The organism is Arthrobacter dokdonellae, assembly GCF_003268655.1.
Lineage (GTDB): Bacteria > Actinomycetota > Actinomycetes > Actinomycetales > Micrococcaceae > Specibacter > Specibacter dokdonellae.
This window is the reverse complement of record NZ_CP029642.1, coordinates 739,684-796,524: the sequence shown is the minus strand read 5'-3', so window position 1 is coordinate 796,524 and position 56,841 is coordinate 739,684. Positions and strand designations below refer to the sequence as shown.

Sequence of the window (56,841 nt, the reverse complement as noted above, 5' to 3'; positions counted from 1 at the left end):
TGCCTGCTACGGGGTGACGTGGAAGGTCCCGAAGGAGACCGGGGCTCCGTCCTTGTCCAGCAGCACCAGCGTGTCCCGGCCATTCTTGGTGCCCACGGGGACCGTGAACGTGATGGTGCCTTCGGCGTCGGCCAGGAACCAGCCGAACCGCTGACCGTGCTGGTTCAGGTACACGTAACCCCACTGGCGGGCGGGTGCGCCGTGCACGGTGACGGTGTCGCCCACGCGGTACTTGCCGTCCCGCAGGCCCAGGTCAACCGGCGGCTGACCGTTGAGGTTGGCCCGTTCGACGGCGGGGCTGGCCGCCGGCTTGGGAGGCATCGTCGGCAGCACGACGGCGGCCGCGGCGAGCGCCACCGTGGCCGTCTTGGCGCCGTTGTGCCCGGTGGCCGCCACCGTGGATGCCCGGACCTGCCCGGCGGCCAGCTCGTCGGCCGTCACAGTCCGGCTGGACGTGAACGTGGCGGACTCGCCAGGAGCCAGGACGGCGGCCGGCGAGCCGACGCCGGCAGCGGCCACGTCGGTGAGTGCCACGTTGCCGGAGTTGGTCAGGGTGACGGTGGTGGTGGCGGTGTCCCCGGTGTTGGCGAATCCGTTGCCGTCGGCATCGTTCCAGGCCACGGTGGCCGTGCCGGAGAGCTGCGGGTTGCGCACCAGCAGGTCAACTTCGTCGCCCGTGACGGTGTAGTTCTGCGTTGCCGCGCCCGTGCCGGTGACCTGCCACGTTGTCACCGGGACAAAGAAACCGTTGGCTGCTTCCTCCGCGGTGACCACGTGCTTGGGCGTGGTGCAGTTGTAGCTGCCCCAGACAGGCAGGGACATGTAGCGGCAGTTGCCGGCGCCCGGCGGCAGGAAGGGTGCCACGTTCCCGGACTGGGGCACCACGGCTTCGGTGATGTTGCCCGTGCTGGCCACCGCGAAGGAATACGGCACGGAATCGCCGGCCGCGTACGGGTTGGCTGCCAGGTCGCGGCCGGAGTCGTTGCGGGCGCCGGTGATGGCCGCGCCCACGATGGTCGCTGTGGCGCCGCCCGTGATGGTCACGGGGACGGAGGCGGTGAGCACGTGGCCCAGGACGGTGGCCTGCGCGGTAATGCTGGTGCCGCCCGCCTTGGCGTAGGCCGGGAGGGTCACGGGAACGGTGACCACCACCTGGCTGCCGGCCGGGATCGTGGGGACCTGCACGGAGCCGAACTGCCAGCCGGGCAGCGGTGCAAACGTCGCGGTGGCCCCGGCAATGGGGGCGGCCGAGGTGTTGGTGACCGTCAGCGAGGCCGAAACCGTGGCGCCGTTGTCTCCGGTGACGGGTGCGGCCTTCAGCCCGGCGTCGCAGAACGCGTCGATCCAGCCGGCATTGAACTGGCCGAACGTGATGGTGTTGCCGTCGCCCTCGTACAGGATCCCGTAGTTGCCGTTGGAAAGGGCCGTGATGGTGGAGTAGCTCATGGTGCCGGGCTTGAACTGCTTGCCGGCGCTCCAGGTCGCCCCGTCGTCGCACGAGTAGCGGACCGTGCCGTTGGATCGGGAGGAGCGGTTGTTGGCGTTGGAAAACAGCAGCACCTTCGCTGCCGCGGTGCCGTGCGCGGCGTCCGGGAACATGCGGGTCAGCCCCGCGTTGTTGGTGGGGTCCACCAGGGCGGAGTCGTAGCGGACGGCACCGTAGCTGGCGCCGCCGTCGGTGGAGATGGCCACCTTGCGGCCGCCACCGTTGGTGCTGTCGCGCGAGTTGAGCATGACGCGCCCGTCGGAGAGCTCCACCACCTTGTTTTCATCCATGCCGGTGCCCACAAAGGCCCCGCGCTGCCACGTCTTGCCGTGGTCGTCCGAGTAGACGCTGTAGGCCTGGATCACGGTGCTCCCGTCGGCCTGCTTGACCTTGCCGGCGTATTGCTGGATCAGCCGGCCCTTGTACTGGCCGTACTTCAGCTGGATGCCCTCGCCGGAGGACGCGAACATGCCCGCGACCCCGCCGACGTTGGCCACGCCGTTGACCGTGGTTCCTGCAGGTTTCGCCACGGAGGTGGCCAGCGGGCCCGCGAAGCCGGCGTAGGGGGACCCGGCGGGATAGCCGGGCGGGACGGGCAGCGTGGGCATGTTGGCCGGGTCCGTGGACCAGCTCAGGCCGCCGTCGGTGGAGACTGAGACCTCGGTGCTGATGACCTGTCGGTCGGCGTCGTTGTTGCCGAAGGTGCTGCCGCCAAAGCCCTGGTCCTTGGAGTAGACGTGGAAGTTGAACACCGTGCCGGTTTCCTTGTCCACCACGAAGCTGGGGTCGCTGAAGCCGTAGCGCAAGGTTCCGGCGGCTGCGACCTGGCCGCGCGCGATGTAGGTGGGAGCGCCCCACGTCTTGCCGCCGTCGGTGCTGCGGCGCTGCACAATGGAGTTGGCCGACGGCGCGTCCCCGCCATCGGGACGTCCGTCGTAGGCTGCCAGCAGGACGCCGTTGCCCAGGTCGGCAAGGGCCGGAATGCGGTAGTACTTGCCCAGGACGGGGTCAATGGCATTGTCCCCGTTGCTGGCCAGCACCTGTTCCGTGTAGCTTGGGGCCGGCGGAGCGGCATCCGGGGCGGATGGGACGGCGGCAAGGGCCGGGGAAACCATGCTGGCGAGCAGGCCCGCGCTCAGCGCGCAGGCGGCGGCCATCCGCGGCACGCCCTTCCATCGGCGCAATTTGTCGGTGGACTTCATGTGATCCTTTCAGGCGGCCCTCATCGGCCGCAAAGAATTGGAGGCAACTCATCCCGCCCAGTCCCAAGGTTCTGGGAGGTGGGACGTGGTACCACCGTACTATGTGATGGATCACATGGACAGTCGCCGGCCGAAACCCGCCGCAATGTTTCGCCCACGCCGCGGAGGCGGCCGCCGAACAGCGGCTGCGAGCTGCGCCACACCAATTCTGGGAGTTCGCAAACACTCGGTAGAATGGGAGCGCAAGCTCGCGGAGCGCTAGATCGTTCAGGCCCCTGGCCTGGCCAAAGAACGGCGTAAGACGGCAATCCGTGGCCACCCCCCTTCTCAACAGGAGTCCAACGGATGCCCCGGATCGTTGTCGATGTCATGCTCAAGCCCGAAATCCTCGACCCGCAGGGAAAGGCCATTGTTGGCGCCCTTCCGCGTCTGGGTTTCACCGCTTTCTCCGCTGTCCGCCAAGGCAAGCGTTTTGAATTGACCGTTGACGGCGACGTCACCGATGAAATCCTCTCCCAGGCCCGCGAGGCGGCGGAAACCATGCTCTCCAACCCGGTCATCGAAGACGTGGTCAACGTGGAAGTTGTGGCGGACCTGCCATGACTGAAACCCCCCTGATCGGCGCCTACCCGGCGGGCCCTGCCGACGCCCCCCTGAACGGCGCCCGCATTGGCGTCGTCACGTTCCCCGGCACGCTCGACGACCGCGACGCGGCCCGTGCCGTGCGCGTGTCCGGCGCCACCGCCGTCGAACTCTGGCATGGCGATTCCAGCCTGGGCGGCGTGGACGCCGTGATCATCCCCGGCGGATTCTCCTACGGCGATTACCTGCGCGCCGGCGCCATTTCCCGCTTTGCCCCCCTCATGGGTGAAATCGTCAAGGCGGCAACCGGCGGGGCATCCTCGAATCCCCTGCCCGTGCTGGGCATCTGCAACGGCTTCCAGATCCTGACCGAGGCGCACCTGCTCCCGGGCTCCATGATCAAGAACGACCACCTGAAGTTCCTGTGCCGCGACCAGGTCCTGCGCGTGGAAAACAACTCGACCGCCTGGACCAACGCCTACGCGGCCGGCCAGGAGATCACCGTCCCGCTGAAGAACCAGGACGGCCAGTACATCGCGGACGAGAAGACCCTGGACGCACTGGAGGCCGAGGGCCGCGTCGCGTTCCGCTACGTGGGCGGCAACCCGAACGGCTCCCGCCGCGACATCGCCGGCATCGCCAACGCCGCCGGCAGCGTGGTGGGCCTCATGCCGCACCCGGAGCACGCGGTGGAGGCCGGCTACGGCCCCGGCCACACGGGCACGGACGGCCGGGGCTTCTTCACCTCAGTCTTGAACACGCTTCTGGGAGGCAAATAAATGGGCGAGATCTCGACAGGCTCGATCAGCGAGCCGACGAAGAAGTTTAACATCGACACCGTTGAAAACGCCGCCGTGACCCCCGACGTCGAGCTGCCCTGGGCCGAGCTGGGCCTGAAGCAAAACGAGTACGACGACGTCGTCAAGGTTTTGGGGCGCCGCCCCACCGGCGCCGAGCTCGCCATGTACTCGGTCATGTGGAGCGAGCACTGCTCCTACAAGTCCTCCAAGAACCACCTTCGCCAGTTTGGCGAGAAGGTCACCGAGGAAATGAAGAAGGACATGCTGGTGGGCATCGGCGAAAACGCCGGCGTCACCAACCTTGGGGACGGCTGGGCGGTGACGTTCAAGATCGAAAGCCACAACTCGCCGTCGTTCGTGGAGCCCTACCAGGGTGCCGCGACCGGCATTGGCGGCATTGTCCGGGACATCATCTCCATGGGCGCCCGCCCCGTGGCCGTCATGGACCCGCTGCGCTTCGGCGCCATCGACCACCCGGACACGGCCCGCGTCATGCACGGCGCCGTGGCCGGAATCGGCGGCTACGGCAACTCGCTGGGCCTGCCGAACATCGGCGGGGAGATGGTCTTTGACCCGATCTACCAGGGCAACCCGCTGGTCAACGCGCTGGCCGTGGGCGTTATGCGCCACGAGGACATCCGCCTGGCCAATGCCTCCGGCCTGGGCAACAAGGTGGTCCTGTTCGGCGCCCGCACCGGCGGCGACGGCATTGGCGGCGCCTCCGTGCTCGCCTCCGAGTCCTTTGATTCCACCAAGCCGTCCAAGCGCCCCGCCGTCCAGGTGGGCGACCCCTTCGCCGAGAAGGTGCTGATCGAGTGCTGCCTGGAACTGTTCAAGGGCTCCCTGGTGGAGGGCATCCAGGACCTGGGCGCCGCGGGCATCTCCTGCGCCACCAGTGAGCTGGCCTCCAACGGCGACGGCGGCATGGAGGTTGAGCTGACGTCCGTGCTGCTGCGCGACCCCACCCTGACGCCGGGCGAGATCCTCATGTCCGAGTCGCAGGAACGCATGATGGCCGTGGTCTCCCCGGAGAACGTGGCCGCGTTTGAGTCCGTCATGGACAAGTGGGCCGTGGAGTACTCCTGGCTGGGCGAGGTCACGGACACCGGCCGCCTGATCATCAAGTGGGAGGGCGAAGTCATTGTCGACGTCGACCCGCGCACCGTGGCGCACGACGGCCCCGTCTACGACCGCCCGTACGCCCGGCCCGAGTGGCAGGACGCCCTGCAGGCCGACACGTTCACCGGTTCCGTGCAGGACGCCGGACGGCCGGCCACCGCCGAGGAGCTGAAGGCCGCCGTGCTGGAGCTCATCGCCTCCCCCAACATGTGCTCCAAGGACTGGATCACCAACCAGTACGACCGCTACGTCGGCGGCAACACGGCCATGGCGTTCCCGGACGACGCCGGCGTGATCCGTGTGGACGAGGAAAGCGGCCTGGGTGTGGCCCTGGCCACCGACGCCAACGGCCGCTACACCTTCCTGGACCCGTACCACGGCGCCCAGCTGGCCCTGGCCGAGGCCTACCGCAACGTCGCCACCTCCGGCGCCATTCCCATGGCCGTCTCCGACTGCCTGAACTTTGGCTCCCCCGAGGACCCAAACGTCATGTGGCAGCTGGCCGAGGCCATCCGCGGCCTCTCCGACGCCTGCATGGAACTGGGCATCCCGGTCACCGGCGGCAACGTCTCCCTGTACAACCAGACCGGCTCCACGCCCATCCACCCCACCCCCGTGGTGGCGGTCCTGGGCAAGTTCGACGACGTCGCCCGGCGCACGCCGTCGGGCTGGGCCGAGGACGGGCAGGCCATCTACCTGCTGGGCACCACGGCCGCCGAACTGGACGGCTCCGAGTGGGCCAACCTCCGGGGCCACCTGGGCGGCCTGCCACCCAAGGCCGACCTTGCACTGGAGCGCGAGCTGGGCGAGATCCTCATCAACGCCTCCCGCGACGGCATGATCGACTCCGCCCACGACCTCTCCGAGGGCGGCCTCGCGGCAGCCCTGGTGGAGTCGGCGCTGCGCTTCAACACCGGCGCCCGGGTTGCCCTGGACGAGGTTGCCGCCCGCGACGGCGTGGACCTCTTCACGCTGCTGTTCTCCGAGACGCAGGGCCGGGCCATCGTGTCCGTCCCGCGCAGCGAAGAGGTCCGCTTCAACGACATGTGCACGGCCCGCCGCTTCCCGGTCTCCCGGATCGGCGTCGTGGACGCCGCCGGCGGAGCCCTCGACGTGCAGGGCCTGTTCACGGCGACGCTCGACGAGCTCGGCGCGGCACACGAAGGGACCCTGCCGAAGCATTTCGGCTAGCCGCGCACCCGCGCACCCCGCTCACCCGCGCACCCCGCGCACCCCGCGCACCCGGCGACTATGTTGCAGCAGTTGGACCGATTTCGTCGATTTTCACTGTTTTTGGTTCTGTGATCTCGCATACCTTATTGGACAGTTTTGTCTCGGACCTTCGTAGACACTCTGTCTCATCGCCTTGTAGACAGTTGGTCGGTTTTGCTTGTGGATTGTGCATAAAACACAACCATCAATCAAAGTCCGTCATCTCGTTGCTACATGGCCTTCCGATGCTCCTCGCGGTGCCGTGAGCGCGTTTTGTAAACAACATAATGTCTCCCGGGCCTGGTTCTACCAGGTCCGGGCGGCAGCCCAAGCGCTCGGCCCGGTCAAGGCGTTGGAGAAGAGGCCTCCGATCGCGTTGCGGCATCCGAAAACCACTCCCGCTTCCATGGTCGATCTGCTGCTGGGAACCCGCGAGGAGTTGGAGAAGGCCGGCTTTGATGCCGGCCCGCTCTCAGTGATCGCCAAGTTGCGCCGACAGGGCTTCCAACCGCCCTCCAGGGCGACTGTGGCCAGGATCTTCACCCGTGCCGGCGTCGTGGTGCCGGAGCCGAAGAAGAAGCCCCGCAGCGCCTATATCCGGTTCGTCTATCCGCAGCCGAATGCGTGCTGGCAGATTGACGCCACCGAGTGGGTGCTGGCGTGCGGGACGAAGGTCACGATCTTCCAACTCATCGACGACCATTCACGGCTGGCCCTGGCCTCGTTGGCTGCTTCCGGGGAAACCAGCGAGGCCGCGATCAGGGTCGTGACAACCTCGATTGACCGACACGGGGTACCCCAGCGCTTCCTCAGTGACAACGGCGCGGCTCTTAACCCGACACGGCTGGGCAGGCGCGGGGAACTGGTGGAATTCCTGAAGGCCCGGGGCGTGGAACCCATCACCGGAAAACCCTACAAACCCACTACCCAGGGCAAGAACGAGCGGTTCCATCAAACCCTGCACCGGTACCTGAAGCAGCAGCCACCAGCCACCACGCTGGAGGTCCTGCAAACCCAGATCGATGCCTTCGACCGGTACTACAACACCGAACGTGAACACCAGGCCCTGAAGCCGGGTATGACACCGCACGAAGCCTGGAACGCCACACCCAAGGCCCCGGCACCCGGCCCGCCGGAACCAGAAGAACCCACGGTAGGGGCAGAGCGGTTCAGCGGCCAGCGTCGTGTCGGACGAGACGGCAATGTCACCGTCTTGGGGACGCATTTCAAGATGGGCAAGAAATACATCGGCACCACCGTGAACATCATTCACGACGACACCGACATCATGTTCTTCGACAGCCTTGGCTCAGAAATTATCAGCCACCCCATCCCACCCAAAGGCACCCCATACGTAGGCAACGGCAAACCCTCCGGCATCGCGGCAGACCCCGCCGGCGCCGTGCGGAAACGTAAAATCAGGCCAGTCAAAACAACAACTACGACCGAACAGCCCGAACCAGAAACCGTCTAAAAAGAAGTGAGACACTTCCGGTCTGGCCACTACTCAGACCGGAAGTGTCTACACAACAATGAGACATCAACTGTCAACACAGGTGCGAGACATGAACTGTCTACAGAGGTCCGAGACATGACACAGCGTTTTTGGTCCAACAACGGCAACATAGTTGTTTAAGGGGCGAGGGAGCGGGCGGCTTGGAGGTACGCCCTCGTGACGTTGCGCTGGGTCAGCTTCGTGACCGGCGAGCCCAGCTTGAACAGCAGCCCCGACGGCCGGCTGAAGGCCAGAAGCCGGAAGTACACGCCGCCGTCGGAGGCTTTCATCGCCAGGAAAGCCTCCTCGCCCAACGCCGGATGCCCGGGGAGGGTGCCGTAGCCGAACCCGGCCAGTTCCACGTCGGTGCCGTCGCTGCGCAGCATGCCGGCGGGTTCCAGCGCCCACACCACCTCGCAAGGAACCGGCAGCCGCAGATCGCCGACACCGAACCCGCTCACCACCCGCGCCCCGACCACGGCCCGCGGGGGAGCCGCGACACGCAGGCCCGCGCGCCTCTGGATCTGCCACGTCATGATGCCCTCGGCCAGCGCCTTGAACGCCGCGTCGCCGGAGCCAACGCGGATCTGCCGGTCCACGTGCCCAAAGCCGGCGGGCCAGTGCCCCTCCCCTGTCGGCACTTCGGCATTGAGACGGGTCCTGCCCAGCTCCGGGTAAAACAAGCCCTCGCGGCTATCCTTTGGCGACACGGGCACTCCAATTCAATGCTGCTTGTTGTTTGCGGGTCAGCCCGGCCACCACCAGGTCGTAGGAATCCTCGAGCATGTCCAGCACCATCTCCGCGGCCACCATGGAGCAGTCAACCGTGTTCCAGTGCCGCTTGTTCTGGTGGTAACCGGGAACGATGCCCGGGTGGGCGGAGCGCAGCTGGACGGCCAGCAGGGGATCGCACTTCAGGTTGATCAACGGCGTCGGCAGGCTGAGATCGCCCAGTGCAAACACCTTGCCGACCCAGGTGTCGCCGCCACTGCTGGGCGCCCTGACCTTGAAGACGGAGGTCTCAGGGCCGAAAGGAAAGCCTTCGTAGGCGCCGGGAAATGCCAGGGCGGCGGCGCGGAGCCGCTCCGCCGAAAGTGTCACGGCGAGACACCCAGCCCGGCCTTTTTGACGCCATACGTCAGCTGGGCGAACTGGCCGTGCTTGCCCGCGGAGAGCAGCTCCATCCGGTCCGGGCCCAGCGTGCGCGGGAGCAGCGGGGCGCCGCCCACCAACACGGCCGGGGCCATGGTGACCACCAGTTCGTCCAGAGCGTCGATGTCCAGGAACTGGCCGGCGACGTCGCCACCCCCCACCACCCAGACATTCTTGTCCCCTGCCGCAGCCACAATCCCGGGCAGGGCGTCCGCGACGGGACCGGAGACAAACCGGACGTCGGCGCCGTCGGGCACGGGCAGTTCCCGGGAGGTGAAAACGTACGTTGGCTTGGCGCCGTAAAATTGCTGCCACTTGGCCGGGTTCTCCAGCAGCCGTTCCTCGCGCAGGACCCATTCGTAGGTGGCGGAGCCCTCCACAAAGACGCCCATGCCGTCCATGAACGCGGCGATGTCCGGTCCTCCGGCGTCGTCCACGGCAAAGAGCCACGCGAGCGAGTTGTCAGCATCCGCCAGGAACCCGTTAAGCGTGCTGGCGGTGTAGTAAACAATCCGGGTCATGGGGACAACGGTACCGGATTCCAGATGCCGGGGCCCTGAAACTCACCCAGTACAAAGCCTCCCCAGCGGCGTCAGCCGCACGGCGAGCAGCCCGTCATATCGGCTCAGGGACGGCAGGAAGTCCCCACCCCAGCGATCGGCATAGTCGCCTCGCGCGCCCACCGGGGACGTGTAGCGCACATCGATCAGACCCAGCGTTGCGGCATATTCAAAGAACAGCGCCAGCACATACCGACCCTGCAGCACGTCCCAGTCGTGCATGCCGTCATAACCAATGGAACCATACTCCGGATCCACTATGTACAGTTTCCACAGGCGCATGTCACTACGCTGAATCACCGGGTCCATGCCTTCGTGCTGCATCTGGGTAAAAAGATCATCCGTGGCGGTCCACTCGTCCGTCCCCAGGAGGGAAAGCCCTTCGGCCGCCAGCTGGCGCCGCGGCCGCAGGGCGCTGAGCACATTGCTGGCCCGCTGGCCCTTGATGCCATCAACCCGGCTGAATTCGTCAATAATGCCTGCCTTGAGCCACCGTTCCCAGAGCAGCTTCACCGTCAAGGCAGGGTCCTTGCGCAGCGCAGCCCTTCCGCGGGGCGTGAGCTGCATGCGCGGCCCGTCGGCGAGTCCTCCCGCCTGAAGAAGCAGCGGCCAGGCGAAAGCCGAGATGGCTTCACTGGCATAAAAGTCGCCGCCAGGGAGGTTCTCGGCCAGCAGCTTCACGGTGGCTGCAGACGGCTTGCGCGTCGCAGCGCTGACCCGCAATTTGCCGGCCTCCGCCAGCGCCAGCACCACGGGCAGCTGCGCCAGCGCCCGCTGCTCGGTCATGACTTCGGCCGCATCCACCGGGGAATCATCCATGCTCCATGCTCCTTGTCCGGTCGCCGTACGGCGGCCTTTGCCAGCTGAACAGTCTGCCTTACTTCACGCCCAGGTAGTCCTCCAGCAGCACAACCTTCAGCCCGGCCGCCTTCTGCGCCCTGATGAACGCCGCCAGGTCCGCGGGCAATTCTGGCCGGAAGTGCATCAGTACGATGTCCCCCGGGCGCAGTGCCTGGCCCACCTGGTACTGCATGGACCGCGCGTTGGCCTTCGCCTCCCAGTCCACAATCGCTTTCATGCCGCACTCCGCGGCGGCCCTGCGCACGGCCTGCGTGTACGGGCCTCCCGGTGGACGGAAGAGGACGGGACGCCGGCCGAAGTACTTTTCCTCATAGTCCGCCATGCCGCAGATCTCGGCCTTGACCTGCGGGTACGGGAGGTTGATGAAGCCCAGGTTGTGGGTCATCGTGTGGTCCTCGATGAGGTATCCGGCGTCGAGATAGGCCTGGTAGAAGCCCGCGTGCCCGGCAATGAAGGTGTGCGCCAAAAACAGCGACGCCTTGATGCCGTTCCGCTCCAGCAGCGCCAGGTCGGATGCCCGCTTCACCGCCCCGTCGTCAATGGTCAGGAACACCACCTTTTGTTGCGTGGGGATCTTGGTGATGACCGGGACCATGCCGTCCTCAATGGGCGGCAGCGTATAGTCCGGCACCAGCCCGCCCAAGGTGCTGTGCCGCCCCGTCGTCGGATCCAGGGCTGAGGGCGCGGACGACGCCGGAGCCTGCGTTGCGCTCACGGCCCCGGCCGCCGTCGTGGTCCAGGACGGTGCCGTCGGCGCGGTGGTCGCGGAGGTGCCGGCCGGCGTCGTGGTTCCGGCGGCAACGCGCAGGACGCCCACGGCGAGCGCGGCGAGCACCACCACCACGGCGAGCGTAATCCAGCGGGCCGTGTTCGGGATGGTGCGCATATGGCGGGGCATGTCGGCCTTTGGGGTTGAACTTACAGGCCGATGGCGGCGGCCTGTATTTTGGGGCAGGTGTCCATGACCACGTCCAGGCCGGCGTCGGCCGCCCGCTGTGCCGCGGCCTCGTCGACGACCCCCACTTGCAGCCAGACCGCCTTGGCGCCGACGGCGATGGCCTGGTCCACCACCGCGCCCACCTTGGTGGAGTTCACAAAACAGTCGACGACGTCAATTGCTCCTGGAATCTCGGCGAGGGTCCTGTAGCCCTTGACCCCGTGGACGTCGTCGCCCGACAGGTTGACCGGAATGATTTCCTGTCCCAGGTGCTGCTGCAGGAACAACGACACACCCACCGCCGCCCGCAGCGGGTTGTTGGACAGCCCGACCACCGCCCAGCGGGCGGGCGTGGTCAGCAGGCGGTGGATGACCGCGGGATCGTTGACATGGCTCATGGAGCCAATTTTATGTGCCCGACCGGAGGATTGGCCTCAGGCACGGCCGTGGCAGGGGCAGGTACGGCCCGTCCGCGGAAGTCCTCGTCGCAATGCGGCGCAACGCGGCGCAATGATTTGGCGTGGAGCCCGGCCCGAGGGCACAATGGGCGTGACCATCCCGAGCGGCCGAGAGATCTGGCTCAGCGACGCCGCAGCAACCCTCCTTGGCCGTGCCTGAACAGTGTTCGGCAGCGTCGGGGACCGGTGCTACCGCCAGAAACGATGGAAGGAATCCATTCGTGGCTTTAAACACCGACCACATCCGCACCACCCACGCCGGCTCGCTGCCCCGCACCCCTGCCCTGCTGGCCGCCAACGCCGAACGGGAGGCCGGCGGCGACACCGACGAATACCAAGCCCTGCTTGCGGATTCCGTGGTGGACATCGTTGCCCGGCAGCAGGCCGCCGGCATCGACATTCCCAATGACGGCGAGTACGGCCACACCATGTCCAACGCCGTCGACTACGGCGCCTGGTGGAACTACTCGTTCGGCCGCCTCGGTGGGCTGGAGGCAACCACCGTGGACCGTTGGGCCGACGACGAAGCGCACCGATCCACGCCCGGCAACGTGGTGCTGACTTCCTTTCCGGACCGTCGAGACCGACAGAAATTCAACGAGGCCTACAGCGACCCGGCCTCCGGCATCCTGGCCCATCGCAAGGCCACGACGCAGCCGAAGATTGTCGGACCGCTGACCTACACGGGACACGCACAGGTCGCCTCCGACGTTGCCAACCTGGGCAAGGGACTTGCCTCCGCCGGCCTGACGGAGGGGTTCATGGCAGCGTTGTCACCCGGCTCCTGCGCCCGGCTGGCCAACGAGTATTACGCCACCGACGAGGAACTGCTCTACGCCTGCGCGGACGCCATGCGCGAGGAGTACAAGGCGATCATCGGCGCCGGCCTGACGGTCCAGCTCGACGATCCCTCGCTGGCCGAGAGCTGGGACCAGGTCAACCCGGAACCGGCCCTCGCCGATTACAAGAAGTTCATCCAACTGCGGGTCGAGGCCACCAACTACGCCCTCCGGGGACTTCCCGAGGACAAGATCCGCCTCCACGTGTGCTGGGGCTCATGGCACGGCCCACACACCACGGACATCCCCTTCGCCGACATTCTCGACGAGGTGCTCGCCATCCAAGCGGGCGCCTATTCCTTCGAGGCCGCCAATGTCCGGCACGAACATGAATGGAAAATCTGGCAGGACGCCAGGCTGCCGGAAGGCAAATCCATCATCCCCGGCGTGGTTTCCCATGCGACGAACGTGGTGGAACACCCGGAACTCGTGGCGGACCGTATCGAGCGCTTCGCCTCGGTGGTGGGCCGCGAGGCCGTCATCGCATCCACCGACTGCGGCCTGGGCGGCCGCGTCCACCCGCAGATCGCGGCGGCCAAGCTGGAGGCGCTGGGGCAGGGCGCGGAAATAGCCTCACGCCGACTCTGGAAAGGACCTAGGCGACGCTGAAGGACTCGTCGGCGCCGGGGCGGTCGTTGTCCCCGGTGTCGGTCTCGCGTTCATCTTCCTCGTCGTCGTCCAGGTCGTCGTAATCCACGTAGTCGTCGCTGGTCAGTTCCTCCGTGTAGAGGGACCAGAACTCGTTGGGGCCGGCGGCCGGGGGGTCCAGGACCTTCAGCTGGGATTCGAAGGACTTCCTGACCGCGGAAAACTCCTCGTCGTCCTCCGGGCCGGGTGCGTCGCTGTCAATGGAGCCCCACGCGGACACGATTTGGACGAACGTGTCCAGGTTGGAGGCAACAAGGGACTCGTCGTCCTCGCAGACAAAGAGCACGGCCCCCTTCTTGCGATCGACCACGACAAACTGGAAGTCGCCGTCGTTGCACACCACGGCACGCCCGGCAGGATCGTTGTGGTACGGGGGTTTCAGCCAGGTGCCGTCCATCGGCATGTCCTCCAACGCCGAGGGGTGCAGCGGCTCAAGCGCCGCCCAAATTCTGGAATCATTCATGGCTTCCTCCTGCCCTTATTCCTGACACTAACCACCGGGAACCGTGCCGTCAATGGAATATTTCTACCCGGCCGGAACCACCACCGCATTGCTCTCAAAACGCCGGTTGCGCAGCACCGGCAGGAATTCGCGCACTTCCTCGATGCGCTTGTGCGTCACGTCCGCCGTGGCCACGCCCTCCGCCTCGTCGTCCAGGAAGTCCTGCGGAATGCCCATGGGATCCAGCACCACCGAATGGCCGATGCAATGGTCGCTCGAGGTTCCCGCCGCCGCAATCCACACCGTGTTTTCAATGGCACGGGCCTTCAGCAGCGTCTCCCAGTGGTCCACCTTGTGGTCGCCCTTGAACCAGGCCGCCGCGACGCAGATCAGGTCCGCCCCGGCCAGCGCCAGCGCCCGGGCCTGCTCGGGGAAGCGGATGTCGTAGCAGGTCATGATGCCCACCTGGAAGCCGCCGATGTCCACCAGGGTCACGCCGTTGTCGCCGGGCTTGATCCTGCGCGATTCCTGGTAGGAGAACGCGTCATAGAGATGCAGCTTACGGTAGGTGCCCAGGATGGCGCCGTCCTCGTCCACGGCCACGAGCGTGTTGTAGGGGCGGGCCTCCGCGCTGGACTCATAACCCCCGGCAATGACGGCAATGCCGACGTCCGCCGCGATGCGGGAGACGCCCTGGACAAACGTTGTCCATTCCGCTTCCACGGCTGCCACGAACCCGCCCGCAACCCTGCCCACCGAAAACATCGACTCCTCGGGAAAGACCACCAGGCGCCCGCCATCCGCACGGGCCTCCGCGGCGAGCCGGCGCATCACCGCCAGGTTCGCGGCCACGTCCCCGCCGGGGTTGAACTGTCCAACACTGACCTTCATGGCATCTTCCTTACCGTGGCTTGACTTACCTCCAGCGTAGTCTTCCCAGCCCGCAACGAAGGAGGGACGACGCCGGAACTTGCGTTCCGCCGTCGTCCCTCCTTGGGCGGCGCTGCCGTACGGAGCGCCAGCGATTTATTGGGCGGGCGTGGATGGGCCCACGCGCCCGAGGGCCCCGGAAAATCGCGCCAGCGATTTATTGGGCGGGCGTGGGGATGAGGTCGTGCCGCACGATGGTCTGGTCGCGGTCCGGGCCCACCCCGATGGCCGAGATGCGCGTGCCGGACATCTTTTCCAGCGCCAGGATGTAGTTCCGGGCGTTCTCCGGCAGGTCCTCCATGGTGCGGGCGCCGGTGATGTCTTCGGTCCAACCGGGGAAGTACTCGAAGATGGGCACGGCGTGGTGGAAGTCCGTCTGCGTCATCGGCATTTCGTCGAAACGCACGCCGTCGACGTCGTAGGCCACGCAGACGGGGATCTGCTCGATCCCGGTGAGCACGTCCAGCTTGGTGACGAAGTAGTCCGTGAAGCCGTTGACGCGGGAGGCGTGGCGGGCCAGAATGGCGTCGTACCAGCCGCAGCGGCGCGGGCGGCCGGTGTTGACACCGAACTCGCCACCGGTCTTTTGCAGGTAGATGCCCATCTCGTCAAAGAGCTCGGTGGGGAACGGTCCGGCGCCAACACGGGTGGTGTACGCCTTGATGATGCCCACGGCGCGGGTGATCCGGGTGGGGCCGATTCCCGAGCCCACGGAGGCTCCCCCGGCGGTCGGGTTGGAGGACGTCACGAACGGGTAGGTGCCGTGGTCCACATCCAGGAACGTGGCCTGCCCGCCTTCCATGAGCACCACCTCGCCGCGGTCCAGCGCCTCGTTGAGCACAAAGGTGGAATCGATGACCATGGGGCGCAGCCGTTCGGCGAAGCCCAGGAAGTACTCCACGATTTCCTCAACCTCGACGCTGCGGCGGTTGTAGACCTTGACCAGGAGCTGGTTCTTTTGCTTCAGCGACCCTTCCACCTTTTGGCGCAGGATCGATTCGTCAAACACGTCCTGGACGCGGATGCCCAGGCGGGCCACCTTGTCCATGTAGGCGGGGCCGATCCCGCGCCCGGTGGTGCCGATGGCGCGCTTGCCCAGGAAACGTTCGGTCACCTTGTCCAGGACCTGGTGGTACGGGGCCACCAGGTGCGCGTTGGCGGAAATCCGCAGCTTGGAGGTGTCGGCGCCGCGCGCCTGCAGGCCCTCGATTTCCTCGAACAGGGCCTCCAGATTTACCACGCAGCCGTTGCCGATGATGGGTGTGGCGTTGGGGCTCAAAATGCCGGCGGGAAGGAGCTTGAGCTCGTACTTCTCACCGCCCACGACCACGGTGTGCCCGGCGTTGTTGCCGCCGTTTGGCTTCACCACATAGTCGACCAGGCCGCCCAACAGGTCTGTGGCCTTGCCCTTGCCTTCGTCGCCCCACTGGGCGCCGACGATCACGATTGCTGGCATGGGATCCTCCCCCTTGCTCATAAAGTTGAGCCGGTCGCTGCATGCATCAGCGGTTGTTCCGCCGTACACCGTCCGGACACGAAAATGCCCCTTGTCAACGCACCGGCCGTCTCCAGCAAGGCTGTACCGCGGCAGGCAATCAAGGGGGTCTTGCGTCCCAAGTTTACCGGAACCGTGCACCCGCCGCACATTAAGGCGCCGGACGCGCGACGCCGGAACCCGGTTTCTCGTCCGGGCCGCCCCTGCGGGGCCCCGGTTTTCGACGTGGCGGTGTGGGCCCTACCGGCCCCGGCGAAACCAACTGGTGCCCGCAGCTGCTGCCGGGAAACCATGGTTCGATTGCGGAAATCAGGTTGATAATGGCTCTATGGGCAACAGCTTTTTCTTGACCGGCCTTCCAGTGCTGATAGTCCTTTGCGCCCTCTGCCTGTGGGTCTACGGCGTTGTCGATTTTGCCCGGACGGACAAGCTGGAGATTCGTTCCTTCCCGCAGGAAGCCTGGTTGCTGATTCTCCTTTTCGGCAGCTTCGCCGGCGCCCTCTTGTGGTTTGTTGCCGGCCGTCCGCAGCGCCACTAGCCGGGTTGTCGATGACCGATGCAGCGCAGCCACTCCCGTCATGCCCTGCGCTCCCGGGCCGGCTTGCCGATGAGCAGGGTGGCCAGGTAGCGGTGCGGGTTGCGGCTGCGGAACGCGGCGCCGAGGACCTGCCGCAGGGCTTCGGCCTCGGGCCCTGGCGCGGACAGCGCGGACTGCGCCCGGGTCTGGCGCAGCGCCAGTTCGCCCGCTGCGTGGCGCACGGTGTGGTAGTCCTCGAGCGTTTCAAGGGGCTCACTGCCGTCCAGCACCGCGGCCAGGCGGGAGGCGAGGTCGACGGCGTCTAGCATTCCCGTGTTGAGCGATGACCCGCCCGCGGAGAACACATGGGCGGCGTCGCCGGCGAGGAACACCCGCCCGATCCTGTAGCGCGCGGCCAGGCGGCTGTTGGCCACCGTGGAGCGCAGCCACTGGCCGCCGCTGACCGGGAGCCGGGCGCCCAACACGCGCCGGATGCTGGCCTCCATCTCCTCCAGTGAAATTTGCGCGGCCGGTTCCTGGGTGCCGAGCGGCTCCTGCGTGGCAACGATGTACAGCTCCTTCGGAGCGCCGCGGTCCAGCACCGACACGGGGGCGACCGTGAGGGAACCCGCCGCAGTGTGGTTCGCCTGGAACAAGGCCAGGCGCGCGCCGCCGGGAAGCTCGATCGCGTTCCTGGTCCGGTGGATCGCGCCCGCAGGGATCGTGACGTGCCCGATCCGCACCAGCTGGCTGCCCGTGGTGCCCGGAAAGTCGATGCCGAGGTGGTGCCGGACGAAGCTGTGGGCGCCGTCGCACCCGGCCAGGAATCCGGCGTCGAGCGTGTAGCGGCCCGCGGCGGAGGCGACCTCCACGAGCACGCGACCGCCGTCGTCCTTAAACGCGGTGGCGGCGTGCCCGCGGCGGATGTCCACGCCCGTGGCGCGCGCCCGGGCCTCGAGCAGCCCTTCCAGGCGCCGTTGCGGCATGGGCAGGATCCGCAGCGCGTTGGGCCGGAGCGGGTTCAGGCGCAGTGGCAGGGCCCCGAACGAGTACCGGGGCGCGGGAAATGCGTGCAGGCCCTTCTGCCCGCGAAGCAGGCCCCGCCGCGACAGGACGCCCGCAATCTCGCCCACCAGGCCGTTGCCTTTCGGCATGGCGCTGGGCTCAAGGGCGCGCTCGAGGACGGTCGTGGCGATCCCCGCGGCGGCCAGTTCGCAGGCGAGCATCAGCCCGACTGGCCCAGCGCCGGCAATAACCACCGGCACACCTGCCTGCGGCCGTTCTGCTGCCATCCCGTCCTCTTTCCGGCGACGCCGCACCACTTCCGGCGGGTTTTCCGTCAGCCTTTCGTGAAGGCAAGGGCGGCGTCGGCCAACGACGGCCACTTTCCGGATGAGGCCAGCGGCACCACCACCCAGTCCTTGAACGGCCGGTCCATGCCCGACGGATCGAAGGGCACGGCGCCAGGCAGTGCGAGCGCCTCGGCGTGCGCTGGGGATTCCCGGCCCAGCTTGAACGCCACGGCGTCGCCGTAAAGGCAACCGATCGCCTTGCCGCCCACCATCAGCGACACGGCGCCAAACATTTTGCCAACCGTGGCACCGGCATGCACAACGTCTGCGGCAAGGGCCTTAAAGGCGGCAACGGCCGCTGGCGACGGCTCAGGTTTCTCCATGCCTGAATCATGCCCGACGCAGCGCCCCCCGTCGAGAGGCGCCTCCGTGAGCGGGTCCTGCCCAGGATGACGGTATGGAGAATTGATCCTGATTTATCGACCTCATTTATCCGTTTCGTCATCCCGGACCGTCTCGGGCGGCCGTGTGGGGCTCAGCTGCACCGCCAATCCCGACCGGGCGGACAAGACAGCACCAGCCCCATTTCCGTGAATCCCCGGAAGTGGTGCCGCGCCGGGCAAAAATCCGTCGGACGTGGTGCCGCGCCGGGGCTTGCTCAGCCGGCCACCTTGAAGGTGCCGTGGGCGCCCCGTTCGGCGTCGACCATGTAGTGCGAAACGAACGGGTAGCTGCCGGCCTGCGGGAACGTCAGCTCCACGAAGCCGCCCTGCGCGGGGGCCAGCGCCAGCGCCTGCGACCCGGCGGAAGGGTCCGAACCGTCCAGCAGGTAGCGGCCTTCGCTCCACACCGTGCTGAACTGGCCCCCCACCACGTGGAACGACGTCGCCCGGTCGGGTCCGGCGTCGAGCACCCAGATGCGCACCTTCCCGCCCACCTTCGCGGGCAGCGGGCGGAAACTATACTGGTTGGCGTAGCCGTTGAACACCACGGCGTCCGGCTTGTCGGCCTGGATTTTGGCCAGGTCCGCCACGCCTCCCTGCGGGCCCAGGTACAGCTCGGACTGGATGAGGACGTACTCCTTGTCCACCTTGGGCAGGTTGGGCGGGTCGATGATCACCGCGCCAAACATGCCGTTCGCGATGTGCTGGCTCATGGGCATGGTGCTGCAGTGGTACAGCCAAATTCCGGCGCGTGTGGCGGTGAACGTGTAGGTCAGCGATTCGCCGGGATTGACGGTGCGCATCGGCACGTCGGGGGCAAGCGTGCCTGCGTGGAAGTCGATCGAGTGGCCCATCGTGGCGTCATTGATGAGCGTGACCTTGAACTTGTCGCCGATCCTGCCGCGCAGCGTGGGCCCGGGGGCGGTGCCGTTGTAGGTCCACAGGGTTTGCTTCACGCCCGGTGCCACCTCCGTCAGCTGGTCCGTGACCTTCAGGGTGACGTTGTGCACCGTGCCGGTGGGCAGCGGCGGGATCGCGGCGTTGTGCGCGGTGAAGCCGGCGGCGGGCTGCTTCATGAAGTCCAGCTGCGGTGCGGCACTGGACCCGGCGGCAGCCCCGTGGTCCATGCCCGGCATGCCGGGCATGGCGCGGGCAGTCGGGGCCGGCGCAGGGCCCGTGGCGACAATGCTGAAGACCATGCCCTGCTGCCGGTGCCCCACAATGCTGCACCAGCCGTCCATGTCGGCGCCGATCACCCCCGCGTCCACGGTGGCTTTCTCCCCTGGATACAGGCGACCGGACTCCGCTCCGCCGGCGGTGACGAGATCGTGCACCATGCTGTCCACGTTTGTGACATGGATGACCAGCCTGTTCCCCACCGGCACGTCCACCTTGTCCGGCTGGAAGCGCATGTTCTTCATGGTCATCTCCACCGTGGTGGTCTTTCCCGTGGCCGCAACGGCCGACTGCGCACCGGCCTGGCTGAGGCCGGGCAGGACGGACGGATCAGCCACGATGCCCGCCACCACCACCAGCACGACGACGGCCAGTCCCGTGGCCGCCATCCCCCACCTCCTGCCCGGGGCAGGGTTCCAGGGGGCACCCGCCCCCGATGGCCCCGCCGGGACGGCGCCCGCAGCGGGCCGGGCGGCGACGACGGCGCCCGCAGCGGGCCGGGCGGCCGGGGCTCCCGGCGTCGTGGTTTCCCGGGGCTTCGCGAGCAGGGCCATGCCCAGCAGCGGCAGGAACCAGGCCAGCCCGGCCAGGACCAGGAAGGTGGTGCCCACGCGGACCAGGCTGGGCACGGGCAGCAGGGAAGCCACGAGCGCAAGGTTGGTCAGGACCACGCGGAACACGGCGGCCTTGTCCAGGATGGCGGTGCGCTGCCTGACCCGGGCCGGACCGCCGCCCAGGACCACCGGCACCAGGTAGCTCAGCGCCGCGCCGAGCACCTGTGCGGCAAAGCCCGCCGCCAGCACCGGGGCCACGGACTCGATGCCACGGTGCAGCGCCGTCCACGATCCGGAGGTTGCCGTCAGTCCGGCCAGCCACACGAGCGAGACCGCCAGCCACGCCAAGGCGGCGATCGCGGACAGCGGCGGAAAGTTCACCGGCGGCTTGCCCCGGACGGCCTTCGCCAGCGGAATGCACACGTACACGACACCGCCGAGATAGGCCAGCAGGCCCACCGTGCACAGGAACATGACGCCCGCGGCGGCCCCGGCGGCGGTCAGGACCACCCCGGCCAGCAGCGGAAAGATGCCGTGGCGGGCCGTCGAATCGGCGCCGCCGGCGACGCGGGTGCGCAGCATGGTGGGCAGCAACGTCATCAGCGTGCCAAGGACCGTCAGGCCAACAAAGCCCAGCACGTTGACGGACAGGTGGACCAGCAGCAGCCTCGCGTGCGCCTCACCGGTCAGCCCGGAGGCAAGCGCTGCACCCACCCCGGCGCCCACGGGCAGCAGAAGGCAGGCGGCAACGTAGTACCAGACAGTGGCGCCAAAGCGCGACGGCAGGGCCTTGCGGGCGCGCAGTCCCAGCACCACGGCGTGCGCCGCCACCACGGCTCCGACCAGGATGCTGCCCATCAGTGTCAGCAGCCAGATGTCGGCCGTCATGGACACCACCACGGCCAGCACGGCCACGTTGAGGAGCGCCAGCCGCCATGCCATGCCGCGGGAGCCCGGGGTGGGACCGCGCAGCAGCGCCTGGGCAAAGTGCCAGCTCCACACGAGGATGGAGTTGGTGATGGCGCCCAGGAACAGCAGGTGCACCATGAGCCAGCCCGAGTCCGGCACGTTGCGGTGGATCAGGACCACCACCACCAGCGCCACCAGCCACGCCACGGCCGGGGCGTTCGCGCGCAGATGCCAGCCGGCCCGGCTCATCCCGCCGGGGCCCTGCGGGGATGCGGGCTTCCCGGGCGGGGTCAGGTTGATGTTCACGCAGCGACCTTCGGTGGATGGGTGGCCTGCCAGAATGCCATGACGGCAAAGAGCAGGATGGAAATGACATTGAGCACACCGCCGGCGACCCACGCGCCCTGGATGCCGGCGGCGTCGCCCAGGCCGAGGCGCAACAGCAGCGACAGGTGCAGCAGCACCGCCGGCACCCAGAACAGCTCGGTGTAGGGCAGCGGCTTGCGCAGCACGGCGGGCAGGATCACGGGCGCATGGGCCATGATCATGGAAAGGGTGAAGCCGAGGAACACCGAGTGCAGCACGACGTCGTAGGAGGCACCCGTCAGCGTGGTGTCGTGCAGCGCCAGCACGACGCCGGCAATCGCCAGCCAGCCATAGCCCGCCAGCAGGCACGCGGCGATGTAGCGCGGCAGGCCCTGGCCTCGGATGGTCTTGCGGGCGGCGTCGAAGCCCGCCAGCCAGGCGACCATGGCCAGCAGCGACAGCCCAAAGAGCGGGTAGCCCGCGGCTGGCCAGAGCAAGGTGGCGACGGTGGCCATGGTCATCCCGAAGGCCAGCGCGGTCAGGATGGGCTCGGCGCGTGGGCTGGTGATGCCGATCCTGGCCAGCTCCAGCCGTTCGCCGGCAATGGTCAGGACCACAAAGCTGATGAGGAACGGGAGCAGGACGGCAACGTTGGGCACGCGCAGCCACAGGGCCGCCGCCCCGACGGCCGTCACGCCGCCCAGAACCTGGATCAACACCACGTTGTCCCTCTGGCGCCGCCACAGGGGGACGTAGACCAACAGCATGGCGATGGTGCCGGCGAGCAGCACCAGCTTGCCCACCAGCAGGGGCAGCGGGGAGATCATGAACAGGCCGGCGACGCCCAGAAGCGCCGGGGAAAGGTATCCGGCCGCCTTCCCCAACGCCACTGTGCGTTCCAGCGCGATCACGGTGCCCACAAAGGACAGGACCAGCAGCATGCCGTGGATCTCCGGGAACCTGTCCAGCTTCAGTGGGGCGTCGGCGCCAAGCAGCTGCAGCCCGGCATTGAGGCCGACCAGCAGTGCGGCGCCGGCAGGCAGCAGGAAGAGCATTCTGAAGGCGGGCCGGCGCAGGAATGTCCGGACCCGCCGTTCCCTCGCCGCCTTGGACAGGGGCTTCCTGGACAGGGGCTTCCTGGACACCTGCGCCTTGGACACTTGGCGCTTGGATACCTGCGGCGTGGAGGGCACCGGCTTCCCGGGTCCGCGCGCCTCGGTTTCCTGCTGGGCGCCGGGCTGCCCGGGGTCGCTCACGTGGCAGCAGCCGACGGTAGGTGCAGCGTGCAGATTCCGGGCGCGGCAAAGGGCACGAGCTCCACGCCGACCTCCGGGACGCCGGTGCCTTCCAGCAGCCCCTTGACGAGGCCCAGGTGCACGGCGCAGACCACATCAGGGTTTTCCCGGGCCGCCGCCAGGATGGGGCAGGTGGTGAGCGTGAAGTCGGTGGCGTCGGCGTTGCCTTCGATGCCGAAGCCGGCCTCCCGCAGCGACGCGGCCACGTTGAGCCGCGAGCTGCGGCGACGTGCGGCGCTCGGCGCGGCGCTCGGGGCGGTGGGCCGGCCCGCTCCAGCCAAGACACGGGCCCACTGCCGGCCGGCGAGTTCTCCGGCGGCCGCCGGGTCCGCACTCGTGGAGGCAATGTGGCGGGCGAGTGCGGCGGCCAGGGCCGCGTACCCGGCCGGGCGCGGGTCGGGCTGGGCAGGCAGGTAGAGGGAAGCCGGACGCCCGCGCCCGGAACGGGGCGCCGTCGTTCTTGTGGCAAAGCCGGAGCCCACCAAGGCATCCAGGTGCTCACGGACCGTGTTCGCGTGCTGGCCCGTTTCGGCGGCCAAGGCGTCCACCGTGAGCGGTCCGCCCGAGCCGCGGAGCCGCTCGAGGACCGCTGCGCGAGCCTTGGACATTGGGGCGACGGGCTCCGTGCCGCCCGGTCTGGGCCCGCGCAGCGGTGGTCCCGAAATATTATTTTCCACGGAATTTATTGTAGTAATATAAGTCCACAATCTCCATTCGCTCCACCAAGAAGGGTCGTCCCCCGTGAACAATCTGGTCCTTGCCTCCTCGTCTGCCGAGGCTGCCGCGCTCGAAGACGTCAAAACCCGCCTCGCCGAAGCGGGCGGAACACTGGGAACGCTGGGCGGGAACCTCGTCTCCGCGGCTTCCGCGGCCGGCGGGGAACTGGCCGCGGAAGACCAGCTGAAGCTGGTGGACTTCGCCGAAAAGGAACTGCAGCCGCTGGCCGCAGCCTTTGCCGAGGCGCTCTCCGGCGCCACCGGCCCGGACGCGGTGGTTGCCGCCCTGGCCAACGGCGACAACGCGCGGCTGGTCGAGGCCACCAAGACGCTGGAATCCCAGGAGACGCCGGTGCAGATTGTTCACGCAGGTGCCCGGCTGCAGGAAGCTGCCGCCGCGTTCCTGGACCATGCCACCGAGTTGGTGGTGCCGGTCTTGGCACAGAACCCGACCCTCACCTTGTCCGGGATCCTCCCGGAGCGGTCCGCTGAAGCGGCCCCCGCGGCCGTGCCGGCAACCGGCGGCTGTGCCTGCGGCGGCCACGACGAACCCGGCCTGTCTGAACTCGACACCCGTGCCATCCCGCACGCCATCCGCCACGCCACCATCTTTGGCGCCCTTGAGGGGCTGTCGGCCGGCAAGGGAATCCTGCTGATCGCCAACCACAACCCGCTGCCGCTGCTGGCACAGCTCGAGCAGCGCTCGGCCGGCAAGTTCGCCGTCGAGTATGTGGAGAACGGCCCGGAGACCTGGAAGCTCAGCATGGTCCGGAACTAATTCCCACCGGCCCACCAGCCGGCAGCAAAAATGCCGCCACTCCCGCAAATTGCCGCCGGTACAGCGGTGGCAAAAAGCGGGAGCGGCGGCATTTTCCGTGCGGGCTACAGTGCGGCCTCGATAGCTGCCTGCGCGGCAGGATCGGAATCGTCCAGGAACTTCTCAATGCGTGCGGCCTCGTCGGCTTCGCCGATGGCACCGGCGGCCCGGCCCAGCGCGTAGAGCGCGCGCAGGAAGCCGCGGTTGCCCTCATGCGAGTAAGGCACAGGGCCGGTTCCCTTCCAGCCGTTGCGACGCAGCGAATCCAGCCCGCGGTGGTAGCCGGTCCGGGCATACGCATAGGACTCGATGGTCCGCCCCTCCGCGAAGGCCTCGTCGGCCAGGATGGCCCACAGCAGTGACGACGTCGGGTGCGAAGCTGCCAGGTCGACGGCCTCGTCCCCCGCGTCCAGCCGCGCCTGGATGTTCTCCTCGGCCGGGAGCAGCGTGGGCGCAGGTCCGAGGAGGTTCCGGCGGAATTCGTCGCTCACTACGCGAAGGTCTTCCCGGCGGAGCCGAGCTGCTGCGCGGCTTCCACCACGCGGGCGGCCAGGCCCTTTTCGGCCGCGGCCCCCCAGACGCGGGGATCGTAGGTCTTCTTGTTGCCGACGTCGCCATCCACCTTCAGGACGCCGTCGTAGTTGGCGAACATGTGCCCGGCCACGGGGCGGGTGTACGCGTACTGGGTGTCCGTGTCGATGTTCATCTTGATGACACCGTAGGAAACGGCGTCAGCGATTTCCTGCGCGGAGGAGCCGGAGCCGCCGTGGAACACGAGGTCGAACGGGTTTTCCTTGCCGATCTTGGCACCGACGGCGGCCTGGATCTCCTTGAGGATCTCCGGGCGCAGCTTGACATTGCCGGGCTTGTACACGCCGTGCACGTTGCCGAACGTCAGGGCCGTGATGTAGCGGCCGTGCTCGCCTGAGCCCAGCGCCTCGACCGTGGCCAAGCCATCCGCCACCGTGGAGTAGAGCTTGTCGTTGATGGCGTTTTCGACACCGTCCTCCTCGCCGCCGACGGCGCCGATCTCCACTTCGAGGATGATGTGGGCCGCGGAGGTGCGGGCCAGCAGCTCGCGGCCGATCCGCAGGTTCTCCTGAAGGGTCTCGGCGGAGCCGTCCCACATGTGGGAGTTGAAGATCGGATCGCGGCCGGCCTTGACCTCGGCCTCGGAAGCCGCCAGCAGCGGCAGCACGAAGCCGTCCAGCTTGTCCTGGGGGCAGTGGTCGGTGTGCAGGGCCACGTTGACGGGGTACTTCTTGGCCACTTCCCGGGCGAACGCGGCGAAGCCCAGGGAGCCGGCCACCATGTCCTTCACGCCGGCGCCGGACCAGTACGCCGCGCCGCCGGTGGATACCTGGATGATGCCGTCGGTGCCGGCATCGGCGAAGCCCTGGAGCGTTGCGTTGAGCGTCTGCGAGGACGTCACGTTGACCGCGGGGTAGGCAAATCCGCCAGCCTTGGCGCGGTCGATCATTTCGGCATACTTCTCCGGCGTTGCAATGGGCATGAAAAGCTCCTTAGGGGCTAAACGGTACAAAGGCGGGGTAGATGGCCGCCTCCAGCATGGCTACCCCCATCCTAGCGATTGCCGCCACGGTGTCGAAGAAGATGAAGCGGTGCCCGGCCGCCGGAGCGCACGACGGCGGCCCCGGGCTGGGTGCCAGGGGCCGCCGTCGTGCGTGGAACAGGGTTGGCTCAGCGGACTTCGTGAAGAAGGTCCTGCACATGCCGGCCCACAGCGTCCCGAAATCCGTCATGCTCCGCCACGGCCCGCGGGAAGACGCCTGCCAAGGCAAACATCCGCGCTGAAAGGCCAGCGTCGGGGCCGGCAGCGGTCGCCCGCAGCGTCACCCCCAGAGGATCATTGAGCGCAAGGTCGCGGCCGTCGACATCACGCCCACGGTGGACGAAAACCATCCATGCGGCCACCGCCAACGCTGCCGCCTCCGGGACAGCGCCGGCCGCCAATCTGTCTGCAACGGTCCCGAGCACCCGGATGGGCAGCTTCTCCGAGCCGTCCATGGCCACCTGCACCGTGGTGTGCCCCAGCGCCGGATTCGCAAACCGGTCAAGGATGGATTCACCGTAGGTGGGAAGGTCCATTCCCTCCGGGGCTTCCAGGGTGGGGATGACGTCCTCGCGCTGGAGCCTCCGGGCAGCGTCAAGCAGCGCGGGGTCAGAGACGGCCTCAGCGATGGTGGCGAATCCGCGCAGGGCGCCGAGGTAGGCCAAGAGGGAGTGCGTGGCGTTGAGCATGCGCAGTTTCGCTACCTCAAACGGTTCCACGTCCCTGGTGACGGTTGCCCCGGCCTGTTCCCAGGCAGGTCGGGCCCCGGCAAAGTTGTCCTCGATCACCCACTGTCCAAACGGCTCCGCCACCACAAGGCCATGGTCGGCCATCCCCAGGATCTTCTGTGTTTCGCGGCGGTCGGCCTCCGCTGTCGCCGGCACGATCCGATCGACCATCGTGCCGGCGAAGGCCACTGATTCCTGCAGCCAGTCCTGAAACCGGCCGCCTCCGGCCTGCTCCGCAAAATCGGTCAGTAGCGTCCGCGTGAGCCGGCCGTTGGAGGGCAGGTTGTCACAGGGCACTACCGTCAGGGGGCCACCATCCAGGCGAAAACGCCTGCCGAGTCCCCGCGCCAGCAGTCCGAGCGCCGTCGCCGCGGCACCTTCGACGTGCTGTCCGAGAAGTTCCTGTCTGAGGGCGTCAATGTCAACGCCGACTCCGGCCTGGCGGCAATCCAGCCCACCGGTTCCCGTGCGGGGGTAGCCCTTTTCGGTGATGGTGGTGGAGACGACGGCGGTTCCTGGGGCTGCCAAGGCATCGACGACGCGTTCGGTGTCACGGCCAGGGAAAGCCACTGCCCGGAGCGAGCCCATGATGCGAAGCGAACGTTGCCGCGGTGAGCGGGTCAGCACGGAATACAGCCCGTCTTGGGGCGCCAACTGGTCGGCAACCGCGGCGCTGCGCCCGGTCACGCCGAGGATCCCCCACCGGGTCTGGCCGGTTGCGGTCGCAGCATCCTCAGTGAAGACAGCCTGGTGAGCGCGGTGGAAGGCGCCCAATCCCAGGTGAACCAGTCCTACCGTCAGTTCGCGGGGATCCATTGTGGGGCCCGTGACGCCGGGCCGGGCGGCTGCCCGGTCCAGGGTTGCCAGCGACAGGGTCGTTTCCCGGGAACTGTCCACGTCCGCAGTCATCAGTCCAGGTCCTCCTTCACTTGGGAAACGAGTTGCGTTGGGTTGACGAAGCGCAGTGCAACCACCAGCAGAATCATCATCATGAGCATGTATATGACCGCCATGGCATCCACCGATTGCTGTGCCCGGATGCCGGCACCTGTCATGGCCGTGAACAGGGCCACGACGAGGGTGTTCGACGTCGAGTCCGAGGTCAGGAACGTCAGCTCAAACATGCCGACGGTGCGCACCAAAACCAGCACCGCCGCCGCCAGGATGCCCGGAATGAGCAGTGGCGCCAGGATCTTCGTAAACAACTTGAACATGTTGGCGCCACACATGCGGGCCGCGGACTCAATGCCCGGGTTGATCTGTTCGATAAATGGCGTCATGGTCAGGATGACGAATGGCACGGACGGAACCAAGTTGGCAAGAATGACGCCGGTAAGTCCCGGAGCCAAGTGCAGGTATGTCAGCAACGTCGCCAGCGGGATGCCGTAGGTGATGGGCGGCATCATGATGGGGAGCAGGAACACCAGCATTACCAGTGACTTTCCGGGGAAGCTCCGCCGGGCAAGGACGTAGGAGGCAGGAGCCCCAATGAGAACTGAGATCCCCACGACCGCAACCGCCACAATAAGCGTCACCCCCACGACCTGGGCCAGGTCGAAATCCTTCCAAGCCGCTCCGTACCAGGACAATGTCAGGCCATCGGGCAACCAGCTGTCAAACCACTGTGTGGCGAAGGAGTTCACCAGAACCGAACCCACCACGCCGAGAAGCAGGAGCAGGAAGAGTGCCATGCCACCGGCCACCAGGAAGGTGCCTGGAGTGGCCACAATCCGCTTTTTTTGCGGCGCCTTGACTGACGGTTCTTTCATCGCGACACTCATCAGCCCTTACCTCCGGTTGAACCTTTGTACATGCGTGAACGCCACACCAGAACCAGCAAGATGACGAGCAGTTCCACGGCGCCCATGATGATCGCGGCGGCGGATGCCAGCGGATAATCGAACTGCTGTCCCCAGGCGTTATAGGCAACATAGGCAATCACCCGGGTCGAACCCGAGGGGTCGCCGACCAATATGGCGGAAGGGAACACGCTGAAGGCCAGCACGAACGTCAGGCAAAAGGTGATGGCCAGGCCGGGCGCCAGCAGGGGAAAGGTAATGCGCCGGAATCGTTGCTTCCAGTCCGCGCCCAGGGTGCGGGCAGCCGACTCCAGCGAGGGATCAATCCCGGACAGGTAGGAGAGGATGAGCAGGAAGGCAAAAGGGAACCCGGAGATGATCAACGACCACAGCACGCCCCAGTAGTTCTGCACCAGGTCCAGCGGGCCGATTCCGATGAGACCCAGAACGCGGTTAAACCAGCCGCGCTGCCCAAAGAAGTTCAACAGACCTTCGGCCGTGAGGACGGTTCCCAGCGTGATCGGAATGACCAGGATAGTGGTCAAGGCCCGCTTGCCCCTGAATTTTCCCCGCATTTTGAACGCCAACGGGATGGACGCCAACACGTTGAACAAAGCGGCCGGCACGGCCAGGCGCAATGTGATCCAGATGGACTCGAGACCGCGCATGTCCGGATCCGTGAAGAACGTTTTATAGGCGCCGAAGAAGCCACCCTCCTTTGGCTGGAAGGACAGTCCGAGTCCGTAAAGAAACGGATAGACAAAAAGCGCCAGGGAAAACAGCAGCGCCGGCAGCAGGAGAAGCAGGAGCTTATCGATGCCGCGTTCGGCCAGGCGGTGGGTCAAGGCGGGACGGGCGTTTGACCCATCCCGCCGGTCCCGTCCGACCGGCGGCTTGCGGGCCGTGATCGTCATGACGCCACGCCCTGCAATTCAAGCTCGGCGCCAGCAACATTTTCCAGTTCAGCCGGGAAAACCAAAACCCGGTCAGGGGCGGCGGCCACGGAAATTCGCTGGCCGGCCTGGACATGCCGGTCAGTGCGCATGTGCAGGGCCGTGCCGTCCAGGGCACGGGCTTCCACCGCAAACTCGCGGCCCTGATATTCGACCACCTCAACGACGGCTTCGACCAGGGAGCGCGCACCGCCGCCTTGGTCCCCGTCCACGATGTGCAGGTCTTCGGCACGCAGGCCGACTTTTACGGTGTCCCCGGCAACCACCGGGTGTGCACTGGTGCCGGTAAGTGCGGTTCCCAGCACGGAAACGGTGATGCTGGCCCCGTGGGCGCGTTCGACCCTGCCTTCGAGCAGGTTTCGGTAGCCCATGAAGTCTGCCACGTGCCAGTTCGCCGGGTGCTCATGAAGTTCTTGCGGAGTACCCACTTGCTGGACCTGGCCCAACCGCAGCACCACCAGCCGGTCGGCCAGGGAAAGTGCTTCCTCCTGGTCGTGGGTGACGTACAGGGTGGTCAGGCCCAGTGACTGGTGGAGGCGGCGGATCTCCGTGCGCATTTCCAAACGAAGTTTGGCATCGAGGTTGGAAAGCGGTTCATCCATCAGCACCAGCGGCGGGCGCAGGACCACGGCCCGGGCAATGGCCACGCGCTGCTGCTGCCCACCGGACATCTGCCCCGGAAGCTTCTTGGCATGGGGTCCCAGCTGCACCAGCTCAACCGCTTCAGCCACCCGCTTCTTGATCTCGGCACGGGGGACGTTGCGCATTTCCAGGCCAAAGGCGATGTTCTTTTCCACGCTCAGGTGAGGGAACAAGGCATAGTTTTGAAAAACCATGCCGAAGCCGCGCTTTTCCGGCGGGAGCTGGTCAATCTGCCGGTCGTCCATCATGATCCGCCCGCCCGTGAGGGGAAGCAGGCCGGCCAGGCAGTTCAAGGCGGTTGATTTGCCGCATCCGGAGGGACCAAGCAGGGCGATGAATTCGCCCCGCTTGATCGAGAGGTTCAACCCGCGAAGTGCGCTCTGGCCGCCGAAACTACGGGCCACGTTCTCCAGTTCGAGGGTTTCAAAGGTGCTTGCGTCGGCGCTCATTACTTCTTGACAAACTTTCCGTTGGCGACGTCGGTGTCCCACTTGGCAAAGGCCTTGACGAGGGAGTCGGCATCGATGGGGGTGGCCTTGGGATTGTCGGCGATCAAGGCGTCGTATTCGGGGCGGCCGAACTTGGCGATGACGTCCTGGCTTGACTTCGGTGCCATGGACAACGTGACGTCCTTGACCGCCGGGCCGGGGTAGAAGTAGCCGTCGTCGTACGTCTTGGCCTGCTGCACCGGAGTCAACGCGTATTGGAGCACCTGCAGGATCGCGGACATCTTATCGGCCGAGACACCCTTGGGGACCGCGGCGTACTGGGCATCGGTGACCCAGGTGAAGCCCTTGACGGCCTGGACCTTGAAGTTGCTGGGCACTTGATTGAGTGCGCGCGGGTTGATGTCCCATCCCGTCGTGGTCATGGCCATGTCCCACGTGCCGTTCTTCAGGTTGTTCATGGTGACCCCGGTGCCGGTCGGGTAGGACGGAATGTACTGGTTAAGTTCCTTCAGGTAATTCCAGGTCTTGTCCCAGCCGTTGACCGGATCCTTGGGATCCTTGTCGCCGAGGATGTACGGCAGGCCCATGAGGAATGTCCGCCCGGGACCGGAGTTGGCGGGACGGGCGTAGCCAAACTTCCCCGGGTTCGCCTTGGCCCACGCGAGCAGTTCTTCGGCCGTGGTGGGCGGGTTGGCCACCTTGGCCGGGTTGTACTCCAGCAGCGGTCCGGACGGGTAGTAAGTCAGCTCCACCGCCTGGTCCTGAGCCAGCTTCTGCATGGCCGCGGCGGGTTCCTGATAGTTGTCCATGTTGGACAGGCGGTCCTTGAAATCAGCGGCAACGGGGGTGAACAAGCTCTGGCTGATGCCTGCGGCCAAGCCGTCTGTGCCGGTGAGCACCAGATCGATCTTCAAATTCCCTGCCTGCTGCTGGGCCTTGACCTTACCCGCCATGTCCGGCGCTCCGGCAGTTTCCCAGGTGACGTTGGAAATGACGTCCGGATGTTCCTTGACGAAGGAGTCGAATATTCCCTCCGTCAACTGCTTGTTTCCGGCAACGTCCAGGATGTTCAACGTCACGGCCTTTGGGGGCTTGGTCGGAACGTCGTTGCTGGTCAGGGTTTTCGCCGCCCCGGCGTCGCTGCCCGGCGCGCCACAGCCTGTGACGACCAGGCTGGCGAGGGCAAGCGTGGCTGCCCACTGGATTTTTCTTGATATTGGCATGGTGTGACCTTTCATGGTGTTCCGCGGCTTTGCGGTACGGATCGGCTGAAACGTGATGCGGTTTGGGACGCGCGGAGGCTGCCAGGGGCGTGTGCCCCCGCGCGATCGCGCTAGCTGCTGGGTACTGTGGTGGATTCTCGGACCACCAGCTGGACCTGGATTTCCTCGGGTGGACGGTAGCCCTCCCCCGCGGCGATGACGTCCAACAACAAATTCACCGCGACCCGGCCGACACGCCGCAGCGGGGCACGGACAGTGGTGAGCGCTGGAGAAACCAGGGAAGCGGCGCTGATGTCATCAATGCCGATCACGCTCATCTGTGTGGGTACGTCGATCCCCCGGCTGCGCAGACGGGACAGCACCCCCAAGGCGATGAGGTCGTTGTAGGCAAGGACGGCCGTGGCATGACTGGCCACGGCCAGATCCGCGGCGGACTGGCCACCGCCAAACACGGGTGCAAAGGCGCCAAGGGAGCTCACAGTCATCCCTGCGAGGTCGGCCAGGACGGTTTCAATGCCTTCCCGGCGCTGGCGGTCCGACCATGAGCCGGTGGGCCCTCCAGCGTAAGCTACATGGCGGTGCCCGAGTGCGTAGAGGTGCTCCAGCGCTTGTCGGATGATCTGGGCGTCGTCGACGTGGAGGCTGGGAACACCGGTCAGCCTGCGGTTGACCAAGACGGTGGAGGAGCCTTCGGCGCACGCCAGCAAATCCTCGTCAGACATGCGGGCGGAGCACAGGATCAGGCCATCAACCTGGGTGCTCAACTGCTCCACCAGGTCGCGCTCCGCATGCGGGTCTTCGTCCGAATCGGCCACGAGAGCGAAAAATCCGCGGGCGAGCGCCCTGGCCTGGACACCCTTGGTGACGGACGCGAAGTAGGGGTTCTCCAAGTCCGGGACCACAAGCCCCAGGTAGCCGGTGCGAACTTTTCCAACTCCGGCGGACCCAACCGGCCGGTAACCCATATGGTCCACTGCCTCGAGGACCCGTTGGCGGGTCAGCGGGGCGACAATGTGCGGCGTCGTCAGTACCCGCGAGACGGTGGCCGGGGAGACGTTCGCAACTCGCGCGACGTCCCTGACGGTCACTGCTCCAGCCATGAAATGCTCCTTTCATTGCCCGCCCTGCAGACGGGTGCCGGCGTTGCGATCATTGCCGGCCCCCGGTTGCCGTGGCCGGCTTGTGCATTGCATCACAGTCTGCAACCGACCTTCCAACATGTCAATGCATTTCATGATTTGTTTCATAACTTTCCGGTTACGCTCTGGAGGTGTTGTGAAGTTTCGTCAACCTCCTTGCTTTTTCAACCTATTTGGCTGATATTAGAAAAATAGACTGTTTCATATTTTGTTTCATTTTGTTTCAATGGAGAGCTTGGATGAACCATGACACGTGGCAATGAATGGACTTTGGACCCGGCGCGCGGACTGCCAGCTGATTCCGCGACGCGAGCCCATGCCCTGGAAATTTTCCGACACACCCAGCACCTGCCGCTCGTGTCCATGCATGGTCACGTGGAGGCCGACCTGTTCCTGCGCAACGAAACTTTTGGCAACCCGGCTGAGCTGCTGATCATTCCGGACCACTACCTGGTCCGCATGTTGGTCTCGCAGGGCCACAGCCATGCCGAGCTGGGTGTGCCCAGCAAAGATGGAAGCGTGGTGGAAAGCGATCCCCGCGCCATCTGGCGGCTTTTTTGCCGGAACTGGAAGTTGTTTCGGGGAACACCGACCCGCTTTTGGCTCGAACACGAACTCGCCATAGTCTTTGGGGCAACAACGGCCCCCTCGGAAGAAACCGCAGACGCCTTGTACGACGAACTGCAGGCGTCACTCAACACTGAGGCGTTCCGCCCCCGCTCCATTCTGGAGCGTTTCAAGGTGGAAATTTTGGCCACCACGGACCCCGCCATTTCGGACCTGGCGGCCCACCATAAGCTGGCCCAACTTCCTGGCAATCACACGATTGTTCCCACCTTCCGTCCGGACTCCCTCCTGCACGTGCGCAACAGCCAGTGGCAGAAAGAAATTAGGACCCTGTCGCAGGTCTCCGGCGTCGAAGTCGGCGACTATTCCACATTCCTAGCCGCCCTGCGCCAGCGTCGAACCGCCTTTATTGCCGCCGGTGCCCGTGCCACCGACCACGGCCACCTCAGTGCCGACACAACGCCGCTTCCGCCAGCGGACGCCCAGCGTATTTTTGCAGCGGCCCTCACAGGAACTGCAACCGCCCGGGAAGCGGAGGCATTTGCGGCCAACATGATCTTTGAAATGGCCCGCATGTCCACCGAGGACGGACTGGTGATGCAGCTGCATCCCGGGGTGCTGCGCAACCACAACGCCAATGTGCTGGGCACATATGGCCCCGACACCGGATTTGACATTCCCGTCAAGATGGAATTTACCAGGGCCCTCGCCCCCATGCTTGACGCCTTCGGCATGAACCCGGACTTCCGCGTCATCGCCTTCACCACCGATGAAACGGTGTACTCCCGGGAGCTGGCGCCTTTGGCCGGGGCCTATCCGGCGATGCGGCTCGGGGCCCCCTGGTGGTTCCTTGACAGCCCGGAGCAGATGCGCCGGTTCCGGGAATCAGCTGTGGAAACGGCCGGGTTCTACAACACCAGCGGATTTGTTGACGACACCAGGGCCTTGGCCTCGGTACCTGCCAGACACGACCTTTCCCGCAGGATCGACGCCGGATACCTGGCCCGCCTGGTGGCCGAGGGGCGGCTGGGCCTCGATGAAGGCATCGAGACGGCTATCGACCTCGCGTACAACCTGCCCCTGCAGTCCTACGCTGCCCGCACCTAACCATCATTGACTAGAGGAGAAAACCATGGCGATTCGTTCTGCTGAGGTACTGATTACCAGTCCGGGCCGGAATTTTGTCACGCTGCGCATCACCACCGAGGAAGGCGTGGTGGGCCTTGGCGACGCCACGGTCAACGGCCGTGAATTGGCGGTGGCGGCGTATTTGAAGGAGCACGTGGTCCCCTTGCTGCTCGGAAGGGACGAGCAAAAGATTGAGGACACCTGGCAGTTCTTGTACCGCAGCGCTTATTGGCGCCGTGGACCCGTCACGATGGCCGCAATTGCCGCCGTGGACGTGGCCCTATGGGACATCAAGGCCAGGGCGGCTGGGATGCCGCTGTACCAGTTGCTTGGCGGCGCATCCCGCACCGGAGCCTTGGCGTACGGACACGCCTCGGGATCAGACACGCCATCCCTGTTTGATTCCATCCGGAACCACTTGGACCAAGGCTTCAAGGCCATCCGCGTGCAGACCGGCGTCCCGGGACTGGGCCAGATCTACGGCGTTGCCACGGACCAACGCCCTGGCGAACGCTACGACTACGAGCCAGCCAAACGCCTGCCCTTGCCGGCTGAGGAAACATGGGACACACGCGCCTACCTGCGCCACGTCCCCACGGTTTTTGCTGCCGTCAGGAAAGAGTTTGGTCCCGAACTGATCCTGCTCCACGACGGCCACCACCGGATGACCCCCAATCAGGCCGCAACGCTGGGCAAGTCGTTGGAGCCCTACGACTTGTTCTGGCTCGAAGACTGCACCCCGGGGGAAAACCAGGAAGGGCTGCGACGGGTACGGTCCCAGACCACCACACCGCTGGCCATTGGTGAGGTTTTCAACAGCATCTACGACTACCAAACGCTGATTACCGAACAGCTGATCGACTACGTCCGCTCGGCCGTGACCCACACGGGCGGAATCTCCGCGCTGCGCAAGATCATGGACTTCGCTGCGATTTACCAGATCAAGTCCGGCTTCCACGGGCCCACCGACATCTCCCCGGTCGGGCAGGCGGCCCAGCTGCACCTGGGCATGGCCATCCACAATTTTGGCATCCAGGAGTACATGAAACATTCGCCCGAAACACTGCAAGTCTTCGAGACCAGTTACACGTTCCAGGAAGGCCTTCTACATCCAGGGGACAACCCGGGGCTCGGCGTGGATTACAACGATCAACGTGCCGAGCAGTACCAGTACACGCCGGCGTATTTGCCGGTCAACCGTCTAGTTGACGGGACGGTGCATGACTGGTGAACTCCCCCCAGCCTCTACGGCACGCCGGAGCTGCCCACGGCCAGGGGACGGCCCGCGACGGCGGAAGCATCTTGATTTTGGCCGGGGGCGACGACGTTGCTGTCGCCACCTCGGCCTTGGTGGCAGGATCCGTGGTGGACCACCCTGGCCAGGCGCCCCTGTCGGTCAGCACCGACGTTCCCCGCGGACACAAGATTGCCCTGCGCGATGTCAGTGCCGGAGACCAGGTGCACAAATACGGCCAGTCCATCGGTCTGGCAACGCGACCCATCAAGCGCGGCGAGCATGTCCACACCCACAATCTCGGCATGGACACCGGACCCCGGGAATACGCCTTCGGCACGGCCCGGATTTCCCCGCCGGTCCGGCCGGGCCCCCGGCCGTCATTTATGGGGTACCGCCGCAAGGACGGCCGGGTTGGAACCCGAAACTACGTTGGCATCCTCACCTCCGTCAACTGCTCCGCGAGCACAGCCAAAATGATCGCAGAACAGTTTCGTGGGCCGGTGCTGGACGCCTACCCCAATGTGGACGGTGTTGTTGCGCTGACCCATGGAAGCGGCTGCGGCATGGTCTTGGGCAGTGAAGGCGCCGACGTGTTGGTCCGCACCCTTCACGGCTATTCCAAGCACCCGAACTTCGCCGGTTTGCTGGTCATTGGCCTCGGCTGTGAAATGCTGCAAACCGACCGATTCCTTGACGCCGATGACCCCGCCAAGCTGATTGAGCGGATGACCATTCAGGGAACCGGCGGGATCCGGGCCACCGTAAAGGCCGCTGTTGCCCGGATCAAGGAAATGCTGCCCGACATCAACGCACTGCAGCGCGAGCCAATCGATGTCTCGGAACTGATTTTGGGACTCAACTGCGGCGGCTCCGACGGCTATTCAGGAATCACGGCGAACCCTGCCCTCGGCGTGGCATCAGATCTGCTGGTTTCCTACGGCGGCACATCAATCCTCGCTGAGACGCCGGAGGTGTTCGGTGCCGAACATTTACTGACCCGGCGGGCCGTCTCTGAAGCAGTGGGCCAAAAGCTGCTTGACCGGATCGATTGGTGGCAGGGGTATGCTGCGCGGGGCGGAGGCAGCCTGGATAACAATCCCTCCCCTGGCAACAAGGCCGGTGGTCTGACAACCATTCTGGAGAAATCGCTCGGAGCGGTAGCGAAAGGCGGCCAGGCCGAACTTGCGGCCGTCTACGAATATGCCCAGGCCGTGACGGAACATGGCTTCGTCTTCATGGACACTCCCGGTTACGACCCCGTTTCGGTGACTGGGATTGTTGCAGGGGGCGCCAACGTCGTCTGCTTCACCACGGGCCGCGGCTCAGTTTTGGGGTGCAAGCCGGTGCCGAGCATCAAGCTGGCCACGAACACGGAAATGTACCGGCAGATGCCCGAGGACATGGACATCAACTGCGGGGTCATCGTGGATGGCGAATGCACGGTACAGGAAATGGGCGAACAAATTTTCGCCACCATTCTCGCCGTCGCCTCCGGCCAGGAGACCGTCAGCGAAGAGCTTGATCTTGGACAGGAAGAGTTCGTACCGTGGCAGTTGGGAACAGTGACATGAGTCAGGAACGAATGACCAGGCGCCCCGGAGTAGGGCTGGCCCTGCGTGGGAATCCTGTCGTGGCGGTATTGCGCGCCTCCCATGCCAGTGAATATGCCCCAGTCATCGAGGCCCTGGCCGCAGGGGGCGTCACCTCCATTGAACTCACGCTGAGCACGGAAGGAGTGTTTGCGCATCTTCCCGCTCTGGTGGAGCTGTTTGGTGCCCGAGTGGACATCGGCGTAGGGACCATCACCACGGCTGAACAAGCCAATGAGGCCATGGATGCCGGGGCAGCATTTTTAGTGACGCCGGTCACCAAGTTGGAGGTGGTCGAGGCTGCCGTGGACCGCGACGTGCCGATCTTTCCCGGCGGGCTAACCCCCACCGAGCTATGGTCAGGCTGGAACGCCGGGGCCACGGCCGTGAAAGTCTTTCCGGCCGGGACCGTTGGACCCGGCTATGTCGGGCACCTGCGCGGTCCGTTCCCCGACATCGAGGTGATCCCCTCGGGTGGCGTATCCATTGAGGACGCCCCCGCATGGATCGCTGCCGGGGCATTGGCTGTCAGCCTGGGCGGCCCGCTGCTCGGCGACGCGTTTCGTGGCGGGGACCTCACCGCCCTGACCGGGCGCGCCCAACGCGTCACGGCACTGGCGGCTGCCGCCGTCGCAGCCAGGGGCGCACGATGAATCGCGTCCTGGATGCCCCCCGGGATGGCGAACCTGGCTGGCCGGCGGAATCCGCCGAACATTCCCCTCCACCGGGAATCGTTTGGCCGCGCAAGGTCATCGACGTGGTCACGATCGGGGAAACCATGGCCCTGATGAGGTCTGTTGCGCCGGGTCCACTGTCCCATGCTGCGTCTCTGGAACTGGGGATAGGCGGGGCCGAAAGCAACGTGGCCATCGCATTGCGGCGCTTGGGAGCCTCGGTGGCGTGGATTGGGAGGGTCGGCTCCGACAGTCTGGGAGATCTGGTACTTCGCGAATTGCGGGCAGAAGACCTGCAGCTCAGCGCCGTCCGTGACGGGACGGCGCCCACCGGGTTGATGATCAAGGAACGCCGGACAGCCGATGCCGTGAATGTGATGTACTACCGGGCCGGCAGCGCCGGCTCGCGGCTTTCACCAGAAGACATTCCAACAGATCTCATCATTGGCGCGAAGCTTTTGCACGTCACCGGCATCACTCCAGCGTTGTCTGCGTCCGCCGCCGATGCCATCCACTACGCGGTGGCAAGGGCGCGGGAGGCTGGAACACTGGTTTCCTTTGACCTGAACTACCGCTCCGCCCTGTGGTCCAGCGCGGAAGCCTCGATCGCATTTCAGGCCCTGATCGCCAAAGCCGATGTGGTTTTCGCAGGCGATGACGAGGCGGCCATTGCCGTGGGTGAGTGCACCGGACCCGACACTCTGGCACGCCGAATTGCCGGTCTGGGCCCGTCCCAAGTGATCATCAAGCGCGGTGCCGCCGGCGCCACGGCCCTGGTTGACGGTGAGCTTTTCACCCAGCCTGCGGTACCCATCCGTCCCGTGGACACCGTGGGGGCTGGCGACGCATTCGTCGCTGGATACCTCGCCGAGCTGCTCCGCGCCGAGCCTGTTGCCCAGCGGCTGGTGACCGCGGTCCGGACCGGGGCCTTCGCCTGTCTGGTGCCGGGCGACTGGGAAGGCATGCCCCGCCGCAGTGAATTGGCAATGCTGGAGGCGACGGAGCAGGTATTCCGCTAGCGTGCGGCAGAGCACGGACTTCCACGACCACGGGCGGGCCCCGGCGTACGCGCCGGGGCCCGCCCGTGAACACATCAGGAACAGGCGTCAGCCGCCGTGGCGCCGCTGTTGGGCGACGGCAAGCGCAAACTGGTAGTTCATGCTCCCGAGGCCGGTGACGTCGTCGTACCCTCTCGCCGTTGTCAGCGAGGTGTCCAAGTTCAGCGAGACGAGGTACTTGCCGCCCGTGCTGGTGCTGGTGAACGCCAGCGCCTGCTGCGTCCGTGGGGGCACGACATCCCTCACCGTCCGGGCCTGTTGCCGGCTGGCAGCGTAGATGGCCGGGTTCGCGAAACCAAGCACCTTTCCTGAGACCTGCTGCGCGACGGCCATCTGGCCGGCGGTCAGGGGGCAGGCCAGGGACGTGCCGCCATAGGTGAAGATGGCGAACGGGTCCGTGGACAGCGTGGCGTTGTCATTGATGGAGCTGATGCCCACAACGTAGCCCGTGTACGGATCCGCCACCGAGGAGACATCCGGCGATACCCGTTTTCCGTTGGCCAGGGAGTTCGGGACCACGTCCTTCTGGTAGGCGGGCTGCGCGAAGGCGGCGCTCACACCGCCGCCGGCCCCGAACCGGAATGGACCGGGCAGTGGCGCGCTGTAGGCGCCGTTGACGATCTGGTCCCTGGTGTCGCCCCATCCGGTTTCAAACTGGTAGGAACCGTTCTTGGCGATGGCCAGGCTGGTGCCGCCCACCGCGGTGACCCACGGCGAGCTGGCCGGGAAGTCCGGGGACGCGTAGCCCAGGCCGGCCGCCTCGTCGCCGTTGTCGCCGCTGGAGTAGTACAGCCCGATGCCTTCACCCGCGGCCTGCAGTTCCAGGTTGACCTGGCCGAAAAGATAGTTGGCCGACACTGCCTCGCCCTGGTTGCCGTAGCTGTTGCTGACAATGTTGGCCAGCTTTCCGTCAAGGATCGTCGACAGCGCAAGGTCGATCCCCGCGTTGCAGTTGTCGCCTCCGACGTAGAGGATCTTGGCGCCCGGCGCCGTGCCGTGCACGGCGTCGACGTCGAGTGATTGCTCCGGCTGCCAGCCGCTGGGGAACGAGCAAAGCTTCTCATCCTTGAACTGGGGCGGCGACGGGACGATCTGCCGGTAGTTGCTCGAGTTCAGGGGCGGCAGGCCGTAGGCGGTGGAATAGGCGTTGGCGTCGGCGAGGATGGTGGGCGACGCGTACGCGTCAATGATCGCCACGGTCTGGCCTCTGCCGTCCGGTGCCTGCCCGTGCCTGCCGCCGTTGCCGGGCCTGGTTTTTGCAAGCTCGCCCCTGCCGTAGGCCGACTGGATTTGGCTGGGCGTGTATCCACAGATGTTGGTCGGAAAGCTCGTCTTGCCATACGCCGTCGGCACGGTATCGGAGTTCTGCCCGAAATAGTTTGAACAGGCTGCGGTTGGGGCGGCTGGCGCCGTGCGCGCCTGCGGCGCCGCATTTTGCCCAGCATCCGGCGTGGCATAATTCGGGTGCTTCGCTGCCCCCTGGTCCACGGTGACGCCCACAACGTGGGCTGCGACGGCCTTCGGCAGCTGGGGCGCCTTCGACGGACCGACCAGGGTGGTTCCCTTGAAATCGTACCGGTGCAGTTGCGCGCCAAAGGCTGCGTTCACTTGGGCGGCGGTCCCGCGGAACACCACGTACTGCCTGCTGTCGGGCGTTCCCGTGATGGTCAGCCCCTTGGACTTCAGGAAGCTTACCGTGTCGGCATAGTCGGCCTTCGAGGGCGAGTACCGGGCGATCCACTGCGCCGGGCTCAACGGCTTGTGGTACTTGCTGCTGCGTGGGTTGGAGACCGCCTCGGCCAGTGCCTTCGCACCGTCCTGGTTGCGCAAGGACAAAAACAGTTCGCCTTCAACCGAGGTGTCCGCGGCGGCGGCCCCTTGGTCGTTTGACGGCTGGGCCCAGCTGGGGACCGAGCCGGGGTACGGTGTGTCCGGCGACACGGGGGCGGCCGTGGCACCCGTGGCACCCATCGCAACTACACAGGCCACGGCCGCGCCGGTGGCCAGAATTTTGGTGACGAATTTTCGTGGTTTGCCTGGTGCTCTCATTAGAGATCCTCCACCGGTCGGGCACCCTCTGCGCCCGCACATGCCCGAGCCTAAACCCGACGCATGAGGGCTGACTAGAGCCTGTGGGCAAACTTTTTGGTCTTTTGTTACACGTTGCACGATGCCGTGTAAAAACTGTTGTCCCGTACGACAGCAGCCAATTGCGGCCAGGACGGGATGCTACACCAGCTGGTTGAACACGTGGCGGCGGATCCAGGCGTGCATGGCGATTCCGGCGGCTGAGGCGGCGTTGATGGAGCGTGTGGAGCCGAACTGCTCAATGGACAGCGTGGTCTGCGCGGCGGCGTGCACCTCCTCGCTGAGTCCGGGGCCTTCCTGGCCAAAGACCAGCACGCAGTTGCGTGGCAGGTCGAAGGTCTCCAGTTTTTCGGAGTCGGGGAAGATGTCGACGCCGATGATCGCCAGTCCCTCGCCGGCGGCCCATTCCACAAAGTCGTCCACGCTCGGGTGGTGGCGGACGTGCTGGTAGCGGTCGGTGACCATGGCCCCGCGGCGGTTCCACCGGCGTCGTCCGATGATGTGGACTTCCTTGGCCAGGAAGGCGTTTGCGGTGCGCACCACGGTGCCGATGTTCATGTCGTGCTGCCAGTTTTCAATGGCGATGTGGAAATCGTGGCGGCGCGTGTCCAGCTCGGCGATGATGGCGTCCATCGTCCAGTAGCGGTACTGGTCCAGGACGTTGCGCCGGTCGCCTGCGGCCAGCAGTTCCGGGTCCCAGTGCGCGCCCTCGGGCAGTTCACCCTCCCACGGGCCCACGCCCACCTCGTGGTGCAGTTCCGGGCGCCCGGCGGAATCCAGCGCCTCGGCGGGCTCTAGTGCTTCGGCGGGCTCGCGGGCAGGGGCATTGGGGGGACTGGTCACGGTCCAATTTTAGCCGCTGGCCCGCGCGGACGGGTGTCGTCACGTTCACCGGCCGCCACGGCCATCCATCTGCCAGACTGGGACCCAAGGGAATCATTCGGCACCAGGAGGCACCATGACCAAGCTGACCAACCGCAAGCCTGCCGACATTGAATGCTGGCTCACCGACATGGACGGGGTGCTGGTCCATGAAAACCAGGCCGTTCCCGGCGCCGCGGAGCTGATCCAGCGGTGGGTGGACACGTCCAAGCGGTTTCTGGTGCTGACCAACAATTCGATCTTCACCCCGCGGGACCTCGCCGCCCGGCTGCGGGCCTCCGGCCTGGAGGTGCCCGAGGAGAACCTGTGGACGTCGGCCCTGGCCACGGCGCAGTTCCTGAAGGCGCAGATGCCGCACGGGCGTGCCTTTGTCATTGGCGAAGCGGGACTGACGACGGCGCTGCACGAGGCCGGCTTCATCCTCACCGACCAGGACCCGGACTATGTGGTGCTCGGGGAAACCCGCACCTATTCCTTTGAGGCGATCACGCGCGCCATCCGGCTCATCGCCGAGGGGGCCCGCTTCATCGCCACCAACCCCGACGCCACCGGCCCGTCCGCCGAGGGCCCGATCCCGGCCACCGGGGCCATCGCCGCCCTGATCACGAAGGCAACGAACCGTGAACCGTACATTGTTGGCAAGCCGAACCCCATGATGTTCCGGTCCGCCATGAACCGCATCGAGGCCCATTCGGAAACCACGGCGATGATCGGCGACCGCATGGACACCGACATCATCGCTGGCATGGAGGCCGGACTTCACACGGTGCTGGTGTTCACCGGCATCACACAGCCGGCCGACATCAACGCCTACCCGTTCCGGCCGGACCAGGTGCTCGATTCCGTGGCCGACCTGATCGCGCACATCTGACGCGCGAATGGGGAGGCAACGGCGGCGTCGGGGCCCAACATCGCCATCATCTGCCCGTTCGCGCGCCCACTACAGCAGGCGGCCGCCCGACGCCTCCAGGTAGCAGTTTCCGCACAATGACTCGTACCAGACGTCGGCGCCGTCGATGGCGACCTGGTCGCCGTCGAACACTATGTCCTCACCGACCCGGCGGGTGTTGAACAGGGCCTTGCGCCCGCACCGGCAGATGGTCTTTAGCTCCTCCAGGGAGTGCGCAATCTCCAGCAGCCGCGCGGATCCAGGGAAGGCGCGGGTGCGGAAGTCGGTGCGAAGCCCGTACGCGATGACCGGGACGCGGTCCAGGACGGCTATGCGGAACAAGTCATCAATGTGCGCGGGCGTCAGGAACTGCGCCTCGTCCACCAGCAGGCAGGCCACGGGAGGGACCTGGACGTGTTCAAGCAGCGCATCCGGGTCGTCGCCGGCGGCATGGGCGGCAAAGACCGCGCGGGCGTCGTCGGCGGGCTGGATCAGGAAGTCCACGCTGCGCGTCATCCCCAGCCGAGAGACAACCTCCCCGGCGCCCTTGGTGTCGACGCCGGGCTTGGCCAGCAGCACCCGCTGCCCGCGTTCCTCATAGTTGAAGGCGACCTGGAGCAGGCCTGTCGACTTGCCGGAGTTCATGGCGCCGTGGCGGAAGTACAGCTTGGCCAAAACGGTCCTTTCGTGCGTTGGATGTTGGCTTCTGCCGTCACGGCTCCGCCGCCGGTGTCTCGACAGCCTCTTGGGTCAGTCGAGGCCGAGCTCGTCCTTGCCAAACGCGAACAGGTATGGCACTCCGGCTTCCGCCTCGATGCGCTCCTTGGCGCCCGTGTCGCGGTCCACGATCACGGCGACGGCCTTGATGTTGCCGCCCGCCCGACGCACGCCTTCGACGGCGGCCAGCGCGGAGCCACCCGTGGTCGAAGTGTCCTCCAGCACGACGACGTCGCGCCCGTCGACGCCCGGACCCTCCACCTGGCGGCCCATGCCGTAGGACTTTTGGGCTTTGCGGACCACGAACGCGTCAATGGCCCGGCCGGCGTCGGCGGCCGCATGCATCAGGGCCGTGCCGACGGGGTCCGCACCCATGGTCAAGCCGCCGGCAGTCTCAAACTCGATGCCGGCGTCGTCCAGCATGGCCAGCATGACGCGGCCGGCGAGGCGGGAGGCTTCGTGGTGGAGGGTGATGCGGCGCAGGTCGATGTAGTAGTCGGCCTCCTTGCCGGAGGAGAGGGTAACCCTGCCGTGGACCACGGCCAGTTCCTTGATGAGTTCGAGCAGGCGGGCGCGGTCGGCGGCAGGTGTCTGGGTCATGGCCTCCATTCTAGGTGGTGTCCTGTTGTGCGCACGGCCAGCCACGGGCCTTGCGCATGACGCCGTTCTGCGCGCCACCCGGTGGGAGTGGCGCGCAGAACGGGACAGGATTGTTCAGTTTTGCCTTCCGGCCTACCCGTCGGCCCCGGCAGGCGTCGTGGTGGTGGTGAAGCCCTCCAGCTTGTTCGCCGCCAGCGCGTACTTGTTGGTGAACGTGCCGGCGATGGTGACCTTCGAGGTGTCCACGCCGTTGCCCTTCTCCATGGCGAAGATGACCTTCGGTCCGCCGGCGGGCATGATCCCGTCGGGCAGGAACTGCCCCTTGTCCGTGGTCAGGCCGGCGATGTACTGGTCCTTGCTGATGGTGCTGTTCTGGACGTACGACGACGGCAGCGCGTTGGCGATGTCCGTTGCGGTGTGCGTGTTGATCCAATGCATCGTCGCGACCAGGGCGTCCACCACCTTCTGGGCGGCGTCCTCGTGGTCCTTGACCCAGCTCGCGTTGGCCAGGACGCCGGCAGCGGGCCAGTCGCCGCCGAGCGCCTTCGTGGCCCCGGCCGAGGTGGCCAGGTCGACGGCGGTGTAGGCGAGCTTCTTGCTCTCCAGGGCGCCGACGGTGGGCTGGGTGGTCATGACGCAGTCGGCGGACTTGCGCTGGATGGCGGCGATGGCCGTGGACCCGGCGCCGACGGCGAGCGTGTGGTAATCCTTCTTCGTGACGCCGGCCTTGGAGGCGACGAACTGGGTCAGCTCGTCGGTGCCGGAACCGAGGTCGGTGACGCCCATGGTCTTGCCCTTGAAGTCGGCTGCCGAATGGACGCCGCTGTCGTTTCCGCACATGATGCGTTCGCCCGGGGCGCCGGAGAGCTGGACCAGGTTGATGACATCCTTGCCCTTGGCCTGGAAGTCAACCGTGTGGACGTACCAGGCACCGGCCATGTCGACCTGACCGGAGGCCATGGCGTCCTCGGCGCCGACGCCGCCGTTCTGCTCCGTGGAAAGCTCCACGTTCACGCCGTACTTTTTGTAGTAGCCCAGCTGCTGGGCGAGTTCGTAGGGCAGGTAAATCTGCTTGTCGATGCCGCCCACCATCAATTTGACGGTGGGAACGGAGGCGGCGCCGCTGGCACCGCTGCTGCTGCTTGCGGCGCCGCCGCCGCAAGCGGCGAGGCTGAGCGCCATGGTCCCGGCGGCCGCGGCCGCGTAGATCTTGTGCTTGATCATGATTTTTCCTTCTTGTTTTTCCCGAAATCCGGGCGTTTGCCTAATTCAGTGAATGGAACGGGGTACTCAGATGGCTTGGGCCTCGGAACGGCTCGGCGGTCGCCACTTCAGCAGTGAACTCTCCAGCAGGCTGATGAGGTATTCCGCGCCCAGCGTGACGACGGCAATGATGACCATGCAGGCGAAGACGGTGTTTGGATCGAAGGTCCCCTGCGCCTGGCTGATGATCAGTCCGACGCCGTGCTGGGCGCCGAGGACCTCGGCGACCAGGGCGCCGATGATCGCAAAACCGAACGCCGTGTGCAGGCTGGCAATGATCCAGGTCATCGCGGACGGGATGGTCACGTTGATGGCCACCTGAAGCGGCGAGGCACCCAGGACCCGAACGTTCGAGATCAGGTTCTGGTCCACCTCACGGACGCCCTGGAAGGCGTTGAAGAAGACCACGAAGAAGACCAGCACCGCGGCGAGCAGCACCTTCGGACCCATGCCGAGGCCGAAGGCCACGATGAAGATCGAGCCGAGCACGATGCGGGGAATGGAGTTGACGATCCGGATGTAGGGTCCGACGACTTCAGACAGGTACCGGTTGGAGCCCAGGAGGATGCCGAGGATGACTCCGGCGAGGGTTCCGACCAGGAATCCCAAGATCGCCTCCTGGACCGTGATCCACAGGTTCTCCCAAATCGAGCCGAACGCCGTGCCGTCCGTGAAGAGCTTGACCAGGCTGTTCCAGACTTCGGTCGGCTGGCCGAAGAAGAACTTGTCCACCCAGCCGACCGCCGTAAACCACTGCCAGCCCCCGATCACGACGACCGCCAGGACGATGCGGCCGATCCAGATGGCCGACGTGCGCCGCCGGGCCTTGCGCCGGCCCTCGGCCTGGATGTCGGTCGATTGCTCAACCGCGATGGTTGCCGTCATGCTGACACACCTGCCGTCTGCTTGTAGGCGCGGGTGACCTCGTCCTTCAGGGAAGACCAGATCTGCCCCTGCAGTTCCAGGAAGCGTTCCTCGTGCCGAATTTGCTGGACGTCGCCGCGCGGCCTGGGCAGGTCGATGTCGAAGACGTTCTTGACCGAGCCGGGGCTGCTGGTCATGATGACCACCTTGTCGGCGAGCGCCACGGCCTCGTCCAGGTCGTGGGTGATGAACAGGACCGAGGGCCGCAGCCCCTCCCAGAGCTGCAGGAGCTCGTTTTGCATGATGGCCTTGGTCTGCACGTCGAGGGCCCCGAAGGGCTCGTCCATGAGCAGGATCCGTGGATTGTTGATCAGCGCCGCCGCCATGGCGACGCGCTTGCGCATGCCGCCGGACAGCTGGTGGGGGTAGCGGTCCTCAAAGCCGGACAGGCCAACCCGGCGCAGCCAGTCCATGGCCAGGGCGGTTGCTTCCTTCTTAGGCGTGCCGAGCAGGACCGGACCGATCAGCACGTTGTTGAGCACCGTCTTCCAGGGGAACAGCGCGTCCGCCTGGAACATGTAGCTGACGCCTTTGGTGATGCCCTCCACGACGCGGTCGCCGACGCTGACGGAGCCGGCGCTGGGCCGCTCCAGGCCCGAGACCTGGGCCAGCGTGGTCGATTTGCCGCAGCCCGTTGGCCCGACAATCGCGCAGAATTGCCCCGGCTCCACGGTGAGCGACACATCCTGGATGGCTGTGAACGTCTCCCCCTTCGGCGTGAGGTAGCGCTTGGTCAGGCCGCGGATTTCGATGCGCCCCGCCTCATCGCCTCCCCCGCCCGCTGGCGTTGTCGGCACGTGGCCGCTTCTGTGTAGTTCTGACACCGTTGTCACTTTTTCCCTTCCTGGCTTCGTTCGCGTACGTGAGTCGGATCACATAAACTATGTCGAGCTTAGAAAGAGATGGTCGGTGCCAAAAGACTTCAGTAAGTTGTGCAACTTATCCGCAAAAGTGCACGTTTTGTGCGTTTTCTGCACCACGCGCCCAGAGCAATCCGGAAGGCGGCAGCGGTGAACGGCATTTCCCCGGCACACGCGGCCCGCGGGCGGCACCGGTCCATGACGCTGACCACCCAGATCCTGCTGAGCATGCTCTCGCTGCTGGTGCTGGCCGTGGTCCTTGGCGCGTTCCTGTTCACCGTTGTCAGCAACCAGACCTTGGACCGGCAGTACCAGCTGCGGGCGCTGGGCATCGCCACCACCACCGCCGCCATGCCCGAGGTCCGCTCGGCGCTGGAGGCCAAGGACCCCCACCGCAGCATCCAGGCCCTGGCCCAGAAAATCGTGGCCTCGGCCAATCCCTCCTACGTGGTGGTGACCGACCGCGACGGCATCCGGTACTCCCACCCCAACCCGGCCCTGATCGGGCGGAAGCTGGAAGAACCCGTCGCCGTCCTGGACGGAAAGACACACCTCGGCTTCGATCCCGGCAGCCTGGGGCTCTCCGCCAATGCCAAGGCCCCGATCTTCGGCGCGGACGGCGCCGTGATCGGTGAGGTGTCGGTCGGCATTCTGGACACCAGGGAGCGGGACGAGCAGGCGTCGAACATCTGGTTGATCGCGGGCTTTTCGGCGCTGGTGCTGCTGCTCAGCGTGGCGGGCTCGCTGCTGTTGTCGCGGCGCATCAAGCGTGTCACCTTCAATCTGGAGCCGGCCGAGATCGCCTTCCTGCTGCAGGAGCGGGAGGCGCTGCTCCATGGAATCCGGGAGGCCGTCGTCGGGCTTGACGACGACGGCCGGGTGACGGTGATCAACGAGGAGGCGCGGCGCCTGCTCAAGGTCGAGGAGACGGCACTGGGGACCCCCGTCGCCGAGCTGGTTCCGGACGGCCGGCTGCGCCAGCTGCTCACCGGGACGCTCGACGGCGTCGACCAGGTGGCGCTGACGGAGGACGCGCTGCTGGTGGTCAACCGCATGCCGGTGTCCATCGGCGGGCGGAGCATCGGCTCCGTGGTGACGCTGCGGGACCGGACCGAGATCGAGGGGCTGGTGCGCGACCTGCACTCCGTCCAGGGCCTGATGGAGGCCATGCGGGCATTGGAGCATGAATACGCCAACCGCCTGTACGTTGTTGACGGGCTGCTGGAACTCGGCGACGTGGACCAGGCCAGGACGTATGTCTCACAGATCTCCGCCACGTCCCGCTCCCTGGGCGAGGGGCTGCGCTCGCGCATTGCCCCGCCGGAACTGGCCGCCCTGCTGCTGGCGAAGATCACCGTGGCGGCCGAACAGGACGTGCGGATCGAGGTCACCGCCGAGTCCCGGCTGGAACGGCCCCTGGTGGACCAGACGGAGCTGTTGACGATCGTCGGAAACCTCCTGGACAACGCCGTGGATGCGCTGGCCAGCTCCCCCCGGCCCCGCACCGTGAGCGTCCAGCTTGACGACGCCGACGGCGTCTTCATCGCGGTCCGGGACAACGGCCCCGGCGTGCCCGCGGACAAGATCGACGACGTGGTGGTGGACGGCTATTCCACGAAGGACACCAGGCCCGGCATGCGCCGCGGCATTGGCTTGGCCCTGGTGCGGCGGATTGTGCACCGCGCCGGGGGAACCCTCGATGTTTTCCCAGGGCCGGGCGGTAACTTTGAGGTGTGGCTGCCGGCGCACGCGGAAACTGGGGACACGGCAGGCATGGAAGCGAGGAACACGCAGTGATCAGGACTTTGGTGGTCGACGACGACTTCAGGGTTGCGCGCATCCATGCCGCACGGGTGGCCCGCGTTGACGGCTTTGAATGCGTGGGCGAGGTGTACAGCGCGGCATCGGCCAGGGAGGCCATCGCCCGGCTGTCCCCGGACCTGCTGCTGCTTGACGTGCACCTGCCGGATGAGGACGGAATCTCCCTGCTGCGGTCCCTGCAGGCCGCCGGCACGCAAATTGACTGCATCATCATCACTGCCGCGCGGGACCTGGCCACGGTCAGGTCGGCCATGAGCAGCGGCGCGGTGTACTACCTGGTCAAGCCCTTCAGCTTTGAGCAGCTGCGAACCCAGCTGGAGGCCTACGAACGCTGGCGGCACGAACTGGACTCCGCGCCTACGGCCAGCCAGGCCGTGGTGGACAGCCTGTACAGCACGAGGTCCGCTGCGGTCCGCGCCGCGGCGCCGACACCGCGCCTGCAACCCACGATGCAGAAGGTCCTCGACGCCGTCAGGACAGCCGGCGGCCCCGTCGGCGCAGCTGAGATCGCGGACAAGCTCGGGGTCAGCCGGCCCACTGCCCAGCGCTACCTCGGGGCGCTGGAGCGCAAGGGCCTGGTGGTCCTCGACCTCAGCTACGGAACCACGGGCCGCCCGCTCAACTCGTACACCATCGCGTAGGCGGCACGTTCAGCGGTCGGTGCTGCCGGGCGCCAGGGCATCCAGGAGCGCCAGTTCATCCCGGCGCGGAAGGCCCTCCCAGTCGCCCGCCGTGCTCACGGCGAAGGCGCCCAACGTGGCTCCGCGCCGCAGCCGCGCGGCAACGTCCCCGCCCTCAAGGAGCGCGGACAGGTAGCCGGTCACAAAGGCATCCCCGGCGCCCACGGTGTCCACCACCTCGACGGCAACGGCGTCGGCATGGCTGGTACCGTCGGCCGTGTACGCCGCGGCGCCCCGCGCACCGAGCTTGACGACGACCTCCCGGACCCCGGTTTCCAGCAGCTCGGCGGCCGTTCCGGCGACGCCGTCGGCACCGCGGGGCCGCGCGCAGAGGAGGTCCAGCTCGTCATCGGAGGCGATGACGACGCCGGCATGCCGGGCCACCGGGGCAAGGGCCGCACGTGCCTCCTCCCGGGACCATAGCTTGGCGCGGTAGTTGACGTCGAGGGAGACAAGCATGCCCCGCCCGGCAGCGGTTTCGGCGGCGAACGCAAAGGCGTCGAGTGCCTGCGGCGACAGGGAAGGGGTGATTCCGGTCAGGTGCAGGACCTTGGCGCCGTCGGCCAGGGGCTCCTCGAGGTCCGGGCGGCTGATGCGCGAACCGGCCGAACCGCGGCGGTAGTAAAACGCGCGGCTGACGTCCGCGGTGCGGCGTTCCAGGAACATCACCCCTGTGGGCCGGCCGCCGTCCCTGGCCAGGACAAGGTCCACACCCTCGGCCCGCAGCGCCCGTTCAATGAAATCCCCGTGCGGGTCGCGGCCCACGCGCCCGGCCCACCGCACGGAGTGCCCCAGTCGGGCCAGGCCGACAGCCACGTTCGATTCTGCCCCGGCGGCGTGCATGGCAAGCGTCCCGCCCTGGGCCAGGGGCCCGTCGGAGCGCAGCGAGACCATGGTCTCCCCGAAGGTCAACACGTCAACGGAAGTCACGGCGTCGTCCTCAGCCGTCCACGCGCGGGTGGCCGGCCGCCGTCCGCAGGTAGTCCCGGGCACGGGCCCGCAGCGCATCCAGGTCCCCGCCCGGCGATGCCGCGTCACCGACCAGCGGGCTGCCGGGTCCCACTGCGGCGGCTCCGGCATCCCAGTAGGCGGCGGCGTCCGCGGCGCCGACTCCGCCGACGGCGACCAGCGGGACCGATGGGAACGGATCCAGCAGTGCCTTGACGTAGCGTGGGCCGCCAATGAACGCCGGGAAGAGTTTGACCAGGGTGGCTCCGCGGTTCATGCCCTCGTGCACTTCGGTGGGGGTCAGGGCTCCCGCCAGGACCGGGAGGTCCCGGCGGGCGGCCTCGCGGATGGAGTCCGCCAGTGCGGGCGTGACGATGAACTGGGCTCCGGCCGCCACCACGTCCTTGACGTCGGCGACGCTCAAAACCGTGCCGGCGCCGACAAGCGCACCAGGGGGCGCCGATGCACGGATGGCGGCAATGGCGGCGGGCGCGTCCGGCGTCGTGAGGGCCACTTCAACGTAACGGAAGCCCTCCTCCATGAGGGCCAGCGCCGCGGCCGTGGCGGCGTCCCTGTCCGTGCCGCGCACAATGGCCACGAGCTTGGCTGCCCGGAGCCCTGCGAGAAAGTCTTCCGGTGTTTGGTTCATTGCTGCCTCACCATTCCGCAAACGAGCCGTCGGCGTGCCGCCAGACCGGTCCACGCCAGGCATGGCCGCGCTTGTCGGCCTCGCGCACGGCACGCTCGTCAATGTCAATGCCCAGTCCCGGCCCGCGCAGGCGCTCAAAGTGCCCGTCCACAAACTTCAACGGTTCCTTGTCCAGCACGTAGTCAAGGACCTCGGCACCCTGGTTGTAGTGGATGCCGATGCTTTGCTCCTGAATGAGGAAGTTGGGTGTGGCGAACCCCACCTGCAGGCAGGCGGCGAGCGCCAGCGGGCCGAGGGGGCAGTGCGGGGCCAACTGGACGTCGTAAACCTCGGCCAGGGCCGCAATTTTGCGCACTTCGGTGATGCCGCCGGCATGCGAGAGGTCCGGCTGCGCCACGGCAATGCCTGCCTGCAGCGCCGGCAGGAACTCCTGCCGGTTGTACAGCCTCTCCCCCGTGGAGACCGGGGTGGTGGTGGACCGGGTGAATTCACGCAGCAGGTGCGTGTTTTCCGGGACCACGGGCTCTTCCAGGAAAAACGGCCGGTACGGCTCCAGCAGCGGTGCCACGCGCCGCGCATTGGCCAGGGTGAACCGGCCGTGAAAGTCCACGGCAACGTCGCGGTGCTCGCCAAGGACCTCCCGTGCCGCCGCCACCCGCCGGACCACGCCGTCGATCTCGGCCACGGACGCGACAGGGGACATCCGCCCGCTGGCGTTCATTTTGACCGCGGTCAGCCCCACGTCCAGCTGCGCCTGGATGGATTCGGCGATTTCGCCCGGCTCGTCGCCGCCCACCCAGCCGTAGGCCCTGATGCGGTCGCGGACGTGCCCGCCAAGGAGCTGGTGGACCGGGGTGTTGAAGTGCTTGCCGGCGATGTCCCAGAGCGCCTGGTCAAGGCCCGAAACCGCACTGGCGAGGATGGGCCCGCCCCGGTAGAAGGAGCCCTTGGTCATGACCTGCCAGTGGTCTTCGATGCGGAGCGCGTCGGCACCGAGGAGGATCTCGGCGAGCTGTTCGACGGCGGTGCGCACGGTTTCGCTGCGGCCCTCGCAGGTGGCCTCCCCCCACCCCACGATCCCGCTTGCCGTTTCGATCCGCACGAACAGCCAGCGCGGCGGGACCAGGAATGTTTCTATCTTGACAATGCGGGTCACGAAGGCACGCCTATCCCTTGGTTGCCCCGGCGGTCATGCCGGAGACGATGTATTTTTGCGTAAACAGGGCAATCACCATGATCGGCACCGTGACCACGGTCGCGGCGGCCATCAGCCCGCCCCAGTCGATGCTGGCATAGGAGACAAAGTCGAAAATCGCCACCGGCAGGGTCTTCGTGTGGGCGCCGGAGAGCACCAGGGCGAACATGAAGTTGTTCCACGAAAAAATGAACGCCAGGATGCCCGCGGTGGCCATGCCGCCAACTGACAGCGGGAGCGTGATCTTCTGGAATGCGCCGATCGGGGTCAGCCCGTCGACCTGCGCGGACTCCTCCAGCTCCAGCGGCATGGAGTCGAAGTAGCTCATCATGATGTACACGATCAATGGCAGCGCCACGAACATGTGGCTGAGGATCAGGACGGTGAACCCGCCCACCATGCGCATGTTGGAGAACACGTAGTACCAGGGCACCAGCAGTGAAATGCCGGGGATGACACGGGCCATCAGGACCACCAGGGCCGAACGCTGCATGGTGAAGCGGCTCATGGCATAGGCCGCCGGGACGCCAAGCAGCAGGGACAGCGCGGTGGAGACAAAGGCCACCCAGAAACTGTTGAAGATGTAGACAAAGTAGTTGTTGCGGGTCAGGACGTTGGCGTAGTTTTCCCACGTGGGGGTAAAGGCAAAGGTCTTTGCAGCATCGTAAATGTCGACATTGGTTTTCAACGATGATGCGAAAAGCCAGGCCAGCGGGGCAAGCAGTGCCAGGACCACGACGATGAGCGACCCGACCCGGAACCATTTATAGGCCCGTACCGACAGCGGCTTGCGGCGGCGGGGCGGGATCCCCTGCGGAGCCGTCCGCGTGCGCGCGGCCGGGAGGAGTGAAGGTGTCATGGGTTCGCGCCTTTCCTGCGCCGCGTCAATATCCACATGAACGCGATGATGATGAGGAAGAAGATAATGAGCACGGCGGAGGCAATGCCGTATTCGTTGTAGTCAAAGCTGAGCCCGTAGGCGTACACGTTCAGTGTCTCGACCTCGTGGAAGGACCCTCCGCCCTTGCCTTTCGTGGCGTAGAGGATGTCGAAGGTTTTCAACGCGTCGATGCTGCGCAGCAGGATGGCGACGATCACGGTGGGCATCATGAGCGGCAGGGTGACGTAGAAGAACCGCTGCCTGGCGTTGGCCCCGTCCACGCGGGCCGCCTCGTCCGGTTCATCGGACAGCGATGTCAGGCCGGCCAGCAGGATGAGCACGACCATGGGCGTCCACTGCCAGATGTCCATGAAAATGGTGGTGGGAAGCGCCGTGTGCTGCCCGGACAGCCACGGCTGCGGCGGAATGCCGACCCAGCCGAGCATCTGGTTGGCAAAGCCAATGTTGGGATCAAAGATCAGCCGCCACATCATGCCGACGGCCACCGGCGTCGCCACCAGCGGCATGAGGATGGCGACGCGGACCCACTTTTCGCCGCGGAAGGGCCGCCACAGGAGCAGGGCAATGACCATGCCAAGGACCATTTCGACGGCGAGCGCCGTAAATGTAAAGTACGCCGTCCGCCCGACGGCAGGCCAGAAGCGGTCGGTGTCCGAGAGCACCGTGATGTAGTTCTTCAGGCCGATGAAGTCCGACGGCGCCCGCACCGACCCGTGCGAGTTGGTCAGACTGAGGTAGACGGTCCAGGCCAGCGGAAAAATGATCAGCACGCCAACGAAAATCATCGCCGGCGCGGCAAACAGCCACTTTCTGTGCTGGTTGGCCCAGTCGGAAAACGACCGCGGTGCGGGCGCCGCCCGGCGTCCGGCCGGGGCCTTTACGGAAACAGACATGGTTCACCTAGGGAATTGTGGGAATTTTCCGCGCCGCCGTGCAGGCGGCCGGCGCGGTGCGGAACGGTGCGGCGGGAACGGCGTGTCCCGTTCCCGCCGCGGGCCGGGGATTACGTGTCGCTCGCCAGGAACTTCGCAAAGGCGTCGTTGGCCGTCGCGGCGGCGGCGGCGGAATCCCCGCCGCTGATGGCGGTGACGATGGGCGCGCCCACGATCTCACGTGCCTTGCCGACGGCAATCACCAGTGGCCGGTCGTGTCCCACCCCGTGTTCGGCACTGAACGCGATGGCCGCGGCCAGATCCTTCGGGTACGTCGAGGTGCCGTCGGCGTCCGCCCAGACGGAACTGCGGGGACCGGGGACGCCTGCCTTCTGTGCCGCGAGGGTCCGCTCCTTGGAGGTGGCCCATTGGATGAACTTCCAGGCGTTTTCCTGGTTTCCCGAAGCCGAGTTGATGGCCAGCCCCCACGACGGGATGTTGTAGGGCTTGGCGCCTGCGGGACCGGCCGGCAAGGCGGCAAAGCCGACCTTGTCGGCGACCTTGGACTTCGCGGGGTCTGTGGCGTTCTTGTACAGCGAGTCGGCCTCCGTGTAGAACGCCGCATTGCCCTGCGTGAAGATGGCCATGGCCTCGGGCCAGCTCATGTCGGTGCTGACGTTGGCGGGCCCGTACTTGTTGATCAGGCCGCCGTAAAACGCGTAGGCTGCCTTGGCCTCGGGGGTTGAAATGGCCGACTTCCCGGCATCATCCATGAAGTCCCCGCCGAAGCTGTACAGGAAGCTGGAGAACTGTGTGACGGCGGCTGACTTGTTGGTGCGCGCCACGAAGCCGGCAATTCCCTTGTTGGCCCCGGAAATCTTCTTGGCTGCGGCTTCCAGCTCTTCCATGGTCTTGGGAACCGACACGCCTGCGGCGTCCAGCAGGTCCTTACGGTAGTAGAGCACTTCGCGCTCGGTGATGATCGGCACGCCGACCACCTTTCCGTCGAAGGTGCTGGCGGTCACGGGCCCCGGCTGAAAGTCCTTCCAGTCCCAGGAGGCGTCGGACGTGACGTGCTGGGTCAGGTCTGCCAGGTAGGTGTTCTTGGCGAACTGCTTGCCCTCCTGCAGGGGGCGGTACATCATGACGTCAATTTCGTCGCTGCCCGCGTTGAGCTTGACGTTGTATTGGTCGGACAGCTGGTCTTCGCCAAGCTGTGTCAGTTCGACCTTGAGTCCGGAGGACTTTTCAAATTCGGGGATGGCGGCCTTGATGCCGTCGGTCCACACGTGGTTGGCGAGCGTGACACGAACCGTGGTGGAGGCCTTTCCGTCGCCGCCGCCACCGCAGGCTGCAACGCCAAACGGAACAACAACGGCAACCGCCAGAAGCTGGAGTACAGAGCGTCGCTTCATTACGACTTCCTTTTCTTGATAACGGGAACCACAGGGCTCCAAAGGACATTGGGGCACCGGAACACATATGCCTTATTCGAGATGTTAGTCACATAAAGCATACTTATCAAGAGGCAAGGCCAAATCGGTATGATGCATCCATGACAGCCCGGACAGATGAGCCGCCCCGCCCCACCTCCGCGCACGGCGCGGGGACGGGGGCAGCAGTGCCGGCTGCTGGCCTTCCGCGCGAGTACCTCCACTCCGCCCTCGTCGATAAGCTCGGGCTGGCCGTCGTGACGGGGCAGTTCGCGCCGCACGCCGTGTTGCGGATCGAGGAACTGGAGGAACGCTACGGTGTTTCACGTTCGGTCATCCGCGAGGTCATCAGGGTTCTGTCATCCCTGGGGCTGCTGGCGTCGCGGCGCCGCCTGGGCACGGTGGTCCAACCCGCGGCGGCCTGGAATCTCTATGACCCGCATGTCATCCGGTGGCGTCTGGCCTCAAACGGCCGCATCGACCAGCTGCGCAGCCTCGGCGAGCTCCGCTCCGCCGTCGAACCCCAGGCCGCCAGGTTGGCCGCGCAGCGTGCCAGTCTTGCCGACGCCAGCGTTCTGGTGTCGCTCTCCGCGCAAATGTGGGCAACGGGCCACGATTCCAACATTGCCGAATTCCTCAAGCTCGACGTCCTTTTCCACGCAAAGGTGCTCGAAGCGTCCGGCAATGAAATGTTTGCCCAGCTCAACTCCCTCGTGACCGAGGTCCTCCAGGGCCGCATTGAGCACGGGCTCATGCCGCACATCCCCAACCACCAGGCCATGGAGTTTCACGTGGACGTTGCCAATGCCATCCAACGGCACGACGGCGACGCGGCGCAGATGGCGATGACACGGATCGTGGAGCAATCCATGGATGAGATGGGCGTCATTTGGGAAGACGCGCAGCGGCCCGCCGCCGGGGACCACCCCTCCCCGTAACACGGCCGCTACGCCCACGGGCTACCCTTAGACCCATGCGCGAACTTCAGGCTCAGATCATTGCAGAACTTGGCGTCCAGCCCCGGATCGACCCGGCAGCGGAAATCACCCGGCGCGTGGATTTCCTCAAGGACTACCTCAAGGCCACCGGAACAAGGGGCTATGTGCTGGGCATCAGC

At 66.2% G+C, this 56,841-nt stretch carries 53 protein-coding genes and 1 riboswitch (1 of these 54 only partly in view); of the genes, 17 read left to right on the top strand and 36 right to left on the bottom strand.

Annotated features, from left to right (window positions below; genetic code table 11):
• Positions 1–6: 6 nt before the first annotated feature.
• Positions 7–2,688, bottom strand: coding sequence for a sialidase family protein (locus tag DMB86_RS03645; RefSeq protein WP_113716592.1), 2,682 nt, complete (start codon positions 2,686–2,688; stop codon positions 7–9).
• 345 nt (positions 2,689–3,033) lie between these two features.
• Here DMB86_RS03645 and purS point away from each other — a divergent pair, with 345 nt between their 5' ends.
• The 4 genes from purS to DMB86_RS03625 all read left to right on the top strand — a co-directional run bounded on the left by purS (position 3,034) and on the right by DMB86_RS03625 (position 7,875).
• Entirely contained in the window at positions 3,034–3,291 is a 258-nt protein-coding gene (gene purS, locus DMB86_RS03640; RefSeq protein ID WP_113716591.1) for a phosphoribosylformylglycinamidine synthase subunit PurS, read from the top strand.
• Entirely contained in the window at positions 3,288–4,049 is a 762-nt protein-coding gene (purQ, locus tag DMB86_RS03635) for a phosphoribosylformylglycinamidine synthase subunit PurQ (RefSeq protein ID WP_113716590.1), read from the top strand. The genes purS and purQ overlap by 4 nt, the downstream gene beginning before the upstream one ends.
• On the top strand, positions 4,050–6,380 hold the full coding sequence (purL, locus tag DMB86_RS03630) for a phosphoribosylformylglycinamidine synthase subunit PurL (protein WP_113716589.1): 2,331 nt from the start codon (positions 4,050–4,052) through the stop codon (positions 6,378–6,380).
• Positions 6,381–6,663: 283 nt separating this feature from the next.
• Positions 6,664–7,875, top strand: a complete 1,212-nt coding sequence (locus DMB86_RS03625; RefSeq protein ID WP_227878583.1) for an integrase core domain-containing protein — start codon at positions 6,664–6,666, stop codon at positions 7,873–7,875.
• Positions 7,876–8,033: 158 nt separating this feature from the next.
• Here DMB86_RS03625 and DMB86_RS03620 read toward each other — a convergent pair whose 3' ends face one another.
• Genes DMB86_RS03620 through DMB86_RS03595 form a run of 6 tightly spaced genes read right to left on the bottom strand, consistent with a single transcriptional unit; the run spans position 8,034 to position 11,804 of the window.
• Entirely contained in the window at positions 8,034–8,606 is a 573-nt protein-coding gene (locus tag DMB86_RS03620; protein WP_227878582.1) for a DUF1990 family protein, read from the bottom strand.
• The gene (locus tag DMB86_RS03615) at positions 8,590–8,997 is read right to left on the bottom strand and encodes an MmcQ/YjbR family DNA-binding protein (protein ID WP_113716587.1); all 408 of its coding nucleotides are present in this window, start codon (positions 8,995–8,997) and stop codon (positions 8,590–8,592) included. Before DMB86_RS03615 ends, DMB86_RS03620 begins: the two co-directional genes overlap by 17 nt.
• Positions 8,994–9,569: a dihydrofolate reductase family protein gene (locus DMB86_RS03610; protein WP_113716586.1), complete on the bottom strand. Its 576-nt coding sequence runs from the start codon at positions 9,567–9,569 to the stop codon at positions 8,994–8,996. The genes DMB86_RS03615 and DMB86_RS03610 overlap by 4 nt, the downstream gene beginning before the upstream one ends.
• 42 nt (positions 9,570–9,611) lie before the next feature.
• Positions 9,612–10,427, bottom strand: a complete 816-nt coding sequence (locus DMB86_RS03605; RefSeq protein ID WP_113716585.1) for a hypothetical protein — start codon at positions 10,425–10,427, stop codon at positions 9,612–9,614.
• Positions 10,428–10,485: 58 nt separating this feature from the next.
• Positions 10,486–11,367, bottom strand: a complete 882-nt coding sequence (locus tag DMB86_RS03600) for a polysaccharide deacetylase family protein (protein WP_113716584.1) — start codon at positions 11,365–11,367, stop codon at positions 10,486–10,488.
• Between the two features lie 20 nt (positions 11,368–11,387).
• Positions 11,388–11,804 carry a CoA-binding protein gene (locus tag DMB86_RS03595; protein ID WP_113716583.1) on the bottom strand — a complete coding sequence of 139 codons (417 nt, stop codon included), beginning with the start codon at positions 11,802–11,804 and terminating at the stop codon, positions 11,388–11,390.
• A gap of 152 nt (positions 11,805–11,956) precedes the next feature.
• Positions 11,957–12,075, top strand: a riboswitch (SAM riboswitch).
• Between the two features lie 10 nt (positions 12,076–12,085).
• On the opposite strand from DMB86_RS03595, the gene DMB86_RS03590 reads away from it, so the two are divergent.
• A complete protein-coding gene (locus DMB86_RS03590) occupies positions 12,086–13,312 on the top strand; it encodes a cobalamin-independent methionine synthase II family protein (protein ID WP_113716582.1) in 1,227 nt (408 codons plus the stop codon).
• On the opposite strand, the gene DMB86_RS03585 is transcribed toward DMB86_RS03590, so the two are convergent.
• The 3 genes from DMB86_RS03585 to DMB86_RS03575 all read right to left on the bottom strand — a co-directional run bounded on the left by DMB86_RS03585 (position 13,299) and on the right by DMB86_RS03575 (position 16,179).
• Positions 13,299–13,814: an SUKH-4 family immunity protein gene (locus tag DMB86_RS03585; RefSeq protein WP_113716581.1), complete on the bottom strand. Its 516-nt coding sequence runs from the start codon at positions 13,812–13,814 to the stop codon at positions 13,299–13,301. The two genes, DMB86_RS03590 and DMB86_RS03585, sit on opposite strands and share 14 nt — an antisense overlap.
• 63 nt (positions 13,815–13,877) lie before the next feature.
• On the bottom strand, positions 13,878–14,684 hold the full coding sequence (locus DMB86_RS03580; RefSeq protein WP_113716580.1) for a carbon-nitrogen hydrolase family protein: 807 nt from the start codon (positions 14,682–14,684) through the stop codon (positions 13,878–13,880).
• Between the two features lie 196 nt (positions 14,685–14,880).
• Complete coding sequence (locus tag DMB86_RS03575; protein ID WP_113716579.1) at positions 14,881–16,179, bottom strand: adenylosuccinate synthase; 1,299 nt, start codon at positions 16,177–16,179, stop codon at positions 14,881–14,883.
• A gap of 367 nt (positions 16,180–16,546) precedes the next feature.
• On the opposite strand from DMB86_RS03575, the gene DMB86_RS20490 reads away from it, so the two are divergent.
• Positions 16,547–16,756, top strand: coding sequence for a PLDc N-terminal domain-containing protein (locus DMB86_RS20490; protein ID WP_171814349.1), 210 nt, complete (start codon positions 16,547–16,549; stop codon positions 16,754–16,756).
• A 38-nt stretch (positions 16,757–16,794) separates the two neighbouring features.
• On the opposite strand, the gene DMB86_RS03565 is transcribed toward DMB86_RS20490, so the two are convergent.
• The 5 genes from DMB86_RS03565 to DMB86_RS03545 all read right to left on the bottom strand — a co-directional run bounded on the left by DMB86_RS03565 (position 16,795) and on the right by DMB86_RS03545 (position 23,387).
• Positions 16,795–18,027 carry an FAD-dependent monooxygenase gene (locus DMB86_RS03565; protein WP_113716577.1) on the bottom strand — a complete coding sequence of 411 codons (1,233 nt, stop codon included), beginning with the start codon at positions 18,025–18,027 and terminating at the stop codon, positions 16,795–16,797.
• 47 nt (positions 18,028–18,074) lie between these two features.
• On the bottom strand, positions 18,075–18,410 hold the full coding sequence (locus tag DMB86_RS03560) for a hypothetical protein (protein ID WP_113716576.1): 336 nt from the start codon (positions 18,408–18,410) through the stop codon (positions 18,075–18,077).
• A gap of 275 nt (positions 18,411–18,685) precedes the next feature.
• Entirely contained in the window at positions 18,686–21,415 is a 2,730-nt protein-coding gene (locus tag DMB86_RS03555; protein ID WP_335645025.1) for a multicopper oxidase domain-containing protein, read from the bottom strand.
• Positions 21,412–22,671, bottom strand: a complete 1,260-nt coding sequence (locus DMB86_RS03550) for a hypothetical protein (protein ID WP_227878581.1) — start codon at positions 22,669–22,671, stop codon at positions 21,412–21,414. The genes DMB86_RS03555 and DMB86_RS03550 overlap by 4 nt, the downstream gene beginning before the upstream one ends.
• Positions 22,668–23,387, bottom strand: coding sequence for a helix-turn-helix transcriptional regulator (locus DMB86_RS03545; protein WP_171814348.1), 720 nt, complete (start codon positions 23,385–23,387; stop codon positions 22,668–22,670). The genes DMB86_RS03550 and DMB86_RS03545 overlap by 4 nt, the downstream gene beginning before the upstream one ends.
• A gap of 64 nt (positions 23,388–23,451) precedes the next feature.
• Between DMB86_RS03545 and DMB86_RS21490 the strand changes: the two genes are divergently transcribed.
• Positions 23,452–24,204 (top strand): DUF2249 domain-containing protein, encoded by a 753-nt coding sequence (locus DMB86_RS21490; RefSeq protein WP_113716574.1) that lies wholly within the window; start codon positions 23,452–23,454, stop codon positions 24,202–24,204.
• 104 nt (positions 24,205–24,308) lie between these two features.
• Here the strand turns inward: DMB86_RS21490 and DMB86_RS03535 are convergent, their stop codons facing one another.
• The 8 genes from DMB86_RS03535 to DMB86_RS03500 all read right to left on the bottom strand — a co-directional run bounded on the left by DMB86_RS03535 (position 24,309) and on the right by DMB86_RS03500 (position 32,710).
• A complete protein-coding gene (locus DMB86_RS03535) occupies positions 24,309–24,734 on the bottom strand; it encodes a DUF3151 domain-containing protein (protein ID WP_113716573.1) in 426 nt (141 codons plus the stop codon).
• Positions 24,734–25,756: a class II fructose-bisphosphate aldolase gene (fbaA, locus tag DMB86_RS03530; protein WP_113716572.1), complete on the bottom strand. Its 1,023-nt coding sequence runs from the start codon at positions 25,754–25,756 to the stop codon at positions 24,734–24,736. The genes DMB86_RS03535 and fbaA overlap by 1 nt, the downstream gene beginning before the upstream one ends.
• A 188-nt stretch (positions 25,757–25,944) precedes the next feature.
• The gene (locus tag DMB86_RS03525) at positions 25,945–27,453 is read right to left on the bottom strand and encodes a mannitol dehydrogenase family protein (RefSeq protein WP_113716571.1); all 1,509 of its coding nucleotides are present in this window, start codon (positions 27,451–27,453) and stop codon (positions 25,945–25,947) included.
• Positions 27,453–28,313 carry an ABC transporter permease gene (locus DMB86_RS03520; protein WP_113716570.1) on the bottom strand — a complete coding sequence of 287 codons (861 nt, stop codon included), beginning with the start codon at positions 28,311–28,313 and terminating at the stop codon, positions 27,453–27,455. Before DMB86_RS03520 ends, DMB86_RS03525 begins: the two co-directional genes overlap by 1 nt.
• Positions 28,314–28,324: 11 nt before the next feature.
• Entirely contained in the window at positions 28,325–29,257 is a 933-nt protein-coding gene (locus DMB86_RS03515) for an ABC transporter permease (protein WP_113716569.1), read from the bottom strand.
• Positions 29,254–30,387: an ABC transporter ATP-binding protein gene (locus DMB86_RS03510; RefSeq protein ID WP_113716568.1), complete on the bottom strand. Its 1,134-nt coding sequence runs from the start codon at positions 30,385–30,387 to the stop codon at positions 29,254–29,256. Before DMB86_RS03510 ends, DMB86_RS03515 begins: the two co-directional genes overlap by 4 nt.
• Positions 30,387–31,610 (bottom strand): extracellular solute-binding protein, encoded by a 1,224-nt coding sequence (locus tag DMB86_RS03505; RefSeq protein WP_113716567.1) that lies wholly within the window; start codon positions 31,608–31,610, stop codon positions 30,387–30,389. The genes DMB86_RS03510 and DMB86_RS03505 overlap by 1 nt, the downstream gene beginning before the upstream one ends.
• Positions 31,611–31,720: 110 nt before the next feature.
• Positions 31,721–32,710, bottom strand: a complete 990-nt coding sequence (locus DMB86_RS03500; protein ID WP_113716566.1) for a LacI family DNA-binding transcriptional regulator — start codon at positions 32,708–32,710, stop codon at positions 31,721–31,723.
• A gap of 285 nt (positions 32,711–32,995) precedes the next feature.
• Between DMB86_RS03500 and uxaC the strand changes: the two genes are divergently transcribed.
• The 5 genes from uxaC to DMB86_RS03475 are packed head-to-tail and all read left to right on the top strand — an operon-like array spanning position 32,996 to position 38,963.
• On the top strand, positions 32,996–34,423 hold the full coding sequence (gene uxaC / locus DMB86_RS03495) for a glucuronate isomerase (protein WP_113716565.1): 1,428 nt from the start codon (positions 32,996–32,998) through the stop codon (positions 34,421–34,423).
• Between the two features lie 25 nt (positions 34,424–34,448).
• Entirely contained in the window at positions 34,449–35,675 is a 1,227-nt protein-coding gene (gene manD, locus DMB86_RS03490; RefSeq protein ID WP_113716564.1) for a D-mannonate dehydratase ManD, read from the top strand.
• Positions 35,672–37,252 carry a UxaA family hydrolase gene (locus DMB86_RS03485; protein WP_335645024.1) on the top strand — a complete coding sequence of 527 codons (1,581 nt, stop codon included), beginning with the start codon at positions 35,672–35,674 and terminating at the stop codon, positions 37,250–37,252. The genes manD and DMB86_RS03485 overlap by 4 nt, the downstream gene beginning before the upstream one ends.
• Positions 37,249–37,923, top strand: a complete 675-nt coding sequence (locus DMB86_RS03480; RefSeq protein ID WP_227878580.1) for a bifunctional 4-hydroxy-2-oxoglutarate aldolase/2-dehydro-3-deoxy-phosphogluconate aldolase — start codon at positions 37,249–37,251, stop codon at positions 37,921–37,923. Before DMB86_RS03485 ends, DMB86_RS03480 begins: the two co-directional genes overlap by 4 nt.
• The gene (locus DMB86_RS03475) at positions 37,920–38,963 is read left to right on the top strand and encodes a sugar kinase (RefSeq protein ID WP_227878579.1); all 1,044 of its coding nucleotides are present in this window, start codon (positions 37,920–37,922) and stop codon (positions 38,961–38,963) included. Before DMB86_RS03480 ends, DMB86_RS03475 begins: the two co-directional genes overlap by 4 nt.
• 87 nt (positions 38,964–39,050) lie before the next feature.
• Here the strand turns inward: DMB86_RS03475 and DMB86_RS03470 are convergent, their stop codons facing one another.
• Both DMB86_RS03470 and DMB86_RS03465 read right to left on the bottom strand, forming a co-directional pair.
• Positions 39,051–41,051 carry a S53 family peptidase gene (locus DMB86_RS03470; protein WP_227878578.1) on the bottom strand — a complete coding sequence of 667 codons (2,001 nt, stop codon included), beginning with the start codon at positions 41,049–41,051 and terminating at the stop codon, positions 39,051–39,053.
• A gap of 180 nt (positions 41,052–41,231) precedes the next feature.
• Complete coding sequence (locus tag DMB86_RS03465) at positions 41,232–41,933, bottom strand: TrmH family RNA methyltransferase (RefSeq protein WP_113716562.1); 702 nt, start codon at positions 41,931–41,933, stop codon at positions 41,232–41,234.
• A 115-nt stretch (positions 41,934–42,048) separates the two neighbouring features.
• On the opposite strand from DMB86_RS03465, the gene DMB86_RS03460 reads away from it, so the two are divergent.
• The gene (locus tag DMB86_RS03460) at positions 42,049–42,843 is read left to right on the top strand and encodes an HAD-IIA family hydrolase (protein ID WP_113716561.1); all 795 of its coding nucleotides are present in this window, start codon (positions 42,049–42,051) and stop codon (positions 42,841–42,843) included.
• Positions 42,844–42,912: 69 nt separating this feature from the next.
• Here DMB86_RS03460 and DMB86_RS03455 read toward each other — a convergent pair whose 3' ends face one another.
• The 5 genes from DMB86_RS03455 to DMB86_RS03435 form a co-directional block, all read right to left on the bottom strand.
• Entirely contained in the window at positions 42,913–43,536 is a 624-nt protein-coding gene (locus tag DMB86_RS03455; RefSeq protein ID WP_113716560.1) for a thymidine kinase, read from the bottom strand.
• 75 nt (positions 43,537–43,611) lie between these two features.
• Positions 43,612–44,178: an orotate phosphoribosyltransferase gene (gene pyrE / locus DMB86_RS03450; RefSeq protein WP_113716559.1), complete on the bottom strand. Its 567-nt coding sequence runs from the start codon at positions 44,176–44,178 to the stop codon at positions 43,612–43,614.
• 132 nt (positions 44,179–44,310) lie between these two features.
• The gene (locus tag DMB86_RS03445; protein ID WP_113716558.1) at positions 44,311–45,402 is read right to left on the bottom strand and encodes an ABC transporter substrate-binding protein; all 1,092 of its coding nucleotides are present in this window, start codon (positions 45,400–45,402) and stop codon (positions 44,311–44,313) included.
• 66 nt (positions 45,403–45,468) lie between these two features.
• Complete coding sequence (locus DMB86_RS03440) at positions 45,469–46,326, bottom strand: ABC transporter permease (protein ID WP_113716557.1); 858 nt, start codon at positions 46,324–46,326, stop codon at positions 45,469–45,471.
• Positions 46,323–47,162 (bottom strand): ABC transporter ATP-binding protein, encoded by an 840-nt coding sequence (locus tag DMB86_RS03435; protein WP_227878577.1) that lies wholly within the window; start codon positions 47,160–47,162, stop codon positions 46,323–46,325. The genes DMB86_RS03440 and DMB86_RS03435 overlap by 4 nt, the downstream gene beginning before the upstream one ends.
• A 213-nt stretch (positions 47,163–47,375) precedes the next feature.
• Between DMB86_RS03435 and DMB86_RS03430 the strand changes: the two genes are divergently transcribed.
• Both DMB86_RS03430 and DMB86_RS03425 read left to right on the top strand, forming a co-directional pair.
• Positions 47,376–49,022, top strand: coding sequence for an ATP-binding protein (locus DMB86_RS03430; RefSeq protein ID WP_227878576.1), 1,647 nt, complete (start codon positions 47,376–47,378; stop codon positions 49,020–49,022).
• Entirely contained in the window at positions 49,019–49,687 is a 669-nt protein-coding gene (locus DMB86_RS03425; RefSeq protein ID WP_113716556.1) for a response regulator, read from the top strand. The genes DMB86_RS03430 and DMB86_RS03425 overlap by 4 nt, the downstream gene beginning before the upstream one ends.
• 9 nt (positions 49,688–49,696) lie before the next feature.
• On the opposite strand, the gene DMB86_RS03420 is transcribed toward DMB86_RS03425, so the two are convergent.
• The 6 genes from DMB86_RS03420 to DMB86_RS03395 all read right to left on the bottom strand — a co-directional run bounded on the left by DMB86_RS03420 (position 49,697) and on the right by DMB86_RS03395 (position 55,706).
• A complete protein-coding gene (locus DMB86_RS03420) occupies positions 49,697–50,656 on the bottom strand; it encodes a sugar kinase (protein ID WP_227878575.1) in 960 nt (319 codons plus the stop codon).
• A 10-nt stretch (positions 50,657–50,666) separates the two neighbouring features.
• Positions 50,667–51,323 (bottom strand): bifunctional 4-hydroxy-2-oxoglutarate aldolase/2-dehydro-3-deoxy-phosphogluconate aldolase, encoded by a 657-nt coding sequence (locus tag DMB86_RS03415; RefSeq protein ID WP_113716554.1) that lies wholly within the window; start codon positions 51,321–51,323, stop codon positions 50,667–50,669.
• A gap of 7 nt (positions 51,324–51,330) precedes the next feature.
• On the bottom strand, positions 51,331–52,479 hold the full coding sequence (gene dgoD, locus DMB86_RS03410; protein ID WP_113716553.1) for a galactonate dehydratase: 1,149 nt from the start codon (positions 52,477–52,479) through the stop codon (positions 51,331–51,333).
• 10 nt (positions 52,480–52,489) lie between these two features.
• Positions 52,490–53,377, bottom strand: a complete 888-nt coding sequence (locus DMB86_RS03405; protein WP_113716552.1) for a carbohydrate ABC transporter permease — start codon at positions 53,375–53,377, stop codon at positions 52,490–52,492.
• Entirely contained in the window at positions 53,374–54,312 is a 939-nt protein-coding gene (locus DMB86_RS03400) for a carbohydrate ABC transporter permease (RefSeq protein WP_227878574.1), read from the bottom strand. The genes DMB86_RS03405 and DMB86_RS03400 overlap by 4 nt, the downstream gene beginning before the upstream one ends.
• Before the next feature lie 110 nt (positions 54,313–54,422).
• Positions 54,423–55,706, bottom strand: coding sequence for an ABC transporter substrate-binding protein (locus DMB86_RS03395; RefSeq protein WP_113716551.1), 1,284 nt, complete (start codon positions 55,704–55,706; stop codon positions 54,423–54,425).
• 140 nt (positions 55,707–55,846) lie between these two features.
• Here DMB86_RS03395 and DMB86_RS03390 point away from each other — a divergent pair, with 140 nt between their 5' ends.
• Both DMB86_RS03390 and nadE read left to right on the top strand, forming a co-directional pair.
• Positions 55,847–56,662 carry a FadR/GntR family transcriptional regulator gene (locus tag DMB86_RS03390; RefSeq protein WP_113716550.1) on the top strand — a complete coding sequence of 272 codons (816 nt, stop codon included), beginning with the start codon at positions 55,847–55,849 and terminating at the stop codon, positions 56,660–56,662.
• A gap of 35 nt (positions 56,663–56,697) precedes the next feature.
• Positions 56,698–56,841 carry the beginning of an ammonia-dependent NAD(+) synthetase gene (nadE, locus tag DMB86_RS03385; protein WP_113716549.1) on the top strand. The gene runs 678 nt beyond the window's last position, so 144 of the gene's 822 nt are visible here — the first part of the coding sequence; the start codon lies at positions 56,698–56,700; its stop codon lies beyond the right edge, outside the window.

What these genes read in the sequence shown, in the direction of transcription:
- DMB86_RS03475 (WP_227878579.1), top strand. Translation starts at nt 37,920, where the DNA reads ATGAATCGCGTCCTGGATGCCCCCCGGGATGGCGAACCTGGCTGGCCG.
- DMB86_RS03480 (WP_227878580.1), top strand. Translation starts at nt 37,249, where the DNA reads ATGAGTCAGGAACGAATGACCAGGCGCCCCGGAGTAGGGCTGGCCCTG.
- DMB86_RS03395 (WP_113716551.1), bottom strand. Translation starts at nt 55,706, where the DNA reads ATGAAGCGACGCTCTGTACTCCAGCTTCTGGCGGTTGCCGTTGTTGTT.
- DMB86_RS03645 (WP_113716592.1), bottom strand. Translation starts at nt 2,688, where the DNA reads ATGAAGTCCACCGACAAATTGCGCCGATGGAAGGGCGTGCCGCGGATG.
- DMB86_RS03390 (WP_113716550.1), top strand. Translation starts at nt 55,847, where the DNA reads ATGACAGCCCGGACAGATGAGCCGCCCCGCCCCACCTCCGCGCACGGC.
- DMB86_RS03585 (WP_113716581.1), bottom strand. Translation starts at nt 13,814, where the DNA reads ATGAATGATTCCAGAATTTGGGCGGCGCTTGAGCCGCTGCACCCCTCG.
- DMB86_RS03415 (WP_113716554.1), bottom strand. Translation starts at nt 51,323, where the DNA reads ATGAACCAAACACCGGAAGACTTTCTCGCAGGGCTCCGGGCAGCCAAG.
- DMB86_RS03580 (WP_113716580.1), bottom strand. Translation starts at nt 14,684, where the DNA reads ATGAAGGTCAGTGTTGGACAGTTCAACCCCGGCGGGGACGTGGCCGCG.
- DMB86_RS03440 (WP_113716557.1), bottom strand. Translation starts at nt 46,326, where the DNA reads ATGACGGCAACCATCGCGGTTGAGCAATCGACCGACATCCAGGCCGAG.
- DMB86_RS03610 (WP_113716586.1), bottom strand. Translation starts at nt 9,569, where the DNA reads ATGACCCGGATTGTTTACTACACCGCCAGCACGCTTAACGGGTTCCTG.
- DMB86_RS03505 (WP_113716567.1), bottom strand. Translation starts at nt 31,610, where the DNA reads ATGCCAATATCAAGAAAAATCCAGTGGGCAGCCACGCTTGCCCTCGCC.
- purQ (WP_113716590.1), top strand. Translation starts at nt 3,288, where the DNA reads ATGACTGAAACCCCCCTGATCGGCGCCTACCCGGCGGGCCCTGCCGAC.
- DMB86_RS03600 (WP_113716584.1), bottom strand. Translation starts at nt 11,367, where the DNA reads ATGCCCCGCCATATGCGCACCATCCCGAACACGGCCCGCTGGATTACG.
- DMB86_RS20490 (WP_171814349.1), top strand. Translation starts at nt 16,547, where the DNA reads ATGGGCAACAGCTTTTTCTTGACCGGCCTTCCAGTGCTGATAGTCCTT.
- DMB86_RS03565 (WP_113716577.1), bottom strand. Translation starts at nt 18,027, where the DNA reads ATGGCAGCAGAACGGCCGCAGGCAGGTGTGCCGGTGGTTATTGCCGGC.
- purL (WP_113716589.1), top strand. Translation starts at nt 4,050, where the DNA reads ATGGGCGAGATCTCGACAGGCTCGATCAGCGAGCCGACGAAGAAGTTT.
- pyrE (WP_113716559.1), bottom strand. Translation starts at nt 44,178, where the DNA reads ATGACCCAGACACCTGCCGCCGACCGCGCCCGCCTGCTCGAACTCATC.
- DMB86_RS03520 (WP_113716570.1), bottom strand. Translation starts at nt 28,313, where the DNA reads ATGAAAGAACCGTCAGTCAAGGCGCCGCAAAAAAAGCGGATTGTGGCC.
- DMB86_RS03575 (WP_113716579.1), bottom strand. Translation starts at nt 16,179, where the DNA reads ATGCCAGCAATCGTGATCGTCGGCGCCCAGTGGGGCGACGAAGGCAAG.
- DMB86_RS03405 (WP_113716552.1), bottom strand. Translation starts at nt 53,377, where the DNA reads ATGACACCTTCACTCCTCCCGGCCGCGCGCACGCGGACGGCTCCGCAG.
- DMB86_RS03510 (WP_113716568.1), bottom strand. Translation starts at nt 30,387, where the DNA reads ATGAGCGCCGACGCAAGCACCTTTGAAACCCTCGAACTGGAGAACGTG.
- DMB86_RS03515 (WP_113716569.1), bottom strand. Translation starts at nt 29,257, where the DNA reads ATGACGATCACGGCCCGCAAGCCGCCGGTCGGACGGGACCGGCGGGAT.
- DMB86_RS03460 (WP_113716561.1), top strand. Translation starts at nt 42,049, where the DNA reads ATGACCAAGCTGACCAACCGCAAGCCTGCCGACATTGAATGCTGGCTC.
- manD (WP_113716564.1), top strand. Translation starts at nt 34,449, where the DNA reads ATGGCGATTCGTTCTGCTGAGGTACTGATTACCAGTCCGGGCCGGAAT.
- DMB86_RS03605 (WP_113716585.1), bottom strand. Translation starts at nt 10,427, where the DNA reads ATGGATGATTCCCCGGTGGATGCGGCCGAAGTCATGACCGAGCAGCGG.
- DMB86_RS03400 (WP_227878574.1), bottom strand. Translation starts at nt 54,312, where the DNA reads ATGTCTGTTTCCGTAAAGGCCCCGGCCGGACGCCGGGCGGCGCCCGCA.
- DMB86_RS03470 (WP_227878578.1), bottom strand. Translation starts at nt 41,051, where the DNA reads ATGAGAGCACCAGGCAAACCACGAAAATTCGTCACCAAAATTCTGGCC.
- DMB86_RS03560 (WP_113716576.1), bottom strand. Translation starts at nt 18,410, where the DNA reads ATGGAGAAACCTGAGCCGTCGCCAGCGGCCGTTGCCGCCTTTAAGGCC.
- purS (WP_113716591.1), top strand. Translation starts at nt 3,034, where the DNA reads ATGCCCCGGATCGTTGTCGATGTCATGCTCAAGCCCGAAATCCTCGAC.
- DMB86_RS03500 (WP_113716566.1), bottom strand. Translation starts at nt 32,710, where the DNA reads ATGGCTGGAGCAGTGACCGTCAGGGACGTCGCGCGAGTTGCGAACGTC.
- fbaA (WP_113716572.1), bottom strand. Translation starts at nt 25,756, where the DNA reads ATGCCCATTGCAACGCCGGAGAAGTATGCCGAAATGATCGACCGCGCC.
- DMB86_RS03525 (WP_113716571.1), bottom strand. Translation starts at nt 27,453, where the DNA reads ATGACTGCGGACGTGGACAGTTCCCGGGAAACGACCCTGTCGCTGGCA.
- uxaC (WP_113716565.1), top strand. Translation starts at nt 32,996, where the DNA reads ATGACACGTGGCAATGAATGGACTTTGGACCCGGCGCGCGGACTGCCA.
- DMB86_RS03445 (WP_113716558.1), bottom strand. Translation starts at nt 45,402, where the DNA reads ATGATCAAGCACAAGATCTACGCGGCCGCGGCCGCCGGGACCATGGCG.
- DMB86_RS03595 (WP_113716583.1), bottom strand. Translation starts at nt 11,804, where the DNA reads ATGAGCCATGTCAACGATCCCGCGGTCATCCACCGCCTGCTGACCACG.